Below are 54,012 nucleotides of genomic sequence, written 5' to 3'. Positions count from 1 at the left end.
GACTTCTGACCTGAAGCAGAAGAAGCTGATGAAGCGCCTGAAGATCGTCGAGAACTTCATGGAAAGCGGCAACCGTCCGGAATGGATGATCATGAAGGTCGTTCCGGTCATTCCACCGGACCTGCGCCCGCTGGTTCCGCTGGATGGCGGCCGTTTCGCGACGTCCGACCTCAACGATCTCTATCGCCGCGTCATCAACCGTAACAACCGTCTGAAGCGCCTGATCGAGCTTCGTGCGCCTGGTATCATCATCCGCAACGAAAAGCGTATGTTGCAGGAATCCGTCGATGCGCTGTTCGACAACGGCCGTCGCGGTCGCGTCATCACGGGTGCCAACAAGCGTCCGCTGAAGTCGCTCTCCGACATGCTCAAGGGCAAGCAGGGCCGCTTCCGCCAGAACCTTCTCGGCAAGCGCGTCGACTATTCCGGCCGTTCGGTCATCGTGACCGGTCCGGAACTGAAGCTGCACCAGTGCGGCCTGCCGAAGAAGATGGCGCTCGAACTGTTCAAGCCGTTCATCTATGCCCGCCTCGACGCCAAGGGTTATTCCTCGACCGTCAAGCAGGCCAAGAAGCTGGTTGAAAAGGAAAAGCCGGAAGTCTGGGATATCCTCGACGAGGTCATCCGCGAGCATCCGGTTCTCCTGAACCGCGCACCGACGCTGCACCGTCTGGGTATCCAGGCTTTCGAACCCATGCTGGTCGAAGGCAAGGCCATCCAGCTGCACCCGCTCGTCTGCACGGCCTTCAACGCCGACTTCGACGGTGACCAGATGGCTGTCCACGTTCCGCTTTCGCTGGAAGCCCAGCTCGAAGCGCGCGTGCTGATGATGTCGACCAACAACATCCTGCATCCGGCAAACGGCCACCCGATCATCGTTCCTTCGCAGGACATGGTTCTCGGCCTGTATTACCTGTCGATCATGAACCAGAACGAGCCGGGCGAAGGCATGGCCTTCTCGGATATCGGCGAGTTGCATCACGCGCTTGAAAACAAGGTCGTGACGCTGCATGCCAAGATCCGTGGCCGCTTCAAGACCGTGGATGCCGATGGCAAGCCGGTTTCGAAGATCCATGAGACGACCCCCGGCCGTATGCTCATCGGCGAACTTCTGCCGAAGAACGTCAACGTGCCTTTCGACGTCTGCAACCAGGAAATGACCAAGAAGAACATCTCCAAGATGATCGACACGGTCTACCGTCATTGCGGCCAGAAGGACACGGTCATCTTCTGCGACCGCATCATGCAGCTCGGCTTTGCCCATGCCTGCCGCGCCGGCATTTCGTTCGGCAAGGACGACATGGTTATTCCGGACAGCAAGGTGAAGATCGTCGGCGACACCGAAGCTCTCGTGAAGGAATACGAACAGCAGTATAACGATGGTCTCATTACCCAGGGCGAAAAGTACAACAAGGTTGTCGACGCCTGGGGCAAGGCTACCGAAAAGGTCGCCGAAGAGATGATGGCACGCATCAAGGCTGTCGAGTTCGATCCGGAAACGGGCCGCCAGAAGCCGATGAACTCCATCTACATGATGTCCCACTCGGGTGCTCGTGGTTCTCCGAACCAGATGCGTCAGCTGGGCGGCATGCGCGGCCTGATGGCGAAGCCGTCGGGTGAAATCATCGAGACGCCGATCATCTCGAACTTCAAGGAAGGCCTGACCGTTAACGAGTACTTCAACTCGACCCACGGTGCCCGTAAGGGTCTCGCAGACACCGCCCTGAAGACGGCGAACTCGGGTTACCTGACCCGTCGTCTCGTCGACGTCGCGCAGGATTGCATCGTCAACTCCAGGGATTGCGGCACCGACAAGGGCCTCACCATGACCGCCATCGTCGATGCCGGTCAGGTCGTTGCCTCGCTCGGCGCACGTATCCTCGGCCGTACGGCTCTGGACGACATCGATCATCCGGTTTCCGGCGAAAACATCGTCAAGGCCGGCACGCTGATCGACGAAGCCGACGTGGCCGCCATCGAGAAGGCCGGTATCCAGTCCGTCCGCATCCGTTCGGCTCTGACCTGCGAAGTGCAGATCGGCGTCTGCGGCGTGTGCTACGGTCGTGACCTTGCACGTGGTACGCCTGTCAACATGGGCGAAGCCGTCGGCGTCATCGCCGCACAGTCCATCGGTGAACCGGGCACGCAGCTTACCATGCGTACCTTCCACCTTGGCGGTACGGCGAACGTGGTCGACCAGTCGTTCCTCGAAGCCTCTTACGAGGGCACGATTGCGATCAAGAACCGCAACATCCTGCGCAACTCCGAAGGCGCACTCATCGCGATGGGCCGTAACATGGCCGTCACCATTCTCGATGAGCGTGGTCAGGAGCGTTCTTCGCAGCGCGTTGCCTATGGTTCGAAGATCTTCGTTGACGACGGCGACAAGGTTAAGCGCGGTCAGCGTCTTGCAGAGTGGGACCCCTACACCCGTCCGATGATGACGGAAGTGGAAGGTACCGTTCACTTCGAGGACCTCGTCGATGGTCTTTCCGTTCTGGAAGCCACCGACGAATCTACCGGCATCACCAAGCGTCAGGTTATCGACTGGCGTTCGACGCCGCGCGGTTCGGACCTCAAGCCCGCGATCGTCATCAAGGACGCTTCCGGTGCGGTTGCGAAGCTTGCCCGTGGTGGCGAAGCCCGCTTCCAGCTCTCGGTCGACGCCATCCTGTCGGTCGAGCCGGGTGCGAAGGTCTCCCAGGGTGACGTGCTTGCACGTTCGCCGCTGGAAAGCGCCAAGACGAAGGACATCACCGGCGGTCTGCCGCGCGTTGCCGAACTGTTCGAAGCCCGTCGTCCGAAGGACCACGCCATCATCGCAGAGATCGATGGTACGATCCGTCTTGGCCGCGACTACAAGAACAAGCGTCGCGTGATGATCGAGCCTGCGGAAGACGGCGTCGAGCCGGTCGAATACCTGATCCCGAAGGGCAAGCCCTTCCATCTTCAGGAAGGCGACTATATCGAAAAGGGTGAATACATCCTCGACGGTAACCCGGCACCGCACGACATTCTGGCGATCAAGGGCGTGGAGGCTCTGGCTTCCTACCTCGTGAACGAAATCCAGGAAGTCTACCGTCTGCAGGGCGTTGTGATCAACGACAAGCACATCGAGGTGATCGTTCGCCAGATGCTGCAGAAGGTTGAAATCACCGATGCGGGCGACAGCCAGTACATCGTCGGCGACAATGTCGACCGTATCGAGCTGGACGACATGAATGACCGTCTGATCGAAGAGGGCAAGAAGCCGGCTTACGGCGATCCTGTCCTGCTCGGCATCACCAAGGCTTCGCTGCAGACGCCGTCCTTCATCTCGGCCGCATCCTTCCAGGAAACCACCAAGGTTCTCACGGAAGCTGCAATCGCCGGCAAGACGGATACGCTGCAGGGCCTCAAGGAAAACGTCATCGTCGGCCGTCTCATCCCGGCCGGTACTGGCGGCACCATGACGCAGATCCGCCGCATCGCCACCTCGCGCGACGACCTCATTCTCGAGGAACGTCGCAAGGGCACCGGTGCAGGCTCTGCGAACCAGATGCTGCAGGACATGACGGACCAAGCTCCGGCCGCCGAATAAGGCAGAGAAGGGCAGGGGCTTTGCGAAGCCCCGCCAAAGTTCAGAACAAAACGCCCGGAGCAATCCGGGCGTTTTTGTTTATGTGGAACAGGGACCTGTGGCTTTTGCGGTCGGCCGGCGTCTCCAGCCACGTGCGGCGGGCTCAGCCCTGTTCGCGGATGTTATAACGGGTGAGGACGGAAAGCCGGCGAACGAGATCGGTCTGGCCGGTGCTGCCGGTCTTCGCATAGATCGACTTGGCGTTGCTGCGCACCGTTTCGTGGGAAATCTGCAATTGCTTCGCCACGGCGGGAAGCGAAAGCCCCTTCATGATTTCCAGCGCCACACGGGCCTCGCCCCTGGTGAGGTCGTAAAGCCCCTTTAGCAGTGAGGTCGCGTCGGCGACGGTGCCCATGGGTTGCGATATCAGCACGATGGCGCAGCCTTTCGGGGACAGATCCAGTGCGTTCCTGCGCAACGGTATGACGTGGAGGATGCAGGACCGATCTTCGCCGGTCGGCAGCGGGAACGAGCCGATATTATGCCCGGCAAGCGCCTTATAGAGCAGCCGGTTCACTCTTTCGTCGGCAATCACGATCCTGTCGTGGGCGCGGGGGGAAATACATTTCCTGAGGGAGAGAAACATGTCGTTTGCAGAAAGCACACGTCCGCTCGCCTGAAGCACCGCCGCCGGCGCCCCGATGGCGTTCAGTCCAAGCGTCATGGCATCGGCTTTCTGCCGCTGCAGCCGGGTTGCCAGCGTGAGGCTGCGGGCAATATGCGGTCTCAGCCGGTCGAGCGCCGCCATGGTTTCAGGCCCGATGATGCCGCTATCGAGCTTGCGTTCGAAAAGCACCGTCATTGCCGGATGGTCGGGCGGGGCAACCTGGGTGGCCGCGCCATATCCCAGTCCGCGGGGTATGAGGAAATCGCGCACGATCGGCAGGCCGGCCCATTCATCATGGGTGAAGACATCGAAATCCTGTACGAAGGAAAATTGCCCCTCACGGATTGCGCGGGTGAGGCGGTCGTTTCGGCGGTTCCAGCCGCCATCCATGAAGGCCTGCATCAGCTCCTGGAAATTGGGCGTGTAAAGCCAGGCTTCTTCTTCACCCTTGCCCCAGGTAAGGGCGCCACCCCAGAAATCCAGCCGGTGGCCGATGGCGGCAATGACCTGTGCCCAACGATCGGGGAAAAGCGCTGCCTCATAAATGTCATCGATAATGTCTGCCGACAATATAGTATTCAACCCGTCACTGGAATCTTGTGTCGGGGCTATTTAAACCTCATATTCCGGTATTGTTCAACGTATAATCAAATAATACTATTGTACTCAAAGTATATAATCTATGAGTGACTTAATATATTGACCAATTTGCCAAAGGGATCGCGCAGAAACAGCCGGCGCACGCCCCAGGCTTCGGTAACCGGGCCATAGTCGATCGGCAAGCCCGCTTTCAGGATTCTTTCGTGGATCTCCTCGAAATTATCGACCTCGATGGAAAGGTCCGGCACTGCCGTGCCGGAGCCGCCTTCGCTTGCGAAGCTGACCTGCGCCCTGGCTTCGAGCGGACTGGCATAGGTCAGGATCCAGCCGTGGTCCATGGCGACGGTCATGCCGAGAATATCGCCATAGAACGCCTGAGCCCGCGCGGGTTCCGGCGTTGCGATGTTGGCGACGACACGTCTTACCGCCACGGACCTGCGCCTCAAGCGAAGCGGATGATGGCGACTTCGCCTTCGAGCGCGCCCTGATAGGCGGAGGCGTGCGGCTCTTCATCCGGCACGTCGGTCAGCATGCCGATCTGGTCGAGATCGGCTTCGATGAAACCTTCCTCGGAAAGCGCGTTCAGCGTTTCGCGCACGGCGGTATCGTCATCCGGCGCGCGCAGGATGACGTGGATGTCGATGCCCTCGGAATTGTCGGTCTCATAGGCCTTGCCGATGACGATGAAGACCATCGGCTCGTCGCGTCCGTTGTCGTTGTCGGGGAGGGTGCTCATGACGCGGTTCCTTGATCTGTCGTTGCTGTGATGCGGGCCGAGGGAATCGGTCCCGCCCATGGCGGAGCCGCTCCGGCCCGCCATGGGGAATCAATAGACGGATTTTATGAAAAGCCAAAGCGTGGAGGTCAAAATCGCTGCCTTCTGTGCCGACTTATGTTAAAGCGGGTTGGAAATGGCCCGGACGTGGGCTTTGCGGCCATGGGTGGCGGCGCAAAATGTGGATTCACCCTTGACGAAAGCTGGCTAAAACAGTAGTACGCCCGCCATCGGAGCCTCTGTGGGTGCTGGCCGTTCGGTAACCTTTTTCCCGAACATCATCTCAAACGGGTCTCCATTGCACGTAGAAGACACGAATGTTGCACGCAAGACGCCTCATCCGGTGTCCTCTGCTCTTGGTGGTCCATCCGTGAAAACGGATCGGGCCACGTTTTGCGCATGAGGATATATGCGTGCATCGTCGCCGGCAACGGCATAGCCGCCACCCGTGAGGGTGGCTAAAGTAGTTTTTGCAAGGGATGGTTATATGCCTACCGTAAACCAGCTGATCCGCAAGCCTCGCCAGGCACAGGTAAAGCGCAACAAGGTTCCTGCTCTTCAGGAAAACCCGCAGAAGCGTGGTGTTTGCACCCGCGTTTACACGACGACCCCGAAGAAGCCGAACTCGGCTCTGCGTAAGGTTGCCAAGATCCGCCTCACCAACGGCTTCGAAGTCATCGGCTACATTCCGGGCGAAGGTCACAACCTTCAGGAACACTCCGTGGTCATGATCCGCGGCGGCCGCGTAAAGGACTTGCCGGGCGTGCGTTACCACATCATCCGCGGTGTTCTCGATACCCAGGGCGTCAAGAACCGCAAGCAGCGCCGCTCCAAGTACGGTGCGAAGCGTCCGAAGTAATTCGGGTTTAAACAAATTCCGGCGCTGCGCGAGGTTCTCCGCGTGGTTTAGCGTCAATAACATTGAGAGACAAAGAATATGTCCCGTCGCCATAGTGCAGAAAAGCGTGAGATCAACCCGGACCCGAAGTTCGGCGATCTGGTCGTCACCAAGTTCATGAACGCCATCATGCTTCACGGCAAGAAGTCGGTCGCAGAAAGCATCGTTTACGGCGCGTTCGACGTCGTTCAGGGCAAGACGAAGCAGGAGCCGCTCGGCGTGTTCCACTCCGCCCTCGACAACGTTGCTCCGCACGTTGAAGTGCGTTCGCGCCGCGTTGGTGGTGCCACGTATCAGGTTCCCGTCGACGTTCGCCCCGAGCGCCGTCAGGCCCTCGCTATCCGCTGGCTGATCACGGCTGCCCGCAAGCGCAACGAAACGACCATGGTCGATCGCCTTTCCGGCGAACTCATGGACGCTGCGAACAACCGCGGTTCCGCTGTCAAGAAGCGCGAAGACACGCACAAGATGGCCGACGCCAACCGCGCATTCTCGCATTACCGCTGGTAATCTTAACCGGTCGCATATCGAAAGGCAGTCCATTATGGCTCGCGAATATAAAATCGAAGACTACCGCAATTTCGGTATCATGGCGCATATCGACGCCGGCAAGACGACGACCACCGAGCGTATCCTTTATTACACCGGTAAGTCGCACAAGATCGGCGAAGTTCACGATGGCGCTGCCACGATGGACTGGATGGAGCAGGAGCAGGAGCGTGGTATCACCATCACCTCCGCTGCCACCACGACCTTCTGGAAGGGTCGCGACGGCAAGATGCGCCGCTTCAACATCATCGACACCCCCGGCCACGTCGACTTCACCATTGAAGTCGAGCGTTCGCTGCGCGTTCTCGACGGCGCCATCGCGCTGCTCGACGCCAACGCCGGTGTTGAGCCGCAGACGGAAACCGTCTGGCGCCAGGCCGAGAAGTATCATGTTCCGCGCATGATCTTCTGCAACAAGATGGACAAGACCGGTGCTGATTTCTACCGCTCGGTGGAAATGATCAAGACCCGTCTCGGCGCCATCGCCGTTGTCATGCAGCTGCCGATCGGCGCTGAGACCGAGTTCAAGGGCGTTATCGACCTGATCGAGATGAACGCACTCATCTGGCGCGACGAATCGCTCGGCGCTCAGTGGGACGTCGTCGAAATCCCGGAAGACATGAAGGCCAAGGCTGACGAATATCGCGAAAAGCTGATCGAGACCGTTGTCGAGATCGACGAAGAAGCGATGGAAGACTACCTGAACGGCATCATGCCCGACAACGACAAGATCCGTGCGCTCGTTCGCCGCGGCACCATCGACGTGAAGTTCCACCCGATGTTCTGCGGTACCGCGTTCAAGAACAAGGGCGTTCAGCCGCTTCTCGACGCTGTTGTCGACTACCTGCCTTCTCCGCTGGACATTCCCGCGATCAAGGGTATCGACTTCAAGACCGAAGCCGAAATCGAGCGTCATGCCGACGACAGCGAGCCGCTTTCCATGCTCGCGTTCAAGATCATGAACGACCCCTTCGTCGGTTCGCTGACCTTCGCACGTATCTACTCGGGCAAGCTCGAAAAGGGTACGTCTGTCATCAACACGGTCAAGGACAAGCGCGAGCGCGTCGGCCGTATGCTGCAGATGCACTCCAACAGCCGTGAAGACATCGAAGAAGCCTTTGCCGGCGACATCGTTGCTCTGGCTGGCCTCAAGGAAACCACCACTGGCGATACGCTCTGCGATCCGCTGAAGCCGGTTATCCTCGAGCGCATGGAATTCCCCGAGCCGGTCATCCAGATCGCGATCGAGCCGAAGACCAAGGGCGACCAGGAAAAGATGGGCCTCGCGCTCAACCGTCTGGCTGCTGAAGATCCTTCGTTCCGCGTCAAGACGGATGAAGAATCCGGTCAGACGATCATCGCGGGCATGGGCGAACTTCACCTCGACATTCTCGTTGACCGCATGCGTCGCGAGTTCAAGGTTGAAGCAACCGTCGGCGCTCCGCAGGTTGCCTACCGCGAAACCATCACGCGTCAGCACGAAGAAGACTACACGCACAAGAAGCAGTCCGGTGGTACCGGTCAGTTCGCTCGCGTGAAGATCATCTTCGAACCGAACCCCGAAGGCGAAGACTTCAAGTTCGAGTCGAAGATCGTCGGCGGTGCTGTTCCGAAGGAATACATCCCGGGCGTTCAGAAGGGTATCGAAAGCGTTCTGTCTTCCGGTCCGCTGGCTGGCTTCCCGATGCTCGGCGTCAAGGCGACGCTGGTCGACGGTGCATTCCACGATGTTGACTCGTCGGTTCTCGCCTTCGAAATCGCATCGCGTGCCTGCTTCCGTGAAGCAGCGAAGAAGGCTGGCGCACAGCTTCTCGAGCCGATGATGAAGGTCGAAGTCGTAACGCCGGAAGACTATGTCGGTGACGTTATCGGCGACCTGAACTCCCGTCGTGGTCAGATCCAGGGCCAGGAAAGCCGTGGTATCGCCGTCGTCATCAACGCGCATGTTCCGCTCGCGAACATGTTCAAGTACGTCGACAACCTGCGCTCCATGTCGCAGGGCCGTGCACAGTACTCGATGACGTTCGACCACTATTCGCCGGTTCCGTCGAACGTGGCGCAGGAAATCCAGGCTAAGTACTCCGGTCAGAAGTGATCGGGGTACGCCCCACCGAATTTTGAAGATTATTCCCGTCAAGGGACAAGAATGGAGAGCCACTAATGGCAAAGAGCAAGTTTGAGCGCAATAAGCCGCACGTCAACATTGGCACGATCGGTCACGTTGACCATGGCAAGACGTCGCTGACGGCAGCGATCACGAAGTTCTTCGGCGAATTCAAGGCGTATGACCAGATCGACGCCGCGCCTGAAGAAAAGGCCCGTGGTATCACGATTTCGACGGCGCACGTTGAATACGAAACGCCTGCCCGTCACTACGCGCACGTCGACTGCCCCGGCCACGCCGACTACGTGAAGAACATGATCACCGGTGCTGCCCAGATGGACGGCGCGATCCTGGTTTGCTCGGCTGCCGACGGCCCGATGCCGCAGACCCGCGAGCACATCCTGCTTGCCCGTCAGGTTGGCGTTCCGGCGATCGTCGTGTTCCTCAACAAGGTCGACCAGGTTGACGACGCCGAGCTTCTCGAGCTCGTCGAGCTTGAAGTTCGCGAACTTCTGTCGTCCTACGATTTCCCGGGCGACGATATCCCGATCATCAAGGGTTCGGCCCTTGCTGCTCTTGAAGACAGCGACAAGAAGATCGGTGAAGACGCGATCCGCGAGCTGATGGCTGCGGTTGACGCCTACATCCCGACGCCTGAGCGTCCGATCGACCAGCCGTTCCTGATGCCGATCGAAGACGTGTTCTCGATCTCTGGCCGTGGTACGGTTGTGACGGGTCGCGTTGAGCGCGGTATCGTCAAGGTTGGCGAAGAAGTCGAAATCGTCGGCATCCGTCCGACCTCGAAGACGACGGTTACCGGCGTTGAAATGTTCCGCAAGCTGCTCGACCAGGGCCAGGCCGGCGACAACATCGGCGCACTGGTTCGCGGTGTTAACCGTGACGGCGTCGAGCGTGGTCAGATCCTGTGCAAGCCGGGTTCGGTTAAGCCGCACAAGAAGTTCAAGGCCGAAGCCTACATCCTGACGAAGGAAGAAGGCGGCCGTCATACGCCGTTCTTCACGAACTACCGTCCGCAGTTCTACTTCCGCACGACGGACGTAACGGGCATCGTTACGCTTCCGGAAGGCACGGAAATGGTTATGCCTGGCGACAACGTGACCGTTGACGTCGAGCTGATCGTTCCGATCGCGATGGAAGAAAAGCTGCGCTTCGCTATCCGCGAAGGCGGCCGTACCGTCGGCGCAGGCATCGTCGCTTCGATCGTCGAGTAATTTCGACCTTTGAAATTCTGACTGGCGGCGGTGTGAACAACACCGCCGCCGGACTTTTGGTAAAAAGCCTGGCGGCGTTGCATTTTTAGTGCTTGAAAAATTCGGTGAAAGCGCGTAAACGCGCACTCACACTCACCGCTGGATTCGCAAGCGATTGCGAAACGCGGTGTTTTAGCAATACAGACAACTGAAATGATTGGGATGCGACAGCGCATTTCTCTCGATTTTTGAAAATCTGCGGCGCCACGATCAATAGAAGTTCATGTGTTTCCGCGTGCGGAAACGAATAACAAAGAACAAGGACAAGACGAATGAACGGCCAGAATATCCGTATCCGCCTCAAGGCGTTCGATCACCGGATCCTCGATGCCTCTACCCGTGAAATCGTGTCGACCGCAAAGCGCACCGGCGCCAGCGTTCGCGGCCCGGTTCCGCTCCCCACCCGCATCGAAAAGTTTACCGTCAACCGCTCTCCTCACGTTGATAAGAAGAGCCGTGAACAGTTCGAAATGCGGACGCACAAGCGTCTTCTCGATATCGTTGACCCCACCCCGCAGACTGTCGATGCTCTGATGAAGCTCGACCTCGCTGCTGGCGTTGACGTGGAAATCAAGCTCTAAGACCCGGCCCGATCCATCCAAGGTGAGGGCTGAAATAACAAGGAAGGTACGTGGAGTAATCCAACGACTTCCAAACCGGAGACCGGAAACATCGTGAGATGTCGAAGGGCACTCCTTAACAAAGGCCAGAGAGGGTTTTCCCTTCAAGGCTCGCAAGAGGATGAACCAATGCGTTCAGGTGTGATTGCACAGAAAGTGGGTATGACACGCGTCTATAACGACGCAGGTGAACATATCCCCGTAACAGTATTGCGACTGGATAACGTACAAGTCGTTGCCCAGCGCACGGAAGACAAGAATGGCTATACCGCAGTTCAGCTCGGTGCCGGCCAGTCCAAGGTCAAGAACACGACGAAGGCGCTTCGCGGTCATTTTGCCGCTGCCAATGTCGAACCGAAAGCCAAGCTCGTCGAGTTCCGGGTTTCCCCCGAGAACCTGATCGACATCGGTGCAACACTGACCGCAAATCATTTTCAGTCCGGCCAGCTGGTCGACGTCACTGGAACCACGATCGGTAAAGGTTTTGCCGGTGCTATGAAGCGTCACAACTTCGGTGGTGGCCGCGCTTCGCACGGTAACTCCGTATCGCACCGTGCACACGGTTCGACCGGTAACAACCAGGATCCGGGCCGCGTCTGGAAGGGCAAGCGCATGGCTGGTCATATGGGCCAGACGCGCGTTACGACCCAGAACCTCGAAGTCGTTTCGACCGATGAAGACCGTGGCCTCATCCTCGTGAAGGGTGCAGTTCCCGGCTCGAAGGGTTCCTGGATCATCGTCCGCGACGCCGTCAAGTCGGCTGCGAAGTAAGGGAGCCTTATCATGGAATTGAACGTCAAGACCCTCGAGGGAAAAGACGCCGGCAAGGTTTCTCTGTCGGATGAGATCTTCGGCCTCGACCCCCGCCAGGACATCCTGGCCCGCATGGTTCGCTGGCAGCTTGCAAAGAAGCAGCAGGGAACCCACAAGTCCAAGAACCGGTCGGAAGTTTCCCGCACCGGCGCGAAGATGTACAAGCAGAAGGGTACGGGCCGCGCTCGTCACCATTCGGCTCGCGCACCGCAGTTCCGCGGCGGCGGCAAGGCCCACGGCCCGGTCGTTCGCAGCCATGCACACGACCTTCCGAAGAAGGTTCGCGCGCTCGCTCTGCGTCACGCCCTGTCTGCAAAGCTGAAGGCTGAAGAACTGATCATCGTCGATCAGCTCGTCGCGTCCGAAGCAAAGACCAAGGCTCTGCTGGGCAGCTTCGCTTCGCTTGGCCTGACCAACGCTCTCGTTATCGGCGGCACTGAGCTTGATGGCAACTTCAAGCTCGCTGCTCAGAACATCCCGAACGTGGACGTTCTGCCGGTTCAGGGCATCAATGTTTACGACATCCTGCGCCGTGGCAAGCTGGTGCTTTCCAAGGCTGCTGTAGAGGCTCTGGAGGAGCGGTTCAAATGACGGATCTTCGCCACTACGATGTGATCGTATCTCCTTCGATCACGGAAAAGTCGACGCTGGTATCCGAACAGAACCAGGTCGTATTCAACGTCGCCAAGAACGCTTCCAAGCCTGAAATCAAGGCTGCCGTGGAAGCTCTCTTCGGCGTCAAAGTCACGGCTGTGAACACGCTTATCCGCAAGGGTAAGACCCGTCGTTTCCGTGGATTCGCGGGTAAGCTGAAGGACGTCAAGAAAGCCGTCGTCACGCTCGCCGAAGGTCAATCCATCGACGTGTCCACCGGACTCTAAAGGTTAGGCCCAAGCGGGCAAAGACCCAAAAGGGAACAAGAAAATGGCATTGAAAAGTTTCAATCCGACCACGCCGAGCCAGCGCCAGCTGGTTATCGTGGACCGCGCTTCGCTCTACAAGGGCAAGCCGGTAAAGGCTCTCACCCAGGGCCTCAGCTCCAAGGGTGGCCGTAACAACCAGGGCCGGATCACCGTCCGTTTCCAGGGTGGCGGTCACAAGCGGACCTACCGTCTGGTTGACTTCAAGCGTCGCAAGTTCGACGTAGAAGGCACCGTTGAGCGTCTGGAATACGACCCCAACCGCACCGCGTTCATCGCGCTGGTTACGTATACCGACGGCGAACAGGCTTACATTCTCGCGCCACAGCGTCTCGCTGCCGGTGACAAGGTGATCGCCTCCGACAAGGCAGTGGACGTGAAGCCCGGCAACACCATGCCGCTTCAGTACATTCCGGTCGGTTCGATCATCCACAACGTCGAGATGAAGCCGGGCAAGGGCGGTCAGATCGCTCGCTCCGCCGGTACGTATGTCCAGCTCGTCGGCCGCGATGCCGGCATGGCCATCCTGCGCCTCAACTCGGGCGAACAGCGTCTGGTGCACGGCTCCTGCCTCGCATCGATCGGTGCTGTTTCGAACTCGGACCACGCCAACATCAACGACGGCAAGGCCGGTCGTTCCCGTTGGCGCGGCAAGCGTCCGCACGTTCGCGGCGTCGTCATGAACCCGGTCGACCACCCGCACGGTGGTGGTGAAGGTCGCACGTCGGGTGGTCGCCACCCGGTTACTCCGTGGGGCAAGCCCACGAAGGGCAAGCGCACCCGTTCGAACAAGTCGACCGACAAGTTCATCATGCGCTCGCGCCATCAGCGTAAGAAGTAAGAGAGGTAGTCACTAATGGCTCGTTCAGTATGGAAAGGTCCGTTTGTTGACGGCTATCTTCTCACCAAGGCTGAGAAGGTGCGCGAGAGCGGACGTAACGAAGTAATCAAGATCTGGAGCCGTCGCTCCACGATCCTGCCGCAGTTCGTTGGTCTGACCTTCGGCGTCTACAACGGCAGCAAGCATGTGCCCGTCTCCGTCAACGAAGACATGGTCGGACACAAGTTCGGTGAATTCTCTCCGACCCGTACCTATTACGGTCACGGCGCGGACAAGAAGGCAAAGAGGAAGTAATCATGGCGAAGGCTAAGACCGAACGCCGGCTGAAGGACAACGAGGCTCAGGCCGTTGCCCGTACGCTCCGCGTCAGCCCCCAGAAACTGAACCTGGTTGCCGCTCTTATCCGTGGCAAGAAGGTTGATCGCGCTCTCGCCGAGCTCGAATTCTCCCGCAAGCGCATTGCAGGCACCGTCAAGAAGACGCTGGAATCTGCAATTGCCAATGCGGAAAACAACCACGACCTCGACGTCGACGCTCTCGTCGTCGCCGAGGCCTATGTTGGCAAGTCCATCACCATGAAGCGTTTCCACGCTCGTGGCCGTGGTCGTGCTTCCCGCATCGAAAAGCCGTTCGCTCACCTCACGATCGTTGTTCGTGAAGTCGAGGAAAAAGGGGAGGCCGCATAATGGGTCAGAAAATCAATCCGATCGGCTTCCGCCTCGGCATCAACCGTACCTGGGATAGCCGCTGGTACGCTGACACCGCAGAATACGGCAAGCTGCTGCATGAAGACCTGAAGATCCGGGCTTACCTGATCAAGGAACTCAAGCAGGCCGGTATCGCCAAGGTCGTCATCGAGCGTCCGCACAAGAAGTGCCGCGTCACGATTCACTCGGCTCGTCCGGGTCTGATCATCGGCAAGAAGGGTGCGGACATCGAGAAGCTTCGCAAGAAGCTTTCCGAAATGACCAACTCCGAAACGCACCTCAACATCGTTGAAGTGCGCAAGCCGGAAATCGATGCGACGCTGGTTGCCCAGTCGATCGCTCAGCAGCTCGAGCGCCGCGTGGCTTTCCGCCGTGCGATGAAGCGTGCTGTTCAGTCCGCAATGCGTCTTGGCGCCGAAGGCATCAAGATCACCTGCGGCGGCCGTCTCGGCGGTGCAGAAATCGCTCGTACCGAATGGTACCGCGAAGGTCGCGTTCCGCTCCACACGCTGCGTGCGGACATCGACTACGGCACGGCTGAAGCTGAAACCGCATTCGGCATCTGCGGCATCAAGGTCTGGATCTTCAAGGGCGAAATCCTTGAGCACGATCCGATGGCTTCTGAGCGTCGCGGTCTCGAAGGCGACGCACAGGGCCCTGCAAGCCGTGAGCGTGGCGATCGTCCCGATCGTCGTCGCGAAAACGCTTGATTGACGCTGGCGAAAGATAAGCTCGGAGAAGTAAGAAAATGTTGCAGCCAAAGCGTACTAAGTACCGTAAGCAGTTCAAGGGACGCATCAAGGGCGTCGCCAAGGGCGGCTTTGACCTGGCATTCGGTGAATTCGGCTTGAAGTCGCAGGAACCGAACCGCGTGAATGCACGCGAGATCGAAGCGGCCCGCCGCGCGATCACGCGTTACATGAAGCGCGCAGGTCGCGTGTGGATCCGCGTATTCCCCGACGTTCCGGTAACGGCAAAGCCGACCGAAGTTCGTATGGGTAAGGGCAAGGGTTCGGTCGATTACTGGGCATGCAAGGTCAAGCCCGGTCGTATGATGTTCGAGATCGACGGTGTGTCCGAGGAGATCGCCCGTGAGGCGCTTCGTCTCGGCGCTGCCAAGCTCTCGGTCAAGACGCGCTTCGTACAGCGCATCGCAGAGTAAGGAGCAAGGCACATGAAAGCCGATGAAGTTCGCGGCCTCAGCGCCGACCAGCTCAAGGACAAGCTCGCCGATCTGAAGAAGGAGCAGTTCAACCTGCGCTTCCAGAAGGCAACTGGTCAGCTGGAGAAGTCCTCGCGCATCAACGAAGTCCGCAAGGATATCGCCCGCGTTAAAACCATTGCCCGCCAGAAGGCGGCAGAAGCCAAGGCCTAAGGAAGAATAATATGCCGAAACGCATTCTGCAGGGCGTCGTAGTGTCCGACAAGAACGAGAAGACTGTCGTAGTCCGGGTTGAGCGCCGATTCGCTCACCCGCTGCTTCAGAAGACCGTTCGTCGTTCGAAGAAGTACAAGGCACACGACGAAAACAATCAGTATAAGGTCGGCGATGTCGTTTCCATCGAGGAATGCGCACCGATCTCCAAGGACAAGCGCTGGACGGTCGTTTCCGCCCAGGCTTAATTTCATCAGAATCGCGCCAGGTGTCTTGCACTTGGCGCGAATTCCTGTATGAAGCACCGCAAGGACGCTCGTGAATCGAGCGTCTTTTGCTTTGATGCGCACGGAAGGTCCTTCGGGAAACCACCCTGTCACGACATTTCCGCGCAAAAAAAGAGATATTCATAAGCTGGGGCAGGGGGCTTACTCGGGAGAGTTTGCCCAACCGTTCCGGTAACAACAAGAAGGCGACCTGACATGATTCAGATGCAAACAAACCTCGACGTGGCGGATAATTCCGGCGCACGTCGTGTCATGTGCATCAAGGTGCTGGGCGGCTCGAAGCGCAAATATGCTTCTGTTGGCGACATTATTGTCGTTTCCATCAAGGAAGCTATTCCGCGCGGCCGCGTCAAGAAGGGCGACGTGATGAAGGCGGTTGTCGTGCGCACCGCCAAGGACATCCGCCGCGCTGACGGCAGCGTCATCCGTTTCGATAACAACGCAGCCGTTCTTATCGACAACAAGAAAGAGCCCATCGGCACCCGTATCTTCGGACCGGTTCCGCGCGAACTTCGCGCCAAGAACCACATGAAGATCATCTCGCTGGCTCCGGAAGTACTGTAAGGAGCGAATGCGATGCAGAAGATTCGTAAAGGCGACAAGGTTGTCGTATTGACCGGTAAGGACAAGGGTCGTACCGGCGAAGTAATCCAGGTTTTGCCGAAGGAAGATCGGGCCGTTGTGCGTGGCGTTAACATGGTGAAGCGTCACCAGCGCCAGACCCAGGCCCAGGAAGCCGGCATCATCAACAAGGAAGCATCCTTGCACATCTCCAACATCGCCATCGTCGACAAGGATGGCAAGCCGACCCGCGTTGGCTTCTCGGTTGTGGATGGCAAGAAGGTCCGCGTGGCCAAGCGTTCGGGAGAAGTGATCGATGGCTGATAAGTACGAGCCGCGTCTCAAGACGGAATACGTTTCCCGTATCCGTGGCGCCATGCAGGAGAAGTTCTCCTACGCCAACGTGATGATGATCCCGAAGCTTGAAAAGATCGTGATCAACATGGGTGTTGGCGAGGCGACTGCCGACTCCAAGAAGCCCACCATCGCTGCCGGTGACCTGGCTGCGATCGCCGGCCAGAAGCCGGTCGTTACCCGCGCTCGCAACTCGATCGCAGGTTTCAAGGTTCGCGAAGGCATGCCGATCGGTGCGAAGGTTACCCTTCGTGGCGCCCGCATGTACGAATTCCTTGATCGTCTGGTCAACATCGCGCTTCCGCGCGTTCGCGACTTCCGGGGCCTGAACCCGAAGAGCTTTGACGGCCGTGGCAACTTCGCCATGGGCATCAAGGAACACATTGTGTTCCCTGAGATCAACTACGATAAGGTTGATCAGATGTGGGGCATGGACATCATCGTTTGCACGACGGCGACGTCGGACGACGAAGCTCGGGCTCTGCTGACAGAGTTCAACTTCCCGTTCCGTCACTAACCGTAACGACGAGCGTAGAAAAGGAACTCCGATATGGCGAAAACAAGCGCAGTTGAAAAGAACAAGCGCCGCCGCAAGTCGGTCGCCCAGCAGGCCGCCAAGCGCGCCGCACTGAAGGCGATCGTGATGAACCAGTCCCTTCCAATCGAAGACCGGTTCAAGGCCACTCTGAAGCTCGCTTCGCTGCCGCGTGACGGCTCGAAGACGCGTATCCGCAACCGCTGCGAAGTAACGGGCCGTCCGCGCGCGTTCTATCGCAAGCTCAAGATGTCGCGTATCGCGCTTCGTGAGCTGGGCAATTCCGGCAAGGTGCCGGGCATTGTCAAGTCGAGCTGGTAAGGAGACGGGCACATGACCATGACTGATCCTTTGGGTGATATGCTCACCCGCATCCGCAATGGTGCTGCTCGCCGCAAGTCTTCGGTAAGCACGCCGGCTTCCAGCCTCCGCGCACGCGTTCTCGACGTGCTGCAGGCTGAAGGCTACATTCGCGGTTATTCCAAGGTCGATTTCGAAAACGGTAAGTCCGAATTCACGATCGAGCTGAAGTACTACGAAGGCGCGTCCGTGATCCGTGAGATCGGCCGCGTTTCCAAGCCGGGCCGCCGGGTTTATGTCTCGGTAAAGTCCATTCCGCAGGTCGCGAACGGCCTCGGCATCACCATCCTTTCGACCCCGAAGGGCGTGATGGCCGATCACCAGGCTCGCGAACAGAACGTTGGTGGCGAGGTTCTTTGCTCGGTCTTCTAAGACCCGAGCAAGGATCTCCATAACGAACAGACAGGATTGAATAATGTCTCGTATCGGTAAAAAGCCCGTTCCGGTTCCAGCAGGTGTGACGGCCAATGTCGACGGCCAGAAGGTTACTGCTAAGGGCCCGAAGGGTGAACTGTTTTTCGTCGCAAACGACGACATTCAGCTGAAGCTCGAAGATAATGGCGTTTCCGTAACGCCGGCTAACGGCACCAAGGAAGCTCGTTCGAAGTGGGGCATGTCCCGCACGATGATCGAGAACATCTTCAAGGGTGTTAAGGACGGCTATGAGCGCAAGCTCGAAATCAACGGCGTCGGTTACCGTGCCGCCATGCAGGGCAAGAACCTGCAGCTGGCTCTCGGCTTCTCCCACGATGTTGTTTACGAGCCGCCGGTCGGCATCACCATTGCCGTTCCGAAGCCGACGGAAATCATCGTTTCCGGCATCAACAAGCAGCAGGTTGGCCAGGTAGCCGCGGAAATCCGCGAATACCGCGGTCCCGAGCCCTACAAGGGCAAGGGCGTGAAGTACGCTGAAGAGCGTATTGTCCGCAAAGAAGGCAAGAAGAAGTAAGGATCACGCGAAATGGCTAGCAGGAAAGAAGCACTTGCACGTCGCGCGAGCCGTGTGCGCCGCCAGATCAAGGCGGTTGCCAACGGCCGCCCGCGCCTGTCGGTTCATCGCTCGTCGAAGAACATCTACGCCCAGATCATCGATGACGTTGCTGGCAAGACGCTTGCGTCTGCCTCCACGCTCGAAGCCGATCTGCGCGGCTCGCTCAAGACCGGCGCCGACGTTGCAGCAGCAACTGTCGTAGGCAAGCTGGTTGCCGAGCGTGGCGTCAAGGCTGGCGTCAAGGATGTCGTATTCGACCGTGGCGCGTTCATCTACCACGGCCGCATCAAGGCTCTGGCAGACGCTGCCCGCGAAGGCGGCCTGAACTTCTGATTTTTTTCCGCCCGGACAACGATCCGGGCGGAATTTCACCGGACCATGCGGATCTCTTCATCGGGACCGCTGGTCTTTTCGTTTGCCGTTCCACCCGCAAAAGAAAAAGGACAAGGACAATGGCACAGGATAAAAGAGGTTCCCGCGAAGAGCGTCAGAACCGCGAAGAGCGCGATAGCGAATTCGTCGACAAGCTGGTCGCGATCAACCGCGTTGCAAAGGTTGTTAAGGGTGGCCGTCGCTTCGGCTTCGCCGCTCTCGTCGTCGTTGGCGACCAGAAGGGCCGCGTTGGCTTCGGTCACGGCAAGGCTCGTGAAGTTCCGGAAGCGATCCGCAAGGCAACCGAAAGCGCAAAGCGCGATCTGATCTTCGTTCCGCTGCGCGATGGCCGCACGCTGCACCACGACGTCAATGGCCGTCACGGCGCAGGCAAGGTTCTGCTGCGTTCGGCCAAGGCCGGTACCGGTATCATCGCCGGTGGTCCGATGCGCGCCGTTTTCGAAACGCTCGGCGTTCATGACGTTGTTGCCAAGTCGACCGGTTCTTCGAACCCGTACAACATGGTTCGCGCTACGTTCGACGCTCTGAAGCATCAGGTTCATCCGAAGGACATCGCTGCACAGCGCGGTCTGAAGTATGCGACCCTTCAGGCTCGTCGTGCCGCTTCCGGCAACGCTTCTGAAGAATAAGGAGCTGGATCATGGCCAAGAAGACTACTGAAGCCAAGAAGACTGTTACGGTCGAACAGATCGGCAGCCCCATTCGCCGCCCGGCAATCCAGCGCCAGACGCTGATCGGCCTGGGTCTCAACAAGATGCATCGTCAGCGCACCCTGGAAGACACTCCGGCGGTTCGCGGCATGATCCGTGCGGTCCAGCATCTCGTTCGCGTCGTTGACGAGAAGTGAGACGGAGTAACCTATCATGAAACTCAATGAAATCAGAGACAACGAAGGCGCCTCCAAGGACCGTATCCGCGTAGGTCGCGGTATCGGTTCCGGCAAGGGCAAGACCGGTGGTCGCGGTGTGAAGGGCCAGAAGGCTCGTTCGGGCGTCGCCATCAACGGTTTCGAAGGCGGTCAGATGCCCATCTACCGTCGTCTGCCGAAGCGCGGTTTCAACAACATCTTCGCTTCCGAATATGTTGTCGTATCGCTCGGCCGCATTCAGACCGCCATCGACGCCAAGAAGCTTGACGCTTCCGCAACGATCGATGCCGCTGCTCTCAAGGCTGCCGGCGTTATCCGCCGCGCCAAGGACGGCGTACGCATTCTCGCCGACGGCGAGCTGAAGGCCAAGGTCGCTTTCGAAGTTGCCGGCGCTTCCAAGCCCGCAATCGAAAAGATCGAAAAGGCTGGCGGTTCGATCAAGCTTCTCGCAGTTGCAGCAGAAGCCGCCGAGTAATATATAGACTTCAGACGCCCGGGGCTCGTCGCTCCGGGCGTTTGCGCTCCCTGGCCTATGGTGCTTTCGATCTAAATCGATTTATAGAGCATCAGGGCAATCTCTTCGCGGTGTGCTTCCACGGCCCCGCTTGCGGCAGAAAGTGCTGCAGGGAGAGCCTCACAGTTCTTGAACTTCCGTAGGGGAGGGGATAGGACATAAAAAACAGGGTGAGGCATGATGGCGGCTCAGAGCCGCGTTTGTCCGAAGCCCGGTTTTGACCAGTATCTTTTAGACCTTTCCGCATCGGCCGGTTGCGCTGGCTGGCAAGGGTCATTCGGAGAAATTTATGGCTTCAGCAGCGGAACAACTGGCTTCGAACCTGAATTTTTCGACCTTCGCTAAGGCGGAGGATCTGAAAAAGCGTCTCTGGTTTACTCTTGCCGCACTTCTCGTCTACCGTCTCGGCACCCACATTCCGCTTCCGGGCCTGAACCCCGAAGCCTATGCGCAGGCCTTCCGTGGCCAGGCCAACGGTATTCTCGGTCTTTTCAACATGTTTGCGGGTGGCGCCGTCGAGCGCATGGCGATCTTCGCGCTCGGCATCATGCCTTACATCTCCGCTTCGATCATCGTGCAGCTCATGACCTCGGTCGTGCCCTCGCTCGAAGCGTTGAAGAAGGAAGGCGAAGCCGGCCGCAAGATCATCAACCAGTATACGCGCTACGGTACGGTGCTGCTCGGCACGCTGCAGGCCTATGGCATTGCGGTCGGCCTCGAAAGCGGTAACGGCCTCGTGGTCGATCCAGGCTGGTTCTTCCGCATTTCCACCGTCATCACGCTGCTCGGCGGCACGATGTTCCTGATGTGGCTGGGTGAGCAGATCACCTCGCGCGGTATCGGCAACGGTATTTCGCTGATCATCTTCGCGGGCATCGCCGCAGGCCTGCCCAAGGCGCTGGCCGGCACGCTGGAACTCGGCCGTACCGGTGCGCTTTCCACCCCGCTCATCCTGACGGTGGTTGTGGTCGCAATCGGCGTCATCGCGCTCATCGTCTTCGTGGAGCGCGCGCAGCGCCGCCTGTTGATCCAATATCCGAAGCGACAGGTCGGCAATCGCATGTTCCAGGGCGATACCTCGCATCTGCCGCTGAAGCTCAACACGGCCGGCGTCATTCCCGCGATCTTCGCATCGTCGCTGCTGCTGCTGCCGGCAACGGCTGCGGGTTTTGCCGGAAACACCAATCTGCCGGGCTGGGCAACTTCGATCATCGCGTCGCTGCAGCACGGACAGCCGCTGTTCATGGCGCTCTACGGCCTGCTGATCGCGTTCTTCGCGTTTTTCTATACGGCGATCGTCTTCAATCCGAAGGACACCGCAGATAACCTCAAGAAGCATGGTGGCTTCATTCCGGGCATCCGTCCGGGCGAGCGCACCGCGGAGTACATCGATTACGTCCTGACCCGCATCACCGTGGTCGGCGCGATTTATCTTGTCTTCGTCTGTATCCTTCCTGAGACACTTATCGCACGCACGGGCATTCCATTAGCCCTTGGTGGTACTTCGCTTTTGATCGTTGTCAGTGTAACTCTGGACACGGTTGCGCAAATTCAGGGCCACCTGATCGCGCAGCAGTATGAAGGGCTGATCAAGAAGTCGAAGTTGCGTGGAGGAAAGAGGGGACGATGAGACTGATATTTTTGGGTCCGCCGGGTGCGGGCAAGGGAACCCAGGCCAAGCGGCTGACGGACAAGTACGGGATCCCGCAGCTTTCCACCGGTGACATGCTTCGCGCTGCGGTTAGCGCGGGCACCGAAATCGGCAAACGCGCCAAGGCCGTTATGGACGCCGGCGGGCTTGTTTCCGACGATATCGTCAATCAGATCGTTTCCGAACGCATCGAAGCGCCTGACTGTGCCAAGGGCTTTATTCTCGACGGCTATCCGCGCACCGTTCCGCAGGCCAAGGCGCTTGCCGAGAACATGCGCAAGAAGAATCTGGTCCTCGATGCCGTCATCGAACTCAAGGTGGACGAAGAGGCGTTGATTCGCCGAATCGAAAACCGCGTGGCTGAAACCATTGCCGCCGGCGGTACGGTTCGCTCGGATGACAATCCGGAAGCGTTCCGCAAGCGCCTGACGGAATATCGCGAGAAGACCGCGCCGCTGTCCGCCTATTACAGCGAACAGGGCGAGCTCGTGACGCTGGATGGCATGGCTGACGTCGATGCTGTCACCGAGGCTATCGAGCGCGTTCTCGAGAAAGCTTCCGCCTGATTGACGGAGCGGATGGGCGAGGCTGTTGCGCTCTTGCCCATATCTCGCTTGCGCATGGCGGCTGATCCTTTGGATCGTAAAAGAATCTTGGCGGAGCCGGTTGCTTTTTTGCGCTGATTCCGTTAAACACCGCGCCAACTCGCGACATCCCAAGCGACTGGCGCGGATTTCCCTAAGGGAAGGGAGATCCGGGTTCGGTCGTTTTGACTTGTCACGGACACCAATTTGAACTGGCGGTCTTGTCGGCCGCTCGAATGGAATCACCACTTGCCGGATGGCAACTGGAACCAAGGAGAAGAGACGTGGCACGTATCGCTGGCGTCAACATCCCGACCGCGAAGCGCGTTGTTATTGCGCTGACCTACATTCACGGGATCGGTCCGAAATTCGCGCAGGAAATCATGGACAAGGTCGGTCTTCCGGCTGAGAAGCGCGTTCATCAGCTTACGGATGCTGAAGTTCTTCAGATCCGCGAAGCCATCGACCGCGACTACCAGGTCGAAGGCGACCTGCGTCGTGAGACCTCGATGAACATCAAGCGTCTGATGGACCTCGGTTGCTACCGCGGCCTGCGTCACCGTCGTGGCCTTCCGGTCCGCGGTCAGCGCACGCACACCAACGCCCGCACCCGCAAGGGTCCGGCGAAGGCTATCGCTGGTAAGAAGAAGTAATTTTCCGGTTCTCCGGAAAGGGGAGGCTGGTGCAGTCCGCGCCAGCCTTTCTGAGTTTGGCGTGAAGCTCCGATGGGGTTGATCGCCGGTGTAGCCGCTGGTGTTACGGCGGTGAAGAGATCAATGAAAGGTATAAAATGGCCAAGGAAGCCGCACGTATTCGCCGTCGCGAACGTAAGAACATCACGTCGGGCGTCGCGCACGTCAACTCGACCTTCAACAACACGATGATCACCATCACCGACGCACAGGGCAACGCTATTGCCTGGTCGTCCGCTGGTGCCAAGGGCTTCAAGGGTTCGCGCAAGTCGACCCCGTTCGCTGCCCAGATCGCTGCTGAAGATTGCGCGAAGAAGGCTCAGGAACACGGCATGAAGTCGCTTGAAGTTGAAGTTTGCGGTCCGGGTTCCGGCCGTGAATCGGCACTTCGCGCCCTGCAGGCTGCCGGTTTCATGATCACTTCCATTCGCGACGTGACGCCGATCCCGCACAACGGTTGCCGTCCGCGCAAGAAGCGCCGCGTCTGACGCGACCGTGGTTCGGAAATTCCGCCTTACCTCAGGTCTGGCGGAATTTTCGTGTATCTGGCGTGTGCGCGTCGATTTCGATCGGCGGACTTGCGCTCAAGAACCCACTGATGAACCGCTGAATTAGGTTCCTCTCGGTGTTTTCATGCTCGGTCCGTCACGATTGGATGGTGGCGGCGAACGGAAGGTTTAAAGATGATTCAGAAGAACTGGCAGGAACTTATCAAGCCGAACAAGGTCGAGTTCACCTCGTCCAGCCGCACCAAGGCAACGCTGGTTGCCGAGCCGCTGGAGCGTGGTTTCGGTCTTACCCTCGGCAACGCGCTGCGTCGCGTTCTGTTGTCTTCTCTGCGTGGCGCCGCTGTGACGGCCGTGCAGATCGACGGTGTCCTGCACGAATTCTCCTCCATCCCCGGCGTTCGGGAAGATGTGACGGATATCGTGCTCAACATCAAGGAAATCGCCATCAAGATGGACGGCGATGATTCCAAGCGCATGGTCGTGCGCAAGCAGGGTCCGGGCGCCGTGACCGCTGGTGACATCCAGACGGTTGGCGATATCGAGATCCTGAACCCCGACCACGTGATCTGCACGCTGGACGATGGCGCTGAAATCCGCATGGAATTCACCGTCAACAACGGCAAGGGTTACGTACCGGCTGAGCGCAACCGCGCGGAAGATGCCCCGATTGGCCTCATTCCGGTGGACAGCCTCTATTCTCCGGTCAAGAAAGTGTCCTACAAGGTGGAAAACACCCGTGAAGGCCAGGTTCTCGACTATGACAAGCTGATCATGACGATCGAGACCAACGGTTCGGTTTCCGGCGAAGACGCCGTTGCCTTCGCCGCTCGCATTCTTCAGGACCAGCTCGGCGTCTTCGTCAACTTCGACGAGCCGCAGAAGGAAGCAGAAGAAGAATCGGTTACCGAACTCGCGTTCAACCCGGCGCTTCTCAAGAAGGTCGACGAGCTCGAACTGTCCGTTCGTTCGGCAAACTGCCTGAAGAACGACAACATCGTTTATATCGGCGACCTGATCCAGAAGACCGAAGCCGAAATGCTTCGCACGCCGAACTTCGGTCGCAAGTCGCTGAACGAAATCAAGGAAGTTCTCGCTTCCATGGGTCTGCACCTCGGCATGGAAGTGCCGGCATGGCCGCCTGAGAACATCGAAGATCTCGCAAAGCGTTACGAAGACCAGTACTAACAATCAAAAAGGCAGACCCTTTAAAGACTGCCTTTCCCCGTCAAACAGCAGATAAGTCATCTGCATGTGCCAGGAAACGGCAGGCCTTAGAGAAGGAACCTGCGAAGAAGGAGAATAGCAATGCGCCACGGTAATTCAGGCCGCAAGCTCAATAGAACCGCCAGCCACCGCAAGGCAATGTTTGCCAACATGGCTGCTTCGCTCATCACCCATGAGCAGATCGTAACCACGCTTCCGAAGGCGAAGGAAATTCGCCCGATCGTTGAGAAGCTCGTCACCCTCGGCAAGCGCGGCGACCTGCACGCTCGTCGTCAGGCGATCTCGCAGATCAAGGATCAGGACGCCGTTCGCAAGCTGTTCGACGCGATCGCAGCCCGCTACGCAAACCGCAACGGCGGCTACCTGCGTATCATGAAGGCCGGCTTCCGCCAGGGCGACAATGCCGCTCTCGCCGTCATCGAATTCGTCGAGCGCGACGTTGACGCCAAGGGCGCAGCCGACAAGGCTCGCGTTGCCGCTGAAGCTGCTGCTGCCGAAGCTGCATAAGGTTTGACGCCGTTCAGGCGTCATGAGTTAAAAAAGCCGGGCGAGAGATTGCCCGGCTTTTTTATTTTCCCAAAGAATAGTCATGAACGACGCAGATAGTAACCGTCAGTGCCGTCGTCACCTTCGATCAACTCAACGGTCCGGTTGAGAAGCCATCTAATTCCCTTACCTTCGGCACCAAATTCAGCATTGGATGTGTTCCAAAGATCTCCGATCAAGCGATCTGAAATATCAGAGCGCAACAGGGATGCCAGGAATGTATTGAGCTCATTTCGCTCCTTTTTGGTTAAGTGATACAAACCTAAAAGTAAGACGCCATCCAAGCTTTCGAACATTTCGAAGTCTTGAATCATGTAGCCTGTAAATTTCAGGAATACGGGTGCGGGTGTAATGCTCTTCTTCATGATGTCGTCTTGCCTCTCTCGCAGAGAAGCTCATCGTTTCTCCGACCATATCGTCGTAGCAAGTGTCTCGATGACATTTATGACAAGAGATTTGAGAACGTCTTGGGCTCCCTCTTCACTCCGGAACGTAAATACGATCCTTGATGTGCTTGAGGTGTGCGACGATCGTGAAAGTCATGATGACCAGCAGCGACCATGAACTCCATTTGCCGATATGCACGACGGACCAGGCGCCGAGCTGATCGGGATATTTCCAGATGCCGAAGAAGGTGGAGATATTTTCCGCCAGCCAGACGAAAAAGCCGATCAGGATGAAGGCGAGAAGTAGCGGCATCTTTCGATCCCGATCATAGGGGCGGAAGATCACCGTTGCGCGGGAGTAGAGCCCGATGGCGCAGGCGGCGATGTACCAACGGTAATCGCCGATGAAGTGATGGGTGAAGAAGTTGGCGTAAATGGCGATGCCGATGAGGGTCGCCATCCAGTAGGTGGGATAGTGGCGAATGCGTACATCCAGCAATCGCCATGCCTGAATGATGTAGCTGCCGACGGCCGCATACATGAAACCGGAAAACAGCGGCACGCCGAGGACTTTGCTATAGGCGAAATCCGGATAGGACCACGACTGGATGGCGCTCGATGTCTTGAACACTTCCAGTGCGAAGCCGATGATATGGAACAGCAGGATGGCCTTGGCCTCGTCAAGCGTTTCGAGCCTGCTCCAGATCATGAAGAACTGGATGGCGAGCGCAATGATCAGCAGCACGTCATAACGGGGAATGCCGAGCACGCCGCCATGCGGCACCACGAAGATGGAGACGAAGAACAAGCCCGCGAACATGCAGGCGCGGGCTTCCTTGACGCCGAAATACAGAAACTCGACGATAAAACGCCTGATGCCCTTGAGTTCGCCCCAGGGATAGGTATCGCAGAGCAGATTGTCCAGGACGGAGAGGCGGTTTGCGGCTGGGCTTGTTGCTGTGCTCATTTCCGTCCCCGATCTCAGTTCGTCACCTTTCATACGAAAACCCGAAGGAAGCCGTATGGGCCTGCCGCGCGTATCCCCATCTTATTTCGCCCGCATCCGGCTTCTGGCCGGGGCGATGGTGGTGATCGTCTGCGGCCTTTGCCTGCGGAGCTTCGGTTACGACGTGGGACTGCCGTTCGTGGCGGTAAAATATGGCGGATCCGTGCTCTGGGGAGCGATGATCTATCTGCTGCTGGCAGCCTTCTTCCCATCCCGCTGGCACGGCTATGAGGTTCACATCGCCATTCTTGCCGTCGTTCTCGTGGAACTCATCCGGCTTGTTCATTTCCCGGCACTGGATGCGTTTCGCGCAACGACGGCCGGCGCTTTGCTGCTCGGCCGTGTTTTTTCGCTGTGGAATATAGTCTGTTATATCGCGGGGATTGGGGCTGCTGCCATTATGGCCGGACGGGTCTCGCGCGTTTGGCTCTCTTCATCGACATGATCGAGGGCCGTACCAACCGATAGCCGAGCAATACCACCATCGTGCTGATATAAAACACCGGCTCCAGCGTGACCGACTTTCGCGCCAGCACGAAATGCAGCACGCCGACGATGAGCACGAGATAGACGAGCTTATGCAGCGTGTTCCAGCGGCTGCCGAGTTTGCGGATCGACCAGCGGTTGGAGGTGAGCGCCAGCGGTATGAGCATGAGAAGCCCGGCCATGCCGAGCATGATATAGGGGCGCTTCAGAATATCGCCGGCGATGGAACCGAGGATCAGGCCGCGGTCCAGCACCAGATAGACGGTGAAATGCGCCAGCACGTAATAAAAGGCGATCAGGCCCAGCGTGCGGCGATAGGCGATGAGGTTGATGTTGAAGAGATCGCGCAGCGGCGTCACCAGAAGCCCGAGGCAGAGGAAGCGCAGCGCCCAGATGCCGAGCAGGTGTTCGAAATCCTTGACCGGATTGAAGCCGAGGCCGCCGGTTGCGGCGAGATAGAAATACCAGAGGCCCGGACAGAGGCCGATCACATAAAGCGACCAGATGGCCGCCGGCTGGTAACGCTTCGGCAGCGAGGGAAGAGGCAGGGCGAAGGCCATGGTCAATAATTCGCTTTCAGGTCCATGCCGGCATAGAGGCTCGCCACCTCGTCATAACCGTTGAACATCAGGGTAGGGCGGTTTTGGGTGCCAAAGAAACCGCCTTCGCCGATGCGCTGTTCCGTCGCCTGGCTCCAGCGCGGATGATCGACATTCGGGTTGACGTTGGAATAGAAGCCATATTCGCGGGCGTTGGAGTTTTTCCACGTCGTTTCCGGTTGTTTCTCGACCAGCGAAATGCGGACGATGGATTTGATGCCTTTGAAACCGTATTTCCACGGTACGACGAGGCGGATCGGTGCACCGTTCTGGTTCGGCAGCGTCTCTCCATAAAGGCCGACGGCGAGAATGGTGAGCGGATGGCGTGCTTCATCGAGGCGAAGCCCCTCTACATAGGGCCAGGAGAGAGGCTGGAACAGGCCGCTTTGCCCCGGCATTTCGTCCGGCCGCACCACGGTTTCGAAAGCGACATACTTCGCGCTGCCAAGCGGTTCCACCTTGTCGAGAAGGACGGCGAGCGGGAAACCGATCCACGGAATGACCATCGACCAGCCCTCGACACAGCGCATGCGGTAAGTGCGCTCTTCGAGGGGATATTTCATCAGCTCTTCGATGCCGAATTCCTGCGGTTTGGAGACGAGGCCATCCACCTTCACCGTCCAGGGGGTGGGCTTGAACTTGCCGGAATTTTCCTTCGGGTCGGATTTTCCGACACCGAATTCGTAGAAATTATTATAGCTGGTGACAGCATCGAGCGGTGTGAGTTTCTCATCCAGCTTGTAGGCGCCGGGTTTTGCGGAAAGCGGCGCGGCAATCACCTCGCGCCCGGCCAGCCCGATTGCCGCCAGTCCCGCCGCCGTGCCGAGGAAGCCACGTCTGGACAGGTAGATATTCTTTGGCGTGATTTCATTTGCCGAGATGAGGGGCGGACGATAGGCGGGCATTGGAACCTCCACAAAAGCCGGGTACATCGGCGATAAATCGATTATGATAGCCAATACGGCCGCTGCACAGATATGTTTCAGCGCTCTGCGGAAAAACAACGGTGGGGCGGCGGAAATCGCGCATTTGTGATGAAGGCGCGGCCGGATAGCACGATGAAGAGAAAGCGTACCGTACCGAACCGTACTGTTTTGCCCCAAGGTGACAGTGACAGGGCTTGCGGTTTGCGCTAGAAAAACCGCAAAATAGGGCAGAGGCCGTTTTGACCGCGTTGCGGAAGACGCGTCTTAGCCCAAGAGATTGAGGAAAACACCATGCCAGCCTATCGCTCCAGAACGACAACCCACGGCCGCAACATGGCGGGCGCGCGCGGCCTTTGGCGCGCCACCGGTATGAAGGACAGCGATTTCGGCAAGCCGATCATCGCGGTGGTCAATTCCTTCACGCAGTTCGTGCCGGGCCATGTGCATCTGAAGGATCTCGGCCAGCTGGTTGCCCGCGAAATCGAAGCGGCAGGCGGCGTTGCCAAGGAATTCAATACCATCGCGGTCGATGACGGTATCGCCATGGGCCATGACGGCATGCTCTATTCGCTGCCGTCGCGCGAAATCATCGCGGATTCGGTGGAATATATGGTCAACGCCCATTGCGCCGATGCGATGGTGTGCATTTCCAACTGCGACAAGATCACCCCCGGCATGCTGAATGCGGCGATGCGCCTCAACATCCCCGCCGTCTTCGTTTCCGGCGGTCCGATGGAGGCCGGCAAGGTCGTCCTGCATGGCAAGACGGTGGCGCTTGATCTGGTCGACGCCATGGTCGCTGCTGCAGACGACAAGATTTCCGACGAGGATGTGAAGGTCATCGAGCGTTCGGCCTGCCCGACCTGCGGTTCCTGTTCCGGCATGTTCACGGCCAATTCCATGAACTGTCTGACCGAGGCGCTGGGCCTGTCCTTGCCGGGTAACGGCTCGACGCTCGCCACCCATTCCGATCGCAAGCGGCTGTTCGTCGAAGCCGGCCATCTTATCGTCGATCTGGCGCGCCGTTATTACGAGCAGGAGGACGAAACCGTCCTGCCGCGCACCATCGCCAACAAGGCGGCGTTTGAAAACGCCATGTCGCTGGATATCGCCATGGGCGGTTCCACCAACACGGTGCTGCATATTCTGGCGGCGGCGCATGAGGGCGGCGTCGATTTCGGCATGGAAGACATCGACCGTCTTTCCCGCAAGGTTCCCTGCCTTTCCAAGGTCGCGCCTGCCAAGCAGGACGTGCACATGGAAGACGTTCACCGCGCCGGCGGCATCATGCGTATTCTGGGTGAACTGGAACGCGGTGGGCTCATCAATCGCGATACCTATACCGTTCATGAGGCGACGCTGGGCGACGCCATCGACCGCTGGGACATCACCCGCACCAACAGCGAGACGGTGCGCCAGTTCTTCAAGGCCGCCCCCGGCGGCGTGCCGACGCAGGTGGCCTTCAGCCAGTCCTCGCGCTGGGACGATCTGGACACGGACGGCGAAAACGGCGTTATCCGCTCGGTCGAGAAGCCTTTTTCGAAGGATGGCGGTCTGGCCGTGCTTTACGGCAACATCGCACTCGACGGCTGCATCGTGAAGACGGCGGGCGTCGATGAATCCATCCTGAAATTCACCGGCCCGGCAGTGGTTTACGAAAGCCAGGATGCGGCGGTGAAGGGCATTCTCGGCAACGAGGTCAAGGCGGGCGACGTCGTCGTCATCCGCTACGAAGGGCCGAAGGGTGGGCCGGGCATGCAGGAAATGCTCTATCCGACCAGCTATCTGAAATCCAAGGGCCTCGGCAAAGCCTGCGCGCTGATCACCGACGGTCGTTTCTCCGGCGGTACTTCGGGCCTCTCCATCGGTCATGCCTCGCCGGAAGCGGCGCAGGGGGGCGCCATCGGCCTCGTGCGTCAGGGCGATCTCATCGAGATCGACATTCCGAACCGCACCATCAACCTGAAGGTCACCGATGCGGAGCTGGCTTCGCGCCGCGCCGAGCAGGAAGAACTGGGCTGGAAGCCGGAAGCGCCACGCAAACGCAATGTTACGACGGCGCTGAAGGCCTATGCGGCCTTTGCCTCGAGCGCTGACAAGGGCGCGGTGCGGATTTTGCCGGAGTAATTTCCGGATTTCCGTGATGATAAAGCCGCCGTTGATAGACGGCGGCTTTTTTGTGCCGTTTATTCTTTATCGAGCCGATAAGGTCGAAGCGGCACGATTTTTCCCCGTTGCCGGCAAAAGGCATTTGCACGGCCGGTCGCAACAAAGCCCAGCTTGTCCATCAGACGGTGCGACGCCCTGTTGTCGAACAGGGGATTGGCATGCAGGGTTCTGATGTTCAGGTGCTGAAAGGCATAATCGATGACGAGGCGTCCGGCTTCTTCTCCATAGCCCTTTCCCCAAACACGGCGATCAAGCCAAAGGCCGAATTCGCCTGAAAGCCCAATGAGACCGACCAGACTGCCATCATCCACAGCCCATACCGGTAGCCGACGCTCAGCAATGCGCCTGATGAGGCGCCGTGCATCATCGGGTTCGAAAGGATAGGCCGTGCGCAGCAGATTGCGCAAAATGAGCGGGTCGTTCGTCAGCCGGGCGAGTGGCGGCGAGTCCGTCATTTTAAAAGGCCGGAGGAGAAGGCGCGATGATTTCAGTTGCGGCATCGTTTCCCGTCTTTGCATTTGCGGCAGGGCAATAGTCCTCAAGATCAGAAACTGATTCAAGCGCTTTGCATCTCGATTCCGGAATGCAGGCCAACGCCCTGTTTTCATAGAGATTTCGCGAGACCATCGAATTGGGGTATGGAAATCCGGTGCTTGAAATCAGGTCACATTGGAGTGATTGGCGGCGTTTCCTCTTTTCATCGCCGTATGGCTTCCTAGCTCAGTGACATGAAAAGACGAACCGCACTCGCCCTTATCGCTTCCCTGCCTTTCGCCCCGCTTGCCCGCGCGCAAAGCACCGGCAACGGCATCCGTTTCGATCCGTTGCTGAGGGAGGCGGATGCGCTTTCCAGCCTCAAGGCGGTCATTGTCAGCATCGATGGCGAAGAGGTCGCGAGCCGCGCCTATCACGGCGCCGGTTTGAACGGCTCCACCAATATCAAGTCGGCCTCGAAATCGATCATCTCGGCGCTGGTCGGCATGGCCATTGATCGCAAGATTCTCGAAGGCGCAGACCAGCCGATCGCGACCGTTCTGCGCGGCGATTTTCCGCAAAATCCCGATCCCCGGCTGGAACGGATCACCGTCGGCAACCTGCTGTCGATGCAATCCGGCCTGGAACGCATGTCTGGCCCCAATTATGGCCGCTGGGTCGCCAGCCGCAACTGGGTGCGGATGGCGCTGGGTTCCGGTTTTGCCGGGGAACCGGGCGGCGGTATGCTTTATTCCACCGGCTCCACCCATCTGCTCTCGGCGATCCTGACAAAAGCGTCCGGCCGTTCGACGCTGTCGCTCGCGCGCGACTGGTTCCGTCCGCTTGAAGGATTTTCAATCGGCGGCTGGGAGCGCGATCCGCAGGGCATCTATCTCGGCGGCAACCAGATGGCGATGACGGCGCGGTCGTTGCTGGCCTTCGGTGAGCTTTACCGCCTTGGTGGTGTGACACCCGGCGGTGAGCGGTTGATTTCGCAGGGCTGGATCGAGCAATCATGGCGGCAGCGCACCAATTCCGTCTTCAACGGCGACGGCTATGGCTATTGCTGGTTCATCAAGGAGATGGCAGGCGAGACGGTCTATTATGCATGGGGTTATGGCGGGCAGATGCTCTATATCGTACCCGCCAGACGGCTATCGGTCGTGATGACCTCTCGCGAGGATGCGCCTTCCGCCCGAACCGGTTATCGTGACCAGTTGCATGGCCTTATGGAGACCATCATCCGGGCGGTATAACCTCAAGCGCGAGACGCCGAACTAAGCGGCCAGACGGCGTTTTAGCTGAAGGCCATTGCGGAAGCTTTTTGCGAGAAGGGTGATATTGAGCGCCCCGGCGCAAAGCTCCAGCGCCTGAACGGCGTAGAAGACCCCGCCGTAATCGTTTGAGAGGGCGAAATGCCGAAGCACAAGCGCGCAGGGGACGAGGATCAGCAACCCGTTCAGTGCGATGAGCGGCATACGTTTCTTCTTGGCTGCGACCAGCGGATGTTTCCATTTCGCGCCCATGCGGAAGCCGCTGAAACCCGTGACCGCAAGCGCGGGCGCAAGCACCAGAAACCCCCAGGGAATAGCGAGTTTGACGGTACGGATCGCTTCGCTGGAACCGGAGATTTCGGTGAGCGCGGTGGATAACCAAAAGGCGAGTATGATCGCCAGCGCCAGCGTGCCGGCGACGGGATGAAGGGTTCTCATCGATATAATCCTTTAGAAGATCGGATCAGCCTTGCGGCGGATCGGCGTCCAGCCCGGCGAAAAGCTGGTTCAGGCAGTCTATGGCGTTACTCAGTTGCTCCGCCTGCATATCCGTGGCTAAACGGCCGGCGAGTTCATTCCATTGCTGCATGGTGGAGGCATAGGCATTCTCGCCCTTTTCGGTAAGGCGAATGAGCTTGGCCCGCTTGTGGTGCGGATTGTTTTCGAAGCAGACAATGTCCTGTCGTTCCATCTCATCGATGAGGCGTTGTACACCCTGCCGGGTCTGGCCCATGTTCCGTGCGATCTGCGCCACGGTCAAAGGCTGGCCGGCAAGCGCCACCGCTCCCAGAACCTGCCAGCGTGCACTGGACAGGCCGAAGGGTGCAGACAGGGCGTCGCCCGCGGCGATTAACGCGCCATTGGTTCGAAAGATGGCCACCGCCAGCGCGGAAAGAATGTGTGCGTTGTCCGTTTTCATGACAACACATTGCCATTTTGACAATATGTTGTCAATATAGGGTTTGCGTTACAGCGGCCGGTTGATGCTCTGGAACGCCTCTCCGAGGCGCTTCATGCGCTCCTCGTAGGCGCTGGTAAGGCAGGCGACATCCGCCGCGCATTCCTGGCGCTTCTTCAGCCACTGGCTCTGCTCGTCGCGCAGCGTGTCGCGGGCGCCCATGGCCATCAGCTGGGTGAGGATGTCGAAGGTGGTGGCCATCTTCACATCCTGATCGTTCAGCGTGCGGTTGTCGCAGATCGCCTTTTCATCCGCGGCCAGATCGGTCTTTGCGCAATCGAAGCTCGCCGCGCTGGCCAGAGAAATGAAGGAGGGGGCAAGCAGGATGCCGCAGGCAAGGAGGATCGGTTTCAGATGCATGAGTCGTCTCTTTTTAAGGAAAGTCAGGTGCCGGTGAAACCGAAAAGGGGCGCTGTTGGTTCCAATGTCGCCCACCGATCCATGCCTGGAAAAGGACGGCCATCATCTTGCCGCTCTTTGCTTTACAGGCTTTGGCGTTATAACTCCATCATACTGATGACGATGAGGAATCACATGCGAAGCGTGTTGAAGTATCTGTCCACCGGCTTTCTCGCCGCACTCATTCTCCTGCCTGTGGGTGCTGCGGCGCAGGATAACAGGACCGTGCCGTCGAGCCACACGGAAATGCAGCTTTCCTTCGCGCCGCTGGTCAAGCGCACCGCAGGCGCGGTGGTGAATGTCTATGCCGAACGCGTCGTACAGCGGCGTCTGTCGCCCTTTGCCGGTGATCCTTTCTTCGAACAGTTCTTCGGCCAGCAGATGCCGAACCGCACGGAAAAGCAGTCGTCGCTCGGTTCCGGCGTCATCGTGACCGCCGGCGGCCTCGTGGTGACCAACAATCACGTCATCGATGGTGCCGATGACATCAAGGTGGCGCTGGCGGATGGGCGTGAATTTTCCTCCAAAGTGCTGCTGAAGGATGACCGCGTCGACCTCGCCATTCTGCAAATCGATGCGAAGGAGCAGTTCCCGGTGCTGTCGCTCGGCAATTCCGATGCGATTGAGGTGGGTGATCTGGTGCTGGCCATCGGCAATCCCTTCGGTGTCGGCCAGACGGTGACGAGCGGCATCGTCTCGGGTCTGGCACGCAACCAGGTGACGCAGGGCGATTTCGGCTTCTTTATCCAGACCGACGCTTCCATCAATCCCGGCAATTCCGGCGGCGCCTTGATGAATATGGCGGGTGAACTGATCGGCATCAATACGGCCATCTTCTCCAAGGGCGGCGGCTCGAACGGTATCGGTTTCGCCATTCCCGCCAATCTGGTCCGGGTTTTCGTCGCTGCCGCCGAGCGTGGCGATGCAAGCTTCGAGCGGCCCTATATCGGTGCGACCTTCGATCCGGTGACATCGGATGTCGCCGAGGCGCTTGGCCTGCATCGCGCCCGCGGCGCGCTGGTCGTTAGCGTCGTCAAGGGTGGGCCGGCCGAAAAGGCGGGCATCGAACCCGGACAGGTGGTTACCGCCGTCAATGGCTTCGAGGTGGAGCATCCGGATGCGCTGGGTTATCGCCTGACGACCGCTGGCATCGGCAAATCCGCCGAACTGACCGTCATGGACAAAGGGAAAGAGAAAAAGGTGACCATCGCGCTCGATACTGCGCCGGAAACCGCACCGCGTGATGAACGGCTGATCGAGGGACGCAATCCCTTCGCCGGTGCGACTGTCGCCAATCTTTCGCCAAAGCTTGCCGATGAACTGCGCATGCCGTCGCAGGTGACCGGCGTTGTCATTACCGATGTGAAGCGCGGTTCGCCGGCCTATCGTGTCGGTTTCCAGCCGAAAGACGTGATCCTGTCGCTGAACGGTGCAGATATCGCCTCCACGGCTGCGGTCGAGAAGGCGCTGGACGACAATCCCGGCTTCTGGCGGGTGGAAATCCTGCGTGACGGGCAGCGCATCCGGCAGTTCCTGCGATGAGCGACGATCTCTTCGCCCCGCAAGTGCCCGTGGAGGTCGCCAACCGGCGGCCTCTTGCCGATCGTCTGCGTCCGAAGACGCTGGCGGAGGTGAGCGGGCAGCCGCATCTGACGGGCGAGGAGGGCGTTCTGCGCCGCATGATCGATAGCGGTTCGCTGGGATCGATGATCTTCTGGGGGCCGCCCGGCACCGGCAAGACCACGGTTGCCCGGTTGCTTTCCGGCGAGGCGGGGCTGGCTTTCGAGCAGATCTCGGCGATCTTTTCCGGTGTCGCCGATCTCAAGAAGGTTTTCGAAGCGGCGCGCACACGGCGGATGAATGGGCGGCAGACGCTGCTTTTCGTAGACGAGATTCATCGCTTCAACCGCGCCCAGCAGGACAGCTTCCTGCCGGTGATGGAAGACGGCACCATCATTCTGGTAGGCGCCACCACCGAAAACCCGTCTTTCGAACTCAATGCCGCTCTGTTGTCGCGGGCGCGTGTCCTGACGTTCGGCTCGCATGACGAGGAGAGCCTGAGCGAACTATTGAAACGCGCCGAGGAGGCGGAGGGCAAGCCCCTGCCGCTGACGGAAGAGGCGCGGGCCGGTCTGATCCGCATGGCCGATGGCGATGGCCGCGCCGTGCTGACCCTTGCCGAGGAAGTCTGGCGTGCGGCGAGGAAGGATGAGACCTTCGATACCGAAGGGCTGACGCGCATCGTGCAGCGCCGTGCGCCCGTCTACGACAAGAGCCAGGACGGCCATTACAATCTCATTTCCGCGCTGCATAAGTCGGTGCGCGGTTCGGACCCGGATGCCGCGCTTTATTATCTTGCCCGCATGTTCGATGCCGGTGAAGACCCGCTCTATATCGGCCGGCGGCTGGTGCGCATGGCGGTGGAGGATATCGGCCTTGCCGATCCGCAGGCGCTCGCCGTCTGCAATGCCGCCAAGGATGCCTATGATTATCTCGGCTCACCCGAGGGGGAGCTGGCGCTGGCGCAGGCCTGCGTCTATCTCGCGACCGCGCCGAAATCGAACGCCGTCTATACGGCCTTCAAGTCGGCGATGCGGGCGGCCAAGGAAAACGGCTCGCTGGTGCCGCCGAAACATATTCTGAACGCGCCGACCAAGCTCATGAAGGGTGAGGGTTATGGCGACGGTTACCGCTATGACCATGACGAGCCGGATGCCTTTTCCGGGCAGGATTATTTCCCGGAGAAAATGGGGCGCACGACCTTTTACGATCCGCCTGATCGGGGATTTGAAAGGGAAATCCGCAAGCGTCTGGACTGGTGGGCGAAGCTGCGTCGCGAGCGGGGATCGCGCTAGGATTTTACGCGGTTGCGCCGAAAACCGTATCGCGGTCGATCTTAATAAAAAGATTCAGGCCGCTGGCAAAAAGAGTCGCGAAACCGCGACAACGCGCTGTTTTTTAAGGAAGATCAGGATGCCTTGCGATGCGGTGCCGCCTGCGGCTGCGCGGGCAGCATCTTGACCGAGGATTCCGCCAGGCCGCTATGGCCTTCGGCATCGATCACCAGATGCCAGTGCAATGTCTCGGGAATGGCGATGCGGATCGGCGATTTTTTCGCGACGCCGCCGAGATATTTGAAATCGAGCAGCTCGGTGAAACGCTGGAAATTCGCGCCCGTCATCAGCCGGACATTGTTGACGGCTGACAGGGATATTTCAAGGGTAGTTCCTGCCCGCAATTCCTTCAGGTCATAATGCGTATAGCGAAAATTCGGCCGGGCCATCGCGCCCTCCCTGTAAAGTAATTTCGGTCAAAGAGGATAGGGGCCGCACGGTTAACGGTGTCTTTAAATGCCGCCGGCCGGTTTGAAAATTCACGCTTGCTGTGCCTGTCTGGCATGGTGGCGCCGAGGAGTATGAGCATATAAGAATAATACCAACGTATAATATGTGTATTTAATAATAATAAATTTTTTGCCTTTAACATCGGCTGGTCGAAGTGCATCAGCGACGTTGAGGGGGAACATGAAAAACGTAACAATATCTACGCGCCTTTATGCGCTCGTCGCATTGTTTCTGGCAATACTGGCCGCGGCCCTGACATTCAGCCTGTTTGAAAGCTACCACGAGATGGAGCGGGAACGGAAAGCCGGGCTTGCGGCAATGAACGAAACCGCTGTTGCCATTCTCGATCAATATTACCGGCTGGAGCAGGGCGGAAGCCTGACGCGGGAGGCGGCGCAACAGCAGGCCAAGACGACCATTGCGGCAATGCGCTATGGCAATGGCAGCGGCTATTTCTGGATCAACGACATGCATCCCAAAATGGTGATGCATCCGATCAAACCCGAAATGAACGGCACGGACCTTACCGCCAACAAGGACCCGAACGGCAAGGCGCTGTTCGTTGAGTTCGTGAATACGGTCAAGGCAGGCGGCAAGGGCTTTGTCGATTATTACTGGCCGAAGCCCGGTGCGCCGGAGCCGGTCGAGAAATTTTCCCATGTCGCCGGTTTCGCTCCCTGGGGCTGGATTGTCGGCACTGGTGTTTATGTTGACGATCTTGAAGCGGTGTTCTGGCGCGACGTCTATTTTAATGGTGGTCTTTGCATCGCCGCCGGTCTTCTGGTTGTCGGCGTGGCCGCAGCCGTCGTGCGCAGCGTGACGCGGCCGATCGATCTTATCCGCCAGAGCATGCGGCGGATTGCCGACGGTGACGGCGCGGCAGATATACAGTTCGCCGACCGTCGCAATGAAATCGGCGCGATTGCCAAGACGCTGCTGGTGCTGCGCGACAGCGTCAATGAACGCAGCGCGCTGCAGGCCCGCGAGGCCGACCAGCAGCGGGCGCTGGAGCAGGAGCGGCACGGTAACGAGATGGTTCTGCGTTCCGCATCCGAGCGGCAGGCCCATGCCATGGAGCGCCTTGGCAATGCGCTTGAGGCGCTTGCCAATGGCGACCTGACCGTTTCGCTTACGGATATCGGCGCGGATTATGAAAAGCTGCGCATGGACTTCAACCGTGCCGTCGGCGCATTGCACGGCGCGATCGAGGCGATTGCCAGAACCGGCCATGTGGTCAATGACAGCGCCTCCGACATCAGCGGTGCGACCGGCAATCTTTCCCGCCGGACCGAACAGCAGGCGGCGGCGCTGGAAGAGACGGCGGCGGCTCTGGACGAGATCACCGCCACGGTGCGCACCGCTTCCGAGCGTGCCAACGAGGCCCGGCAGATGGTGCAGGACACGAAAACCAGCGCCGGCCGCTCGGGCGAGATCGTGCGCAATGCCGTCGACGCCATGGGCCGCATCGAGGAGTCTTCGAAGCGTATCGGCCAGATCATCTCGGTCATCGACGAAATCGCCTTCCAGACCAATCTTCTGGCGCTGAATGCCGGTGTGGAGGCGGCGCGTGCGGGCGAGGCCGGGCGTGGTTTTGCCGTGGTGGCGCAGGAGGTTCGCGAACTGGCGCAACGCTCCGCCAATGCGGCCAAGGAAATCAAGACCCTCATCAACCGTTCGGCCGAAGAAGTCGGCGGTGGCGTCGCGCTGGTGCGCTCGACGGGCGATGCGCTGGAGGAGATCGTGGCGCTGGTCAATCGTGTCGACGGCCATGTGAACTCCATCGCCACGGCGGCGCGCGAGCAGGCGACCGGCCTGCAGGAGATCAACACCTCCGTCAATCACATGGACCAGATGACACAGCAAAACGCCGCGATGGTGGAAGAAACGACGGCGGCCAGCCAGACGCTCGCCGAGGAAAGCCGCCAGCTGCGCTCGCTGCTGTCGCGTTTCGAGCTTGGACATGGCGCCGGGCGCGAGGTTTCGCGGGCTGCTTGATTTCAGGTGTTTCAGGAAAGTTAAAGGGCGCGGCTTTGCCGCGCCCTTTGTTATGGACAGGACTTTATCCGCCCGCGTCGTCATCGGACGCGATTGTCGCAGTCTTGTGTGGATGGGACTGCGCCAAACACATCATTCGTTATTTCCCGCAACCAATAAGGTTTCGTTTACCTCATTTCTTTAAAATTTATCCTGTATTGCCGCGAATAGCGGCCGCTGAAGGTACAGGTTCTCGTATGGCGTATGTTTCCCTTCCGCGTCGTCTTGTGACGTTGCTGATGATTTCCACGGTCATGGTGTCGTGTTCGGCGGAGGGCCTCGTGCCACCGGCGGAGGTGGACGGCACCACACGCGTCAGTGCCATCCGCTCCTCGCGGCAGCAGGGTTACAGCGCGCCGGCGGGTGCGGTGTATCAGGCCGAGCAGGCCGGGCAGGGCGCCGATTATCCGGCAGCCGTTTCACAGCCGATGCCGGAGCCTTACGCCTCGCAGGATCCCCTGCTGCAATCGCCGCAGGGCGGGCAGGGTTATTCAACGCTCGATTCCCAGCATCAGGCGCGCATGGCGGCCAGCGGCCATGGCAATATGCCGGCGCAGACCATGCAGGGCCAGACGATGCAGGGGCAGACCATGCCCGCGCAGCAGATGAGCAGCAATCAGATCGCCGAAGGCGAAGGCGGCGTGAACATGGATTCCATGCTGGGCGTGGAGCCGGTCCGCGGACTTGCCGAAGAACAGGACGCGGATATTGCCGAAGGTGCTTCGGCGCAGCCGGTGGTGGATGGTATCGGCACCGATAATCCCGTAGCCGTTCCTCCGGCCCGCCAGCCGCAACGGGCCAGCCAATCGCGGCTCATCCCGCCGCCGCCGCTTGGCGCCTCCTCCCGTCGTCAGCCGGTGGAAGAGGTGGCGATGGTGATGCCGAACGATCCGATGGCGGGCGGTGGGCTGCAAAGCAACCGCTCGATGCCGCCCGGCGTCATGCCATCCTCCGAAGTTGCCTGCCGTTCCGAGTTGCGCCGCCTCGGCGTCGCTTTCCGGGATGTTGCGCGCATTGCAGACGGTCCGACCTGCGGTATCGATTATCCGATCGAACTCAGCGGTCTCGCCAGCGGCGTCGCCATCCGGCCGGCGGTGAAGCTCAATTGCCAGGTCACGCTTGCCTTCGCCAAATGGGTGAAATTCGAGCTCGTGCCATCCTCGCGCTTCCGTTATCTTTCCGGCGTCGGCCGCATTACGCCGATGGGCGGTTATTCCTGCCGCAAGATGAATTCACGCTCCAGCAATCCGTGGTCCGAACATGCGCGCGGCAACGCCATCGATATCGGCACCATCACGCTGAAGAACGGCAAGGAAATCGACGTGCGCAGCAAGAGCTTCTTCGCCTTCCGCGAAAAAGCGCTGCTGAAGGCGGTGAGGTCCGATAGCTGCAAATATTTCTCCACCGTTCTCGGACCGGGCAGCGATCCCAATCACTGGAACCATTTTCACTTCGACCTGCGCACCCGCAAGTCAGGTTACAGGCATTGTGATTAAGTCGCGCGGGTGGAGGCTGACGGCTGAGTTTGAAAGCGTCTCCTCCGTCATGCTCGGGCCTGTCCCGAGCATCTGCAACGTCGCGATTGGCGATATGTTGGCAGATCCTCGGCACAAGGCCGAGGATGACGTCGAATATGGAGTGCGGCTTGTCATCGGGCTGCCGCCGATGACATAAGCGGTGGATTTTTGGGTCAGGCCGGAATGACGAAGGTTGGGGATGTTTCTCTGCCGCTAGCTCGATAGCCGTCCGTCACATTCCCACAAAAAAAGACCGGCCCGAAGGCCGGTTGAAGAAGACAGCCTTATCGGGGGGATATCGGCGTCTTTGCAAGGGCATGCAATGGGAAACGATCCCATGGAGTGGTCCATCCGGCGCGGATGTGCGGCAAAAGACATCGCGCCGTACTGACCTGCGGCCAACATGGCTTGCCGCGCTCTTCTGATACGCTATGAGGGTCACATGTTTGTGACAACGGCCCTCGGGAGCCTGCCTTTATGCCCCCTGTTTCAGAGCTGATGGTCTTTGCTGCGGCGCTTGCGGCAGCGGGTGTGGTCGCCGGTCTTCTGGCGGGGTTGTTTGGCATCGGTGGCGGTGCGGTGCTGGTGCCCGTCTTCTACCAGGTCTTCGGGCTGCTGGATGTGCCGGAGGCGGTGCGCATGCATCTCTCGCTCGGCACGTCGCTCGCCATTATCGTGCCCACTTCCATCCGCTCGTTCCTGACGCATCGCCAGAAGGGCGCGGTCGATATCGATCTCCTGAAGGGCTGGATCGTCGCCGTGCCGCTCGGCACCATCCTCGCATCCGTGGTTGCCGCCCATGCCTCGAGCGTTGCGCTGCGGCTGATCTTCGCCTTCATCGCGCTGGCGCTTGCCTTCCGGATGATCTTCAACCGGGCAAGCTGGCATCTCGGTTCCGACCTGCCGCAAAACCCGGGCCGTTTTCTGGTGGGCACCGGCATCGGGCTTTTTTCCGGCCTGATGGGCGTGGGCGGCGGGGTGATGAACAACACCTTCATGACGCTTTACGGGCGCACCATCCACCAGGCGGTCGCCACGTCTTCCGGCGTCGGCGTGCTGATTTCGCTACCGGGGCTGCTGGGTTACATCTGGGCCGGCTGGGGCGATGCGGGCCTGCCGCCGTTTTCCACCGGCTTCATCAACTGGATCGCCGTGGTGCTGTTGATCCCCATTACGCTTGTCGTCGCGCCCTATGGCGCGCGACTGGCGCATGCGCTTAGCAAGAAGCAGCTGGAGCGCGCCTTCGGACTGTTTCTGGTCTTCGTTGCGGCGCAGTTTTTCTATAGCGTTTACGGCTGATTTTCCCTCTTCGCCGAACGCAGTGTTCAACCCGTCGGACTGGCATTTGCGCCTTTCCCGGCCTATATGGCGTGCATCTTACTCGGTTTTTCGAAAGATTCGCCATGAATGCCATTGTTTCGATACGGAATCTGACAAAATCCTACGCAAACGGCTTTCAGGCGCTCAAAGGTGTCAGCCTCGATATCAAGGAGGGGGAAATCCTCGCCCTTCTCGGTCCGAACGGTGCTGGCAAGACGACATTGATCTCCATCGTCTGCGGCCTCGTCAATCCCGGTGAAGGCTCGGTGCTTGTCGGCGGGTACGACGTGGTGAAGGATTTTCGCCAGACCCGCGCCCTGATCGGGCTCGTGCCGCAGGAACTGACCACAGACCAGTTCGAGACGGTGTGGAACACCGTCAGCTTCTCGCGCGGCCTGCATGGGCAAAAGAAGAACCCGGAACTGATAGAGCGCATCCTGAAATCCCTGTCGCTCTGGAACAAGAAGGACAATATGCTGCGGGAGCTTTCCGGCGGCATGAAACGGCGTGTGCTGATCGCCAAGGCGCTCGCGCATGAGCCGAAGGTTCTGTTCCTTGACGAGCCGACGGCGGGCGTGGATGTGGCGCTGCGCCGCGACATGTGGAATGTGGTTTCCGAGCTGCGCGCCAAGGGCGTCACCATCATCCTCACCACGCATTACATCGAAGAGGCGGAAGAAATCGCCGACCGTGTGGGCGTCATCAATGGCGGCGAATTGCTGCTGGTGGAAGAAAAAACGGCGTTGATGAAGAAACTCGGCCGCAAGCAGCTTTTCCTGGAGCTTGCCCAACCCGTGGAGCAATTGCCCGACAGTCTTGCGCCCTTCGGTCTGACGCTTTCCGATGACCGCTGCACCGTCACCTATGAAATCGAGGACAATGGCGAACAGGGTCGCATTGCCGATGTTCTGAGCGCTCTTTTCGCCGCCAACATCCATTTCAAGGATATTTCAACGCGGCAGAGTTCGCTTGAGGATATCTTCGTTTCGCTGGTGGGAGGCCAGAAATGAATTTCGAAGCCATCAAGGCCATCTATCTGTTCGAAATGGCGCGCACGCGTCGCACCCTGCTGCAGAGCGTGGTCTCTCCGGTCATTTCCACCTCGCTTTATTTCATCGTATTTGGAACCGCGATCGGTTCGAGGATTCAGGAGGTTGGCGGTGTTTCCTACGGCGCGTTCATAACGCCCGGCCTCATCATGCTGACGCTTCTGACGCAATGTATCGGCAACGGTTCCTTCGGCATCTATTTCCCGAAATTCACCGGTACGGTCTATGAAATCCTCTCCGCTCCGGTGGCGATGACGGAAATTCTGGCCGGTTATGTCGGGGCGGCGGCGACCAAGGGGCTGATGATCGGCACGATCATCCTGATAACGGCCTCCTTCTTCGTGGATATCACCATCGCCCATCCGTTCATGATGATCCTGTTCTTCGTGCTGACGGCGGTGAGCTTCAGCCTGTTCGGTTTTATCATCGGCATCTGGGCGACGAATTTCGAGCAGCTGAACCTCATCCCCATGCTGGTGGTGCCGCCGCTGACCTTCCTTGGCGGCAGCTTCTATTCCATCGACATGCTGCCGCCCTTCTGGCAGACGGTCAGCCACTTCAACCCGGTGCTTTATCTCATCAGCGGTTTCCGCTGGAGTTTCTATGAGATCGCCGACGTCAATCCGGTGATCAGTCTGGCGATGATCACGCTGTTTCTGGCGCTCTGCCTCGGTGTTGTCGGCTGGATGTTCAAGACGGGATATAGGCTGCGCAACTGACGGCATCGGCTTTTTCCCTCATTCCTGTGCTCGTCACAGGAATCCAGCCGACGCGCGTCTGCGCGACGGGAAGAGTCCTTTCAGCCCAAGGACTTGGGCTGGCTGGATCCCTGTGACGAGCACAGGGATGAGGGAGGTTGGGTGCTCTGCACCCGTTCCCAGACAAGCTTCAAGACATGATCAACCCGCCATCGACATTGATCGTCTGGCCGGTGATATAGGCCGCATCGTCGGAAGCCAGAAACGCCACCAGTGCGGCCACTTCGGCGGGCGTTCCGGCGCGGCGCATGGGGATGTTGCGCACCCATTCGGCCATCAGTTCGCCGGGCTTGTACTCACCCAGCATCTGGCCCCAGACGCGGTCGTTATAGTCCCACATTTCGGTATGGATGATGCCGGGGCAAATGGCGTTGACGGTAATGCCCTCAGGCGCCAGTTCCTTGGCAAGGCTTTGCGTCAGGCCAACGACGCCGAACTTCGAGGCGGCATAATGCGGCGTATAGATGAAGCCCTGACGCGCCTGGCCGGAAGCGGTGTTGACGAGGCGGCCCTTGGTGCCGCTTTCGCGGAAGCGGCGGATCGCCTCCTGGCAGCAGAGGAACGCGCCCTTGGTGTTGACGTCGAGATTGAAATCCCACTGTTCCTGCGTCAGTTCCTCGATCTTGGAAATGGTGATGACGCCGGCATTCTGGACGGAGATGGAAAGCGCGCCGATCGCCTCTTCGGCGGCACCATAGGCCTCGCGCACCGCCGCCGCATCACGCACATCGAGGATGACGCCATGGGTGACCGCGCCAGTTTCGTCCGCCAGTTTTCTGGCGGCGTCATGGGTGTCCCTGTCGACAGAGGCGATGGCGACTTTTGCGCCTTCCTCGGCAAAACGGCGGGCGATGCCGTATCCGATGCCCTTATTGCCTCCGGTCACGAATACGGATTGACCTTCAAAGCGCCTCATGTCTCCTCCTTATGGGATTTTGGCTATGTTTCCTTGCCGACCAGTCGTTCGGCGGTGAATTTATCGGTGACGAGCACGTCGATCACACCGGTTCTGAGTGCGCCGGCAATCGCCTCGGTCTTTTTCGAGCCGCCGGCGAGCGCAATGACGCGGTCGACATTGGAGAGGTTTTCCAGCGGCAGGCCGATGACCCGGTCGTCGAGCGGCGTCTTCACCGGCTTGCCTTGCCTGTCGAAGAAGCGCAGCGAGATGTCGCCCACCGCACCCGCCTGGGCGAGATCGGCCAGTTCCTTGGCGGAAAAGATATTGCCGGAACGGGCGAGAAGCTCCGATGGTTCGACGGCGCCGACGCCGACGATGGCGAGCGTGATCGACCCGAAAAGATCGATGGTTTCGCGCACGAAGGGATCGGCGAGCATCAAGAGCTTGGCTTCGCGCGAGGTGGCGACGCCCGGCACCGGCAGCAGTTTCGGTTCGGCCTCCGTCAGCCGCGCCAGCCGGGTGGTGATCTGGGTCGCATGCGTCTGCACGGAAGGGTCGCCCATGCCGCCCAGTGTCTGGACGATATAACGCGCCTTGGCACCTTTAAGCGGATGGATGTTTTCCACCATCTTGAAGATCGTCTGGCTCCAGCTGGAGACGCCGATGATCTCGTTCTGCGACAGCGTCACCTCGAGGAAATGGGCCGCTGCCTCGCCGATGCGGGCCATGATCGCACCGTCGCGATCCTCGCTGCAATCGACAACGATGGCTTCCGGCAGGTCGAAACGTTCGCGCAGCTGCGCTTCCAGATCGCTATAGGTACCGGGCGGCGGAATGATGCTGGTGCGGACGATGCCTTCCGCCTCGGCGCGCTTCAGCATGCGCGAGACGGTGGCTTGCGAAAGATTGAGATGCTGGGCGATTTCCGCCTGACGCTTGTGCTCGCTGAAATACATCTGCGCCACGCGGGAAATCATTCGAAGTTCGTTTAGCCTGCCCATAAGCCCTCCAGGGTGAATTTTTATTCACCATTACCCGAGGTTACAGGCAAGGTCGAGCGGGCAATCGCGTCGCGCCAGATGCTAAGCCGCTGCCGGCTTTCGCTGTTGGCGGGCGCGATGGTGTTGCCCTGGCTTGCAAGGGCGGCGATGGCCGTAAGATCGCTCCAGAAACCGAGGGCGAGGCCGGCGAGATAGGCAGCACCCAGCGCGGAGGCTTCCGGCGCATCGCGCTGGATGACGGGGTGTTCCAGCATATCGGCGACGCATTGCATCAGGAAACGGTTCTGGCTCGGCCCGCCATCCACAAACAGCCGCCCGAAACCGGAAGGCGACTGCGCGCGCATGGCGGCAAAGACGTCATGGACCTGAAAGGCGATGGAATCGGTGACAGCGCGGGCCATCTGGGCACGGCTGGTGCTGAAATTGATCTGGGAGAAAAGCGCACGCGCATTCGTATCCCAATAGGGTGCGCCGAGGCCGACGAAGGCCGGCACGAAGCCGGGGCCGTTTGGCTCGGCGGTGGCGGCCAGCTCTACGAGGGCGGCGACATCCGGCAGGCCGAGAATCTCCGTCATCCAGGGCAGGGAGGCGGCGGAAACGAGAATATTGCCCTCGAAGGCGAAGGTGGGTTTGCCGCCGAGCCGCCATGCGACGGTGGTGGTGATGCCGCGTTCGGGCGCGATGAAATACGGCAGGGTTGTCATGACCGAGGAGCCGGTGCCGAAGGTTACCTTGCCGTCACCCGGATTGAAGGCGCTATGGCCGAAGAGGGCGGCGTGGCTGTCGCCGATGGCGGCGAGGATCGGTGTGCCGTCCTTGATACCGGGAACGCCCGATGTGGTGCCGAAATCGCCGCTGCTGTCGCGCAGATCGGGCAGGGTGTCGATATCGATGCCGAAGAGCTCGCAAAGCTCATCGCTCCAGACCTGCCGGTTGAGATCGAGCACCTGGCTGCGCGCGGCATTGGAGGCGTCGCAGGCATGGACCTTGCCGCCGGTGAAGCAATGGATGAGCCAGCTATCGATGGTGCCGAGGCGGAGCCTGCGGCCCTTCGGCGCGCGCTCCAGCAGCCAGCGCATTTTTGCGCCCGGAAACATCGGGTCGATCGGCAGGCCGGTCAGCGCCATGACGCGCTCGGAATGGCCCTTCTCGATCAGTTCGGCGCAATCCTGCGCCGTGCGGCGGCATTGCCAGCTGAGCACCGGGCCGAGCGGCTCGCCGGTCTCGCCGTCCCAGATGGTCACGGATTCGCGCTGGTTGGAGATGGCGATGGCTGCGACATCGACGTCAGAAGGCGCGGCAGCAAGGCAGGCGGAGATCGCTTCGCAGACCGAAGCCCAGATGCGCTGCGGCTCCTGTTCCACCCAGCCGGGCTGTGGATAGGCGATGCCGACCGGAGATGAGCCGCGCGCCAGCAGCTCTCCGCTTTCCGAGACGAGAATGGCCTTGGAATTGGTGGTGCCCTGATCGATGGACAGAATGGCGCGCATCATGGGAGTCTTTCGTCGGCAGTTTTTCGTTTCCGCCTTGCGGCGGTTAAACGACGATATTGCAGAAAGGGTGTCGCCGCGCATCCGAAGACACGCGACGACTCTGGGAGGAGACTTTATTTTCTCTTGATCAGCGCTTCGGCCGCATCCGCAATGGCGGCAGGCGCCATGCCGAATTCATCCAGCAGCCATTCGGCCGAACCGGTATGGGCGAAGACGCCGGGGACGCCGAGGCGCTTCATTGGCACCGGGGCCTGTTCGACCACGACTTCGGCAATGGCGGAGCCGAGGCCGCCGAAGATCGAATGTTCCTCGGCCGTCAGGATCGCGCCGGTTTCCTTCGCAGCAGCGACGATGGCCGCCTCATCGATGGGACGCACGGTCGCCATGTTCAGCACACGCGCCCTGACGCCACGGCTTGCCAGAATGTCGGCGGCCTTGACGATGCGATGCGTCAGCGTACCGTTGGCGATCAGCGTCACATCGGAGCCCTCGCGCAGCAGATTGGCGCGGCCGAGTTCGAAGACATGGCCTTCCGGCAGCAGATCCGGCACGCCGACGCGCGACAGCCGCAGGAAGCAGGGGCCGGCATAGTCCGCCGCCCATTTGACGGCGGCGGCCGTCTCGATGCGGTCGCAGGGGGCGATGACCGGCAGGTTGGGCAGAACGCGGGTCCAGGCGAAATCCTCGATGGAATGATGCGTCGGGCCGAGTTCGCCATAGGCCATGCCCGAGGATATGCCGATCAGCTTCACATTGGCGTTGGAGTAAGCGAGGTCGGCCTTGATCTGCTCCAGCGCGCGGCCGGTGAGGAAGCAGGATGCGCCGCAGACGAAGGGTAGCTGGCCGCCATTGGCGAGACCCGCGCCGACGCCGACCATATTCTGTTCGGCAATGCCGACATTCACGAGGCGCTCGGGGAATTTCGACTTGAAGCCGCCGAGTTTCGAGGAGCCGACCGAATCGTTGCAGACGGCGACGACCTTGTCATTGCCGGCGGCCAGCGCCTCCAGCGTTTCGGCGAAGGCGTCGCGGCAGTCATAAAGCTTGGCGGCGGTTACGGGCGCGTTCATCACAATGCCTCCGAAAGTTCTTTGACGGCAATTTCGTACTGTTCCTTGCTCGGAACCTTATGGTGCCAGTCGACGCGGTCCTGCATGAAAGAAATGCCATGACCCTTGTTGGTGTGGGCGACGATGCAATGCGGGCGGTCGCCGCGATGCTCCAGCGCCGGCACGACTTCCGCCATGGCATTGCCGTTGATTTCGCTGACTTCCCAGCCGAAAGCCTCGAGCTTCGGGCGAAGCGGTGCGACATCGTTGGTTTCCGAAAGCGCCGCACCCTGCTGGAAACGATTGTGATCGACGATCAGCGTCAGGTTGTTCAGGCCGAACTGTGCGGCGGACATGATGGCTTCCCAGTTGGAGCCTTCCTGCATCTCGCCGTCGCCGGTCATGACATAGGTGTGGTAATCCGCGCCGGAAAGCTTGGCCGCCTTGGCCATGCCGACGGCGACGGGCAATCCATGGCCGAGCGGGCCGGTATTGGTTTCGACGCCTGGCACCTTGTTACAGTTCGGGTGGCCGTTAAGGCGCGAATTCGGCTGCAGGAAGGTCGAGATTTCCTCTTCCGGGATGAAGCCGCGCTTGGCGAGCGTCACATACAGCGCGCAGGCCGTATGGCCCTTGGAAAGCACGAAACGGTCGCGGGCAGGGTTCTTCGGATCATCCGGCCAGATGCGCAGGACGCGGAAATAAAGGGCCGTCATGATGTCGATAGCAGACATTTCGCCGCCGACATGGCCCGCACCCGCTTCGAAAACGGCTTGTACGTCGCGAAGGCGAATCTGGCGCGCAATGCGCTCTAGCTCCTGGGACTGCATGGAATCCTCTTCAAAACATGCGTGTGAATATTTATACAGCTATTTATATAATTGCAGAGATGGCGTTTCTGTCAAGCCGGAATTGCGAATTGTGTTGTTTCGGCCCAAGCCGCTCCGTTCCGGTGTCGCTGAATTTTTCATGGGGAAGGGTATTCGCGGCGTCCTCATCCCTGTGCTTGTCACAGGGATCCAGCCAGCCCAAGTCCTTGGGCTGAAAGGAGTCTTTCCGCCGCGCAGACGCGCGTCTGCTGGATTCCTGTGACGAGCACAGGAATGAGGGCGGGAGCGTAAGTCGCCAGCCATCCCATCCTCCGCAGGGTCTGTCCCGCCATTAACACCCTATTGACAAGCTTCTCGAAACTGGCTTATGCATGTTTCACCGATGATGAATAATTATTCTAATCGGTTTAAAAAATGCAAGACAGTCACCGGGAGGAGCCATGTCCGCGATTGAACGCAATGAGGGGGTCACGCACACCAGGAGCCCGCTTGCCTGGTTGAGCGGTGCGACCGGACCTCTTTTGGGCCTGCTGCTGCTCTGCGTGTTTCTGACCTTCGCCAGCGAGAATTTCCTGTCGCTGCGCAATGGGCTCAACATTCTCGACCAGATCACCGTTCTCGGCATCATGGCCGTCGGCATGACCTTTGTGATCCTGCTTGGTGGCATCGATCTGTCTGTCGGCTCGGTTTTGGCGCTGTCGATGATGATCATGGGCTGGACGGCCAATGTCGCGGGCATGCCGATGGGTATGGCCATCGTGCTGGCTCTGATCGCGTCCGCCGCCTGCGGCCTCGTGGTCGGTATTCTGGTTACGGCTTTTCGGGTGCCGGCCTTCATCGCCACGCTGGCGATGATGTCGGTGGCGCGCGGTCTCGCCAATATGATCACCGATGGACAGCAGATCGTCGGTTTCCCTGACTGGTTCATGATGCTGGCAATCGACCGCCATTTCGGCGTGCTGACAGCGACCGTGCTTCTGATGCTTGTCGTCGTTCTGGTTTCCTGGCTGTTCCTGCGCTTCCGTTCGGAAGGCCGCACGGTCTATGCGGTCGGCGGTAACCCGGAAGTGGCGCGCCTTGCCGGTATCAATGTGCCGCTGGTGACGATCTGCGTTTATGTCGCCTGCGCGGTTCTTGCCGGTCTTGCCGGCATCGTTCTTGCGGCACGTCTCGACTCCGTGCAGCCCTCAAGCGGCTTCGGTTACGAGCTGGATACGATTGCGGCCGTCGTCATCGGCGGAACCTCGCTTTCGGGCGGTGCGGGCGGCATCGGCGGAACGCTGATTGGCGTGCTGATCATCGGCGTGCTGCGCAACGGCCTCAACCTGCTCAACGTCTCTCCCTTTCTCCAGCAGGTCATCATCGGTGTCGTCATCGTGCTGGCCGTTGGCGCTGAAACATTGCGCCGCCGCAGAAGCTGAATTTGCCTGCGGGCGGTGCTGAGCCGTCCGCGCAATAAACGACCCTCCTTATTGGGGAGGCGTGAAATAAACGGCCGGAGGGGAGGAGGTTCGATCTGCCCGAAGGTCAACAATCAACAAATGGAGGAATAATCATGAAATTTTCACGCATTCTGCTGACATCCGCCGCCCTTCTCGCCCTGTCGCTCGGCTCTGCCAATGCCGCCGAAGTCAAGAAGATCGGCCTTGCCGTCGCCAATCTGCAGGCGAACTTCTTCAACCAGATCAAGCAGGCCGTTGAAGCCGAAGCCAAGACGCGCGGCATTGCCGTCGTCACCGTCGACGCCAAGGGCGACGGCCCGACACAGGTCAACCAGATCCAGGATCTGCTGACCCAGAATATCGATGCGCTGATCTATATTCCGGCCGGTGCCGCTGCCGCGACCGTTCCGGTGAAGCTTGCCAAGGCCGCCGGCGTTCCGGTCATCAACATCGACCGCAATGCCGATGGCGCGCCGGGCGATACCTTCCTCGCCACCGATTCCGTCGCCTCCGCCAAGGCGGTTTGCGATTACATCATCAAGCAGGCCGGCGGTTCGGGCAAGATGGTCATCATCCACGGCCAGAAGGGCACGACACCGGAAGTGGACCGCACCAAGGGCTGCATGGAATCGGTGAAGGCCAATTCCGGCGTGAAGATCGTTGCCGAACAGTGGTCCAACATGTGGAGCCAGGACGAAGGCTTCCAGATCATGCAGAACATGCTGCAGGCCAATCCTGACGTTTCCATCGTCTTTGCGCAGGCCGACGGTCTGGCGCTCGGCGCGGCGCAGGCGATCAAGGTCGCCAATCCCTCGCAGAAGATCGTCGTCGGCGGCTTCGATGGCGATACGGCGGCGCTTGAGGCGCTGAAGAACGGCGTCTTCGACGTGACCGCAACACAGCAGACCCAGAAGATGGGCCGCACGGCTGTCGAGATGGCCGTCAAGATCGTCGGCGGCGAGAAGGTTCCGGCCGTGCAGCTTTCCGATGCGACGCTGACCACCAAGGAAAATGTCGAAGGCTTCATCGCCAACCATCCCTGATGCATCCGCCCCGCGCCTCCGATGGGATGCGCGGGGCTCTCATTGGTTTGTCTCTATGCAATTTGGACACAAGGCTGTGGCGTATCTCTGCCGCGATCGTGTCCTGGGAGGTCCCGTCATGCGCGAGCCGGTTCTTTCGCTCCGTGGCATCAGCAAACGTTACGGTCCGCTCGAGGTCCTGAAAAACGTCGATCTCGACGTTTATCCCGGCGAAGTGGTGGCCCTGCTGGGTGAAAACGGCGCGGGCAAATCCACGCTGTCAGGCATCATCGCCGGTTCGCGTGAACCGTCCGAAGGCACGATGACATGGCTCGGGCAACCCTATGCGCCGTCTTCGCCGCGAGAGGCGATCGACAAGGGCATCGTCCTCATCCATCAGGAATTGAAGCTTCTGCCGGAGCTTTCCATCGCCGAAAACGTGTTCATTGGCCGCTGGCCGATGAAGAACGGCGTTGTCGACCGCGCCGAGATGGTGCGCAGAGCCCAGCAGCAATTGGCGCGCCTCAACCTCCACATTCCCGCAACCCGCAAGGTGGCCGGCCTTTCGACCGCCAACCAGCAGCTGATCGAAATCGCCAAGGCGCTGGCGCTGGACGCCAAACTTCTGATCCTCGACGAGCCGACGGCGGCACTTGGCGGCGCGGAAACGCAGGCGCTGTTCGAGCAGGTGCGCAAGCTGCGCGCCGAGGGCGTGGGCATCATCTATATTTCCCACCGCATGGAAGAGATCAAACAGATCACCGACCGCATCGTCGTGTTGCGCGATGGCGAGCGGGTGCATGAATTTGCCGATAGCGCGACGCCGGTGCGCACCATCGTCGAAAGCATGGTCGGCCGTTCGCTGGAACGCCTGTTCCCGACGCTGCCGGAGCCGCAGGACAAGATGGTGCTGGAAGTGAAAGGGCTGACCGGCGCGGACAATGCCTTCCGCGACATCAGCTTCGGTGTCCGCGCCGGTGAAATCCTTGGCATTGCCGGTCTTATCGGCGCGGGACGCACCGAGCTGGTGCGAGCCATTTCCGGCGCCGATCCGACGAGTGCGGGTGAGGTTCTGCTGGATGGCAAGGTGCTGACGCTGAAAAGCCCGGCGGACGCCATCGCCAAGGGCATCGTCATGGTGCCGGAAGACCGCAAATTGCAGGGGCTGGTGGTGGAGCACGAGATCGGCGAAAACCTGATCTATGCCAATCTCGACCGCGTCGGCACCGGCTGGATCACGCCACGCATCAAGCGTGCCTTCACCAGGGAGGCAATCGCCAAATTCGGGGTGAAGGGCCGCAGCGAACAGCCGGCATCGGATCTTTCCGGCGGCAACCAGCAGAAGGTGGTCATTGCCAAATGGCTTGCCCGCAATCCGCGCGTGGTGGTGCTGGACGAGCCGACCCGCGGCATCGATGTCGGCGCGCGGGCGGGCATTTACGATATCATTGTCGGTCTGGCGAAAGACGGCGTGGCCGTGATCGTCGTCAGCTCCGATCTCGAGGAGGTGCTGGGCGTTTCGAACCGCATCCTCGTGCTTGCGCAGGGAAAACAGGCCGGCATCCTCAACCGGGACGAAGCAAACGACGTCTCGGTCATGGAACTGGCAACCATCTGAAGAAGGAAATACCGATGTCTACCATCACGCTCAACGCGCCGAAACTGTTCGATCTTTCCGGTCAGGTGGCGCTCGTCACCGGCGCCGGCTCCGGCATCGGCCAGCGGATCGCCATGGGGCTCGCACAATCCGGTGCCAATGTCGCGCTGCTTGATCGCCGCACCGATGACGGTCTGGCGCAGACGGCCGATT

The 54,012-nt window shown here is 59.6% G+C and carries 63 protein-coding genes (2 of these 63 cut by a window edge); 46 read left to right on the top strand and 17 right to left on the bottom strand.

Features of this window, described 5'->3' with window-relative positions; all coding sequences use genetic code 11:
• A protein-coding gene (gene rpoC, locus CFBP4996_RS08100) for a DNA-directed RNA polymerase subunit beta' (RefSeq protein WP_059762645.1) crosses the window boundary here: on the top strand, positions 1–3,580 show its 3' portion. The gene continues 629 nt to the left of window position 1, outside the view; only the last 3,580 of its 4,209 coding nucleotides appear in the window; its start codon lies beyond the left edge, outside the window; it ends in the stop codon at positions 3,578–3,580.
• Between the two features lie 142 nt (positions 3,581–3,722).
• On the opposite strand, the gene CFBP4996_RS08095 is transcribed toward rpoC, so the two are convergent.
• The 3 genes from CFBP4996_RS08095 to CFBP4996_RS08085 form a co-directional block, all read right to left on the bottom strand.
• Positions 3,723–4,808 (bottom strand): helix-turn-helix transcriptional regulator, encoded by a 1,086-nt coding sequence (locus CFBP4996_RS08095; protein WP_080851572.1) that lies wholly within the window; start codon positions 4,806–4,808, stop codon positions 3,723–3,725.
• 98 nt (positions 4,809–4,906) lie between these two features.
• A complete protein-coding gene (locus CFBP4996_RS08090) occupies positions 4,907–5,257 on the bottom strand; it encodes a VOC family protein (RefSeq protein WP_035262580.1) in 351 nt (116 codons plus the stop codon).
• A gap of 11 nt (positions 5,258–5,268) precedes the next feature.
• Positions 5,269–5,562 carry a hypothetical protein gene (locus CFBP4996_RS08085; RefSeq protein ID WP_035262574.1) on the bottom strand — a complete coding sequence of 98 codons (294 nt, stop codon included), beginning with the start codon at positions 5,560–5,562 and terminating at the stop codon, positions 5,269–5,271.
• 526 nt (positions 5,563–6,088) lie between these two features.
• Here CFBP4996_RS08085 and rpsL point away from each other — a divergent pair.
• The 31 genes from rpsL to rplQ all read left to right on the top strand — a co-directional run bounded on the left by rpsL (position 6,089) and on the right by rplQ (position 25,729).
• Positions 6,089–6,460: a 30S ribosomal protein S12 gene (gene rpsL / locus CFBP4996_RS08080; protein WP_003507760.1), complete on the top strand. Its 372-nt coding sequence runs from the start codon at positions 6,089–6,091 to the stop codon at positions 6,458–6,460.
• A gap of 78 nt (positions 6,461–6,538) precedes the next feature.
• A complete protein-coding gene (gene rpsG, locus CFBP4996_RS08075; RefSeq protein WP_003507761.1) occupies positions 6,539–7,009 on the top strand; it encodes a 30S ribosomal protein S7 in 471 nt (156 codons plus the stop codon).
• A 34-nt stretch (positions 7,010–7,043) separates the two neighbouring features.
• The gene (gene fusA, locus CFBP4996_RS08070; protein WP_003523732.1) at positions 7,044–9,143 is read left to right on the top strand and encodes an elongation factor G; all 2,100 of its coding nucleotides are present in this window, start codon (positions 7,044–7,046) and stop codon (positions 9,141–9,143) included.
• A gap of 65 nt (positions 9,144–9,208) precedes the next feature.
• Positions 9,209–10,384, top strand: coding sequence for an elongation factor Tu (gene tuf, locus CFBP4996_RS08065; RefSeq protein ID WP_003525183.1), 1,176 nt, complete (start codon positions 9,209–9,211; stop codon positions 10,382–10,384).
• A 311-nt stretch (positions 10,385–10,695) separates the two neighbouring features.
• A complete protein-coding gene (gene rpsJ / locus CFBP4996_RS08060) occupies positions 10,696–11,004 on the top strand; it encodes a 30S ribosomal protein S10 (protein WP_003507767.1) in 309 nt (102 codons plus the stop codon).
• Between the two features lie 168 nt (positions 11,005–11,172).
• Positions 11,173–11,814: a 50S ribosomal protein L3 gene (gene rplC, locus CFBP4996_RS08055; RefSeq protein WP_003507769.1), complete on the top strand. Its 642-nt coding sequence runs from the start codon at positions 11,173–11,175 to the stop codon at positions 11,812–11,814.
• Between the two features lie 12 nt (positions 11,815–11,826).
• Positions 11,827–12,447: a 50S ribosomal protein L4 gene (rplD, locus tag CFBP4996_RS08050; protein WP_080851574.1), complete on the top strand. Its 621-nt coding sequence runs from the start codon at positions 11,827–11,829 to the stop codon at positions 12,445–12,447.
• Positions 12,444–12,737, top strand: a complete 294-nt coding sequence (locus CFBP4996_RS08045; protein WP_003521003.1) for a 50S ribosomal protein L23 — start codon at positions 12,444–12,446, stop codon at positions 12,735–12,737. Before rplD ends, CFBP4996_RS08045 begins: the two co-directional genes overlap by 4 nt.
• A 43-nt stretch (positions 12,738–12,780) precedes the next feature.
• Entirely contained in the window at positions 12,781–13,617 is an 837-nt protein-coding gene (gene rplB / locus CFBP4996_RS08040) for a 50S ribosomal protein L2 (RefSeq protein WP_003521004.1), read from the top strand.
• A 15-nt stretch (positions 13,618–13,632) separates the two neighbouring features.
• Positions 13,633–13,911 (top strand): 30S ribosomal protein S19, encoded by a 279-nt coding sequence (gene rpsS, locus CFBP4996_RS08035; RefSeq protein WP_003507772.1) that lies wholly within the window; start codon positions 13,633–13,635, stop codon positions 13,909–13,911.
• Positions 13,912–13,913: 2 nt separating this feature from the next.
• A complete protein-coding gene (rplV, locus tag CFBP4996_RS08030; RefSeq protein WP_003521005.1) occupies positions 13,914–14,303 on the top strand; it encodes a 50S ribosomal protein L22 in 390 nt (129 codons plus the stop codon).
• Positions 14,303–15,034 carry a 30S ribosomal protein S3 gene (rpsC, locus tag CFBP4996_RS08025; RefSeq protein WP_003495188.1) on the top strand — a complete coding sequence of 244 codons (732 nt, stop codon included), beginning with the start codon at positions 14,303–14,305 and terminating at the stop codon, positions 15,032–15,034. The genes rplV and rpsC overlap by 1 nt, the downstream gene beginning before the upstream one ends.
• Positions 15,035–15,072: 38 nt before the next feature.
• Positions 15,073–15,486, top strand: a complete 414-nt coding sequence (rplP, locus tag CFBP4996_RS08020; protein ID WP_003495190.1) for a 50S ribosomal protein L16 — start codon at positions 15,073–15,075, stop codon at positions 15,484–15,486.
• 12 nt (positions 15,487–15,498) lie between these two features.
• A complete protein-coding gene (gene rpmC / locus CFBP4996_RS08015; RefSeq protein ID WP_003495193.1) occupies positions 15,499–15,699 on the top strand; it encodes a 50S ribosomal protein L29 in 201 nt (66 codons plus the stop codon).
• Between the two features lie 11 nt (positions 15,700–15,710).
• Positions 15,711–15,947 (top strand): 30S ribosomal protein S17, encoded by a 237-nt coding sequence (gene rpsQ, locus CFBP4996_RS08010; RefSeq protein WP_003495195.1) that lies wholly within the window; start codon positions 15,711–15,713, stop codon positions 15,945–15,947.
• A 234-nt stretch (positions 15,948–16,181) separates the two neighbouring features.
• On the top strand, positions 16,182–16,550 hold the full coding sequence (rplN, locus tag CFBP4996_RS08005; RefSeq protein WP_003495199.1) for a 50S ribosomal protein L14: 369 nt from the start codon (positions 16,182–16,184) through the stop codon (positions 16,548–16,550).
• A 12-nt stretch (positions 16,551–16,562) separates the two neighbouring features.
• Complete coding sequence (rplX, locus tag CFBP4996_RS08000; protein WP_003521006.1) at positions 16,563–16,871, top strand: 50S ribosomal protein L24; 309 nt, start codon at positions 16,563–16,565, stop codon at positions 16,869–16,871.
• A complete protein-coding gene (gene rplE / locus CFBP4996_RS07995) occupies positions 16,864–17,418 on the top strand; it encodes a 50S ribosomal protein L5 (protein ID WP_003495201.1) in 555 nt (184 codons plus the stop codon). Before rplX ends, rplE begins: the two co-directional genes overlap by 8 nt.
• Before the next feature lie 33 nt (positions 17,419–17,451).
• Entirely contained in the window at positions 17,452–17,757 is a 306-nt protein-coding gene (gene rpsN / locus CFBP4996_RS07990) for a 30S ribosomal protein S14 (protein WP_003507785.1), read from the top strand.
• A 12-nt stretch (positions 17,758–17,769) separates the two neighbouring features.
• Complete coding sequence (rpsH, locus tag CFBP4996_RS07985) at positions 17,770–18,168, top strand: 30S ribosomal protein S8 (RefSeq protein ID WP_003521007.1); 399 nt, start codon at positions 17,770–17,772, stop codon at positions 18,166–18,168.
• Between the two features lie 43 nt (positions 18,169–18,211).
• A complete protein-coding gene (rplF, locus tag CFBP4996_RS07980) occupies positions 18,212–18,745 on the top strand; it encodes a 50S ribosomal protein L6 (protein WP_003495204.1) in 534 nt (177 codons plus the stop codon).
• 12 nt (positions 18,746–18,757) lie between these two features.
• A complete protein-coding gene (gene rplR, locus CFBP4996_RS07975) occupies positions 18,758–19,120 on the top strand; it encodes a 50S ribosomal protein L18 (RefSeq protein ID WP_003521008.1) in 363 nt (120 codons plus the stop codon).
• Positions 19,121–19,239: 119 nt separating this feature from the next.
• Positions 19,240–19,809, top strand: a complete 570-nt coding sequence (rpsE, locus tag CFBP4996_RS07970; protein WP_004442585.1) for a 30S ribosomal protein S5 — start codon at positions 19,240–19,242, stop codon at positions 19,807–19,809.
• Positions 19,810–19,820: 11 nt separating this feature from the next.
• On the top strand, positions 19,821–20,027 hold the full coding sequence (rpmD, locus tag CFBP4996_RS07965) for a 50S ribosomal protein L30 (protein WP_020812287.1): 207 nt from the start codon (positions 19,821–19,823) through the stop codon (positions 20,025–20,027).
• 16 nt (positions 20,028–20,043) lie between these two features.
• Entirely contained in the window at positions 20,044–20,523 is a 480-nt protein-coding gene (rplO, locus tag CFBP4996_RS07960; protein WP_003521009.1) for a 50S ribosomal protein L15, read from the top strand.
• A 328-nt stretch (positions 20,524–20,851) separates the two neighbouring features.
• Positions 20,852–22,192: a preprotein translocase subunit SecY gene (gene secY / locus CFBP4996_RS07955; protein WP_003521010.1), complete on the top strand. Its 1,341-nt coding sequence runs from the start codon at positions 20,852–20,854 to the stop codon at positions 22,190–22,192.
• Positions 22,189–22,779 carry an adenylate kinase gene (locus CFBP4996_RS07950; protein WP_003521011.1) on the top strand — a complete coding sequence of 197 codons (591 nt, stop codon included), beginning with the start codon at positions 22,189–22,191 and terminating at the stop codon, positions 22,777–22,779. Before secY ends, CFBP4996_RS07950 begins: the two co-directional genes overlap by 4 nt.
• Before the next feature lie 302 nt (positions 22,780–23,081).
• Positions 23,082–23,450 carry a 30S ribosomal protein S13 gene (gene rpsM, locus CFBP4996_RS07945; RefSeq protein WP_035263425.1) on the top strand — a complete coding sequence of 123 codons (369 nt, stop codon included), beginning with the start codon at positions 23,082–23,084 and terminating at the stop codon, positions 23,448–23,450.
• Positions 23,451–23,587: 137 nt separating this feature from the next.
• On the top strand, positions 23,588–23,977 hold the full coding sequence (rpsK, locus tag CFBP4996_RS07940; protein ID WP_003521013.1) for a 30S ribosomal protein S11: 390 nt from the start codon (positions 23,588–23,590) through the stop codon (positions 23,975–23,977).
• A gap of 195 nt (positions 23,978–24,172) precedes the next feature.
• The gene (locus tag CFBP4996_RS07935; protein ID WP_003495228.1) at positions 24,173–25,183 is read left to right on the top strand and encodes a DNA-directed RNA polymerase subunit alpha; all 1,011 of its coding nucleotides are present in this window, start codon (positions 24,173–24,175) and stop codon (positions 25,181–25,183) included.
• Positions 25,184–25,303: 120 nt separating this feature from the next.
• Positions 25,304–25,729 carry a 50S ribosomal protein L17 gene (rplQ, locus tag CFBP4996_RS07930; RefSeq protein WP_003521014.1) on the top strand — a complete coding sequence of 142 codons (426 nt, stop codon included), beginning with the start codon at positions 25,304–25,306 and terminating at the stop codon, positions 25,727–25,729.
• Between the two features lie 80 nt (positions 25,730–25,809).
• Here the strand turns inward: rplQ and CFBP4996_RS07925 are convergent, their stop codons facing one another.
• Positions 25,810–26,133 (bottom strand): hypothetical protein, encoded by a 324-nt coding sequence (locus tag CFBP4996_RS07925; RefSeq protein ID WP_080851576.1) that lies wholly within the window; start codon positions 26,131–26,133, stop codon positions 25,810–25,812.
• Between the two features lie 115 nt (positions 26,134–26,248).
• On the bottom strand, positions 26,249–27,121 hold the full coding sequence (locus tag CFBP4996_RS07920) for a DUF817 domain-containing protein (RefSeq protein ID WP_080851578.1): 873 nt from the start codon (positions 27,119–27,121) through the stop codon (positions 26,249–26,251).
• A gap of 55 nt (positions 27,122–27,176) precedes the next feature.
• Here CFBP4996_RS07920 and CFBP4996_RS07915 point away from each other — a divergent pair, with 55 nt between their 5' ends.
• Complete coding sequence (locus tag CFBP4996_RS07915) at positions 27,177–27,605, top strand: ribosomal maturation YjgA family protein (protein WP_080851580.1); 429 nt, start codon at positions 27,177–27,179, stop codon at positions 27,603–27,605.
• Here CFBP4996_RS07915 and msrQ read toward each other — a convergent pair.
• The gene (gene msrQ, locus CFBP4996_RS07910) at positions 27,559–28,206 is read right to left on the bottom strand and encodes a protein-methionine-sulfoxide reductase heme-binding subunit MsrQ (RefSeq protein ID WP_080851582.1); all 648 of its coding nucleotides are present in this window, start codon (positions 28,204–28,206) and stop codon (positions 27,559–27,561) included. The genes CFBP4996_RS07915 and msrQ overlap by 47 nt on opposite strands.
• 2 nt (positions 28,207–28,208) lie before the next feature.
• Positions 28,209–29,150 carry a protein-methionine-sulfoxide reductase catalytic subunit MsrP gene (gene msrP / locus CFBP4996_RS07905; RefSeq protein WP_080851585.1) on the bottom strand — a complete coding sequence of 314 codons (942 nt, stop codon included), beginning with the start codon at positions 29,148–29,150 and terminating at the stop codon, positions 28,209–28,211.
• A 312-nt stretch (positions 29,151–29,462) separates the two neighbouring features.
• On the opposite strand from msrP, the gene ilvD reads away from it, so the two are divergent.
• A complete protein-coding gene (gene ilvD / locus CFBP4996_RS07900) occupies positions 29,463–31,298 on the top strand; it encodes a dihydroxy-acid dehydratase (RefSeq protein WP_003521018.1) in 1,836 nt (611 codons plus the stop codon).
• 59 nt (positions 31,299–31,357) lie between these two features.
• Here the strand turns inward: ilvD and CFBP4996_RS07895 are convergent, their stop codons facing one another.
• On the bottom strand, positions 31,358–31,900 hold the full coding sequence (locus CFBP4996_RS07895; protein ID WP_162935849.1) for a GNAT family N-acetyltransferase: 543 nt from the start codon (positions 31,898–31,900) through the stop codon (positions 31,358–31,360).
• A gap of 168 nt (positions 31,901–32,068) precedes the next feature.
• Between CFBP4996_RS07895 and CFBP4996_RS07890 the strand changes: the two genes are divergently transcribed.
• The gene (locus CFBP4996_RS07890) at positions 32,069–33,070 is read left to right on the top strand and encodes a serine hydrolase domain-containing protein (RefSeq protein ID WP_080851587.1); all 1,002 of its coding nucleotides are present in this window, start codon (positions 32,069–32,071) and stop codon (positions 33,068–33,070) included.
• 21 nt (positions 33,071–33,091) lie between these two features.
• Here CFBP4996_RS07890 and CFBP4996_RS07885 read toward each other — a convergent pair whose 3' ends face one another.
• Genes CFBP4996_RS07885 through CFBP4996_RS07875 form a run of 3 tightly spaced genes read right to left on the bottom strand, consistent with a single transcriptional unit; the run spans position 33,092 to position 34,406 of the window.
• Positions 33,092–33,526 carry a hypothetical protein gene (locus tag CFBP4996_RS07885; protein ID WP_020809718.1) on the bottom strand — a complete coding sequence of 145 codons (435 nt, stop codon included), beginning with the start codon at positions 33,524–33,526 and terminating at the stop codon, positions 33,092–33,094.
• Between the two features lie 25 nt (positions 33,527–33,551).
• Positions 33,552–34,007 (bottom strand): MarR family winged helix-turn-helix transcriptional regulator, encoded by a 456-nt coding sequence (locus tag CFBP4996_RS07880; protein WP_080851589.1) that lies wholly within the window; start codon positions 34,005–34,007, stop codon positions 33,552–33,554.
• A gap of 48 nt (positions 34,008–34,055) precedes the next feature.
• Positions 34,056–34,406: a lysozyme inhibitor LprI family protein gene (locus tag CFBP4996_RS07875; RefSeq protein ID WP_003520387.1), complete on the bottom strand. Its 351-nt coding sequence runs from the start codon at positions 34,404–34,406 to the stop codon at positions 34,056–34,058.
• 174 nt (positions 34,407–34,580) lie between these two features.
• Here CFBP4996_RS07875 and CFBP4996_RS07870 point away from each other — a divergent pair, with 174 nt between their 5' ends.
• On the top strand, positions 34,581–35,987 hold the full coding sequence (locus CFBP4996_RS07870) for a DegQ family serine endoprotease (protein ID WP_080851590.1): 1,407 nt from the start codon (positions 34,581–34,583) through the stop codon (positions 35,985–35,987).
• Complete coding sequence (locus CFBP4996_RS07865; RefSeq protein WP_080851591.1) at positions 35,984–37,300, top strand: replication-associated recombination protein A; 1,317 nt, start codon at positions 35,984–35,986, stop codon at positions 37,298–37,300. The genes CFBP4996_RS07870 and CFBP4996_RS07865 overlap by 4 nt, the downstream gene beginning before the upstream one ends.
• A gap of 113 nt (positions 37,301–37,413) precedes the next feature.
• Here the strand turns inward: CFBP4996_RS07865 and CFBP4996_RS07860 are convergent, their stop codons facing one another.
• Positions 37,414–37,728, bottom strand: coding sequence for a DUF1883 domain-containing protein (locus CFBP4996_RS07860; RefSeq protein ID WP_003520391.1), 315 nt, complete (start codon positions 37,726–37,728; stop codon positions 37,414–37,416).
• A 241-nt stretch (positions 37,729–37,969) separates the two neighbouring features.
• Here CFBP4996_RS07860 and CFBP4996_RS07855 point away from each other — a divergent pair, with 241 nt between their 5' ends.
• From CFBP4996_RS07855 to CFBP4996_RS07835, 5 genes are all read left to right on the top strand, one after another.
• On the top strand, positions 37,970–39,784 hold the full coding sequence (locus tag CFBP4996_RS07855) for a methyl-accepting chemotaxis protein (RefSeq protein WP_080851594.1): 1,815 nt from the start codon (positions 37,970–37,972) through the stop codon (positions 39,782–39,784).
• A 236-nt stretch (positions 39,785–40,020) separates the two neighbouring features.
• Positions 40,021–41,319 carry an extensin-like domain-containing protein gene (locus CFBP4996_RS07850; protein WP_121490266.1) on the top strand — a complete coding sequence of 433 codons (1,299 nt, stop codon included), beginning with the start codon at positions 40,021–40,023 and terminating at the stop codon, positions 41,317–41,319.
• 498 nt (positions 41,320–41,817) lie between these two features.
• Positions 41,818–42,639 (top strand): sulfite exporter TauE/SafE family protein, encoded by an 822-nt coding sequence (locus tag CFBP4996_RS07845; protein ID WP_035261319.1) that lies wholly within the window; start codon positions 41,818–41,820, stop codon positions 42,637–42,639.
• Positions 42,640–42,743: 104 nt separating this feature from the next.
• The gene (locus CFBP4996_RS07840; RefSeq protein WP_080851596.1) at positions 42,744–43,670 is read left to right on the top strand and encodes an ABC transporter ATP-binding protein; all 927 of its coding nucleotides are present in this window, start codon (positions 42,744–42,746) and stop codon (positions 43,668–43,670) included.
• Entirely contained in the window at positions 43,667–44,428 is a 762-nt protein-coding gene (locus CFBP4996_RS07835; protein WP_080816666.1) for an ABC transporter permease, read from the top strand. Before CFBP4996_RS07840 ends, CFBP4996_RS07835 begins: the two co-directional genes overlap by 4 nt.
• Before the next feature lie 169 nt (positions 44,429–44,597).
• Here the strand turns inward: CFBP4996_RS07835 and CFBP4996_RS07830 are convergent, their stop codons facing one another.
• From CFBP4996_RS07830 to CFBP4996_RS07810, 5 genes are all read right to left on the bottom strand, one after another.
• A complete protein-coding gene (locus tag CFBP4996_RS07830; RefSeq protein WP_080851599.1) occupies positions 44,598–45,383 on the bottom strand; it encodes an SDR family oxidoreductase in 786 nt (261 codons plus the stop codon).
• Positions 45,384–45,406: 23 nt separating this feature from the next.
• Entirely contained in the window at positions 45,407–46,366 is a 960-nt protein-coding gene (locus CFBP4996_RS07825; RefSeq protein ID WP_003520399.1) for a sugar-binding transcriptional regulator, read from the bottom strand.
• A 20-nt stretch (positions 46,367–46,386) separates the two neighbouring features.
• Positions 46,387–47,856: an FGGY family carbohydrate kinase gene (locus CFBP4996_RS07820; RefSeq protein WP_080853134.1), complete on the bottom strand. Its 1,470-nt coding sequence runs from the start codon at positions 47,854–47,856 to the stop codon at positions 46,387–46,389.
• A 116-nt stretch (positions 47,857–47,972) separates the two neighbouring features.
• A complete protein-coding gene (locus CFBP4996_RS07815; protein ID WP_080851601.1) occupies positions 47,973–48,929 on the bottom strand; it encodes a transketolase family protein in 957 nt (318 codons plus the stop codon).
• Complete coding sequence (locus CFBP4996_RS07810) at positions 48,929–49,738, bottom strand: transketolase (RefSeq protein WP_080851603.1); 810 nt, start codon at positions 49,736–49,738, stop codon at positions 48,929–48,931. The genes CFBP4996_RS07815 and CFBP4996_RS07810 overlap by 1 nt, the downstream gene beginning before the upstream one ends.
• A 440-nt stretch (positions 49,739–50,178) precedes the next feature.
• Between CFBP4996_RS07810 and CFBP4996_RS07805 the strand changes: the two genes are divergently transcribed.
• The 4 genes from CFBP4996_RS07805 to CFBP4996_RS07790 all read left to right on the top strand — a co-directional run.
• A complete protein-coding gene (locus CFBP4996_RS07805) occupies positions 50,179–51,159 on the top strand; it encodes an ABC transporter permease (RefSeq protein ID WP_065655910.1) in 981 nt (326 codons plus the stop codon).
• A 134-nt stretch (positions 51,160–51,293) separates the two neighbouring features.
• The gene (locus CFBP4996_RS07800) at positions 51,294–52,223 is read left to right on the top strand and encodes a sugar ABC transporter substrate-binding protein (protein WP_035262239.1); all 930 of its coding nucleotides are present in this window, start codon (positions 51,294–51,296) and stop codon (positions 52,221–52,223) included.
• Between the two features lie 118 nt (positions 52,224–52,341).
• A complete protein-coding gene (locus tag CFBP4996_RS07795) occupies positions 52,342–53,820 on the top strand; it encodes a sugar ABC transporter ATP-binding protein (protein ID WP_080851605.1) in 1,479 nt (492 codons plus the stop codon).
• 14 nt (positions 53,821–53,834) lie between these two features.
• Positions 53,835–54,012, top strand: the beginning of a protein-coding gene (locus CFBP4996_RS07790; protein WP_035262232.1) for an SDR family oxidoreductase. Its footprint extends 611 nt past the window's final position; only the first 178 of its 789 coding nucleotides appear in the window; it begins with the start codon at positions 53,835–53,837; its stop codon lies beyond the right edge, outside the window.

This window comes from Agrobacterium leguminum (assembly GCF_005144435.2).
GTDB lineage: Bacteria > Pseudomonadota > Alphaproteobacteria > Rhizobiales > Rhizobiaceae > Agrobacterium > Agrobacterium leguminum.
This window is presented reverse-complemented; position numbering and strand designations above follow the sequence as displayed.

Excerpts from the sequence above, each read along its gene's own strand:
- CFBP4996_RS08085 (WP_035262574.1), bottom strand. The coding sequence starts at position 5,562 with ATGAGCACCCTCCCCGACAACGACAACGGACGCGACGAGCCGATGGTC.
- rpsL (WP_003507760.1), top strand. The coding sequence starts at position 6,089 with ATGCCTACCGTAAACCAGCTGATCCGCAAGCCTCGCCAGGCACAGGTA.
- rpsG (WP_003507761.1), top strand. The coding sequence starts at position 6,539 with ATGTCCCGTCGCCATAGTGCAGAAAAGCGTGAGATCAACCCGGACCCG.
- fusA (WP_003523732.1), top strand. The coding sequence starts at position 7,044 with ATGGCTCGCGAATATAAAATCGAAGACTACCGCAATTTCGGTATCATG.
- tuf (WP_003525183.1), top strand. The coding sequence starts at position 9,209 with ATGGCAAAGAGCAAGTTTGAGCGCAATAAGCCGCACGTCAACATTGGC.
- rpsJ (WP_003507767.1), top strand. The coding sequence starts at position 10,696 with ATGAACGGCCAGAATATCCGTATCCGCCTCAAGGCGTTCGATCACCGG.
- rplC (WP_003507769.1), top strand. The coding sequence starts at position 11,173 with ATGCGTTCAGGTGTGATTGCACAGAAAGTGGGTATGACACGCGTCTAT.
- rplD (WP_080851574.1), top strand. The coding sequence starts at position 11,827 with ATGGAATTGAACGTCAAGACCCTCGAGGGAAAAGACGCCGGCAAGGTT.
- CFBP4996_RS08045 (WP_003521003.1), top strand. The coding sequence starts at position 12,444 with ATGACGGATCTTCGCCACTACGATGTGATCGTATCTCCTTCGATCACG.
- rplB (WP_003521004.1), top strand. The coding sequence starts at position 12,781 with ATGGCATTGAAAAGTTTCAATCCGACCACGCCGAGCCAGCGCCAGCTG.
- rpsS (WP_003507772.1), top strand. The coding sequence starts at position 13,633 with ATGGCTCGTTCAGTATGGAAAGGTCCGTTTGTTGACGGCTATCTTCTC.
- rplV (WP_003521005.1), top strand. The coding sequence starts at position 13,914 with ATGGCGAAGGCTAAGACCGAACGCCGGCTGAAGGACAACGAGGCTCAG.
- rpsC (WP_003495188.1), top strand. The coding sequence starts at position 14,303 with ATGGGTCAGAAAATCAATCCGATCGGCTTCCGCCTCGGCATCAACCGT.
- rplP (WP_003495190.1), top strand. The coding sequence starts at position 15,073 with ATGTTGCAGCCAAAGCGTACTAAGTACCGTAAGCAGTTCAAGGGACGC.
- rpmC (WP_003495193.1), top strand. The coding sequence starts at position 15,499 with ATGAAAGCCGATGAAGTTCGCGGCCTCAGCGCCGACCAGCTCAAGGAC.
- rpsQ (WP_003495195.1), top strand. The coding sequence starts at position 15,711 with ATGCCGAAACGCATTCTGCAGGGCGTCGTAGTGTCCGACAAGAACGAG.
- rplN (WP_003495199.1), top strand. The coding sequence starts at position 16,182 with ATGATTCAGATGCAAACAAACCTCGACGTGGCGGATAATTCCGGCGCA.
- rplX (WP_003521006.1), top strand. The coding sequence starts at position 16,563 with ATGCAGAAGATTCGTAAAGGCGACAAGGTTGTCGTATTGACCGGTAAG.
- rplE (WP_003495201.1), top strand. The coding sequence starts at position 16,864 with ATGGCTGATAAGTACGAGCCGCGTCTCAAGACGGAATACGTTTCCCGT.
- rpsN (WP_003507785.1), top strand. The coding sequence starts at position 17,452 with ATGGCGAAAACAAGCGCAGTTGAAAAGAACAAGCGCCGCCGCAAGTCG.
- rpsH (WP_003521007.1), top strand. The coding sequence starts at position 17,770 with ATGACCATGACTGATCCTTTGGGTGATATGCTCACCCGCATCCGCAAT.
- rplF (WP_003495204.1), top strand. The coding sequence starts at position 18,212 with ATGTCTCGTATCGGTAAAAAGCCCGTTCCGGTTCCAGCAGGTGTGACG.
- rplR (WP_003521008.1), top strand. The coding sequence starts at position 18,758 with ATGGCTAGCAGGAAAGAAGCACTTGCACGTCGCGCGAGCCGTGTGCGC.
- rpsE (WP_004442585.1), top strand. The coding sequence starts at position 19,240 with ATGGCACAGGATAAAAGAGGTTCCCGCGAAGAGCGTCAGAACCGCGAA.
- rpmD (WP_020812287.1), top strand. The coding sequence starts at position 19,821 with ATGGCCAAGAAGACTACTGAAGCCAAGAAGACTGTTACGGTCGAACAG.
- rplO (WP_003521009.1), top strand. The coding sequence starts at position 20,044 with ATGAAACTCAATGAAATCAGAGACAACGAAGGCGCCTCCAAGGACCGT.
- secY (WP_003521010.1), top strand. The coding sequence starts at position 20,852 with ATGGCTTCAGCAGCGGAACAACTGGCTTCGAACCTGAATTTTTCGACC.
- CFBP4996_RS07950 (WP_003521011.1), top strand. The coding sequence starts at position 22,189 with ATGAGACTGATATTTTTGGGTCCGCCGGGTGCGGGCAAGGGAACCCAG.
- rpsK (WP_003521013.1), top strand. The coding sequence starts at position 23,588 with ATGGCCAAGGAAGCCGCACGTATTCGCCGTCGCGAACGTAAGAACATC.
- CFBP4996_RS07935 (WP_003495228.1), top strand. The coding sequence starts at position 24,173 with ATGATTCAGAAGAACTGGCAGGAACTTATCAAGCCGAACAAGGTCGAG.
- rplQ (WP_003521014.1), top strand. The coding sequence starts at position 25,304 with ATGCGCCACGGTAATTCAGGCCGCAAGCTCAATAGAACCGCCAGCCAC.
- CFBP4996_RS07925 (WP_080851576.1), bottom strand. The coding sequence starts at position 26,133 with ATGAAGAAGAGCATTACACCCGCACCCGTATTCCTGAAATTTACAGGC.
- CFBP4996_RS07920 (WP_080851578.1), bottom strand. The coding sequence starts at position 27,121 with ATGAGCACAGCAACAAGCCCAGCCGCAAACCGCCTCTCCGTCCTGGAC.
- CFBP4996_RS07915 (WP_080851580.1), top strand. The coding sequence starts at position 27,177 with ATGGGCCTGCCGCGCGTATCCCCATCTTATTTCGCCCGCATCCGGCTT.
- msrQ (WP_080851582.1), bottom strand. The coding sequence starts at position 28,206 with ATGGCCTTCGCCCTGCCTCTTCCCTCGCTGCCGAAGCGTTACCAGCCG.
- msrP (WP_080851585.1), bottom strand. The coding sequence starts at position 29,150 with ATGCCCGCCTATCGTCCGCCCCTCATCTCGGCAAATGAAATCACGCCA.
- ilvD (WP_003521018.1), top strand. The coding sequence starts at position 29,463 with ATGCCAGCCTATCGCTCCAGAACGACAACCCACGGCCGCAACATGGCG.
- CFBP4996_RS07890 (WP_080851587.1), top strand. The coding sequence starts at position 32,069 with ATGAAAAGACGAACCGCACTCGCCCTTATCGCTTCCCTGCCTTTCGCC.
- CFBP4996_RS07885 (WP_020809718.1), bottom strand. The coding sequence starts at position 33,526 with ATGAGAACCCTTCATCCCGTCGCCGGCACGCTGGCGCTGGCGATCATA.
- CFBP4996_RS07880 (WP_080851589.1), bottom strand. The coding sequence starts at position 34,007 with ATGAAAACGGACAACGCACACATTCTTTCCGCGCTGGCGGTGGCCATC.
- CFBP4996_RS07875 (WP_003520387.1), bottom strand. The coding sequence starts at position 34,406 with ATGCATCTGAAACCGATCCTCCTTGCCTGCGGCATCCTGCTTGCCCCC.
- CFBP4996_RS07870 (WP_080851590.1), top strand. The coding sequence starts at position 34,581 with ATGCGAAGCGTGTTGAAGTATCTGTCCACCGGCTTTCTCGCCGCACTC.
- CFBP4996_RS07865 (WP_080851591.1), top strand. The coding sequence starts at position 35,984 with ATGAGCGACGATCTCTTCGCCCCGCAAGTGCCCGTGGAGGTCGCCAAC.
- CFBP4996_RS07860 (WP_003520391.1), bottom strand. The coding sequence starts at position 37,728 with ATGGCCCGGCCGAATTTTCGCTATACGCATTATGACCTGAAGGAATTG.
- CFBP4996_RS07855 (WP_080851594.1), top strand. The coding sequence starts at position 37,970 with ATGAAAAACGTAACAATATCTACGCGCCTTTATGCGCTCGTCGCATTG.
- CFBP4996_RS07850 (WP_121490266.1), top strand. The coding sequence starts at position 40,021 with ATGGCGTATGTTTCCCTTCCGCGTCGTCTTGTGACGTTGCTGATGATT.
- CFBP4996_RS07845 (WP_035261319.1), top strand. The coding sequence starts at position 41,818 with ATGCCCCCTGTTTCAGAGCTGATGGTCTTTGCTGCGGCGCTTGCGGCA.
- CFBP4996_RS07840 (WP_080851596.1), top strand. The coding sequence starts at position 42,744 with ATGAATGCCATTGTTTCGATACGGAATCTGACAAAATCCTACGCAAAC.
- CFBP4996_RS07835 (WP_080816666.1), top strand. The coding sequence starts at position 43,667 with ATGAATTTCGAAGCCATCAAGGCCATCTATCTGTTCGAAATGGCGCGC.
- CFBP4996_RS07830 (WP_080851599.1), bottom strand. The coding sequence starts at position 45,383 with ATGAGGCGCTTTGAAGGTCAATCCGTATTCGTGACCGGAGGCAATAAG.
- CFBP4996_RS07825 (WP_003520399.1), bottom strand. The coding sequence starts at position 46,366 with ATGGGCAGGCTAAACGAACTTCGAATGATTTCCCGCGTGGCGCAGATG.
- CFBP4996_RS07820 (WP_080853134.1), bottom strand. The coding sequence starts at position 47,856 with ATGCGCGCCATTCTGTCCATCGATCAGGGCACCACCAATTCCAAGGCC.
- CFBP4996_RS07815 (WP_080851601.1), bottom strand. The coding sequence starts at position 48,929 with ATGAACGCGCCCGTAACCGCCGCCAAGCTTTATGACTGCCGCGACGCC.
- CFBP4996_RS07810 (WP_080851603.1), bottom strand. The coding sequence starts at position 49,738 with ATGCAGTCCCAGGAGCTAGAGCGCATTGCGCGCCAGATTCGCCTTCGC.
- CFBP4996_RS07805 (WP_065655910.1), top strand. The coding sequence starts at position 50,179 with ATGTCCGCGATTGAACGCAATGAGGGGGTCACGCACACCAGGAGCCCG.
- CFBP4996_RS07800 (WP_035262239.1), top strand. The coding sequence starts at position 51,294 with ATGAAATTTTCACGCATTCTGCTGACATCCGCCGCCCTTCTCGCCCTG.
- CFBP4996_RS07795 (WP_080851605.1), top strand. The coding sequence starts at position 52,342 with ATGCGCGAGCCGGTTCTTTCGCTCCGTGGCATCAGCAAACGTTACGGT.